The sequence below is a fragment of the Pseudomonas sp. NY15364 genome, from assembly GCF_048068235.1.
GTDB lineage: Bacteria > Pseudomonadota > Gammaproteobacteria > Pseudomonadales > Pseudomonadaceae > Aquipseudomonas > Aquipseudomonas mendocina_D.
Genome location: NZ_JBLUPX010000004.1, coordinates 115,344 through 171,141, shown reverse-complemented (window position 1 = coordinate 171,141; position 55,798 = coordinate 115,344). Strand labels below are relative to the sequence as shown.

The 55,798-nt window shown below is 63.2% G+C and carries 54 protein-coding genes, 2 tRNA genes and 1 pseudogene (2 of these 57 only partly in view); 26 read left to right on the top strand and 31 right to left on the bottom strand.

What is annotated here, in order from left to right; all coding sequences use genetic code 11:
• The 4 genes from ureA to ureC all read left to right on the top strand — a co-directional run.
• Positions 1–7 carry the 3' end of an urease subunit gamma gene (gene ureA / locus ACNFCJ_RS05550; protein WP_416770248.1) on the top strand. It extends 296 nt beyond the left edge of the window, so 7 of the gene's 303 nt are visible here — the last part of the coding sequence; the start codon falls outside the window, past its left edge; it ends in the stop codon at positions 5–7.
• Positions 8–10: 3 nt separating this feature from the next.
• Positions 11–511, top strand: a complete 501-nt coding sequence (locus ACNFCJ_RS05545) for a GNAT family N-acetyltransferase (RefSeq protein WP_416770246.1) — start codon at positions 11–13, stop codon at positions 509–511.
• Between the two features lie 7 nt (positions 512–518).
• Positions 519–824 carry an urease subunit beta gene (locus tag ACNFCJ_RS05540; protein WP_416770244.1) on the top strand — a complete coding sequence of 102 codons (306 nt, stop codon included), beginning with the start codon at positions 519–521 and terminating at the stop codon, positions 822–824.
• Positions 825–901: 77 nt separating this feature from the next.
• Positions 902–2,602, top strand: a complete 1,701-nt coding sequence (ureC, locus tag ACNFCJ_RS05535; RefSeq protein ID WP_416770242.1) for an urease subunit alpha — start codon at positions 902–904, stop codon at positions 2,600–2,602.
• A 39-nt stretch (positions 2,603–2,641) separates the two neighbouring features.
• Here the strand turns inward: ureC and ACNFCJ_RS05530 are convergent, their stop codons facing one another.
• The 7 genes from ACNFCJ_RS05530 to ACNFCJ_RS05500 form a co-directional block, all read right to left on the bottom strand.
• Positions 2,642–3,085 carry a hemerythrin domain-containing protein gene (locus ACNFCJ_RS05530; protein WP_021487915.1) on the bottom strand — a complete coding sequence of 148 codons (444 nt, stop codon included), beginning with the start codon at positions 3,083–3,085 and terminating at the stop codon, positions 2,642–2,644.
• Between the two features lie 75 nt (positions 3,086–3,160).
• Positions 3,161–3,427 (bottom strand): DksA/TraR family C4-type zinc finger protein, encoded by a 267-nt coding sequence (locus ACNFCJ_RS05525; RefSeq protein WP_143505518.1) that lies wholly within the window; start codon positions 3,425–3,427, stop codon positions 3,161–3,163.
• Between the two features lie 76 nt (positions 3,428–3,503).
• Positions 3,504–4,367, bottom strand: a complete 864-nt coding sequence (locus ACNFCJ_RS05520) for an isocitrate lyase/PEP mutase family protein (protein ID WP_106732893.1) — start codon at positions 4,365–4,367, stop codon at positions 3,504–3,506.
• Between the two features lie 137 nt (positions 4,368–4,504).
• The gene (locus ACNFCJ_RS05515; RefSeq protein WP_106732556.1) at positions 4,505–5,506 is read right to left on the bottom strand and encodes a type II secretion system F family protein; all 1,002 of its coding nucleotides are present in this window, start codon (positions 5,504–5,506) and stop codon (positions 4,505–4,507) included.
• A gap of 53 nt (positions 5,507–5,559) precedes the next feature.
• Positions 5,560–6,318 carry a substrate-binding periplasmic protein gene (locus ACNFCJ_RS05510; RefSeq protein ID WP_416770240.1) on the bottom strand — a complete coding sequence of 253 codons (759 nt, stop codon included), beginning with the start codon at positions 6,316–6,318 and terminating at the stop codon, positions 5,560–5,562.
• A gap of 237 nt (positions 6,319–6,555) precedes the next feature.
• Positions 6,556–7,329 carry a substrate-binding periplasmic protein gene (locus ACNFCJ_RS05505; RefSeq protein WP_416770238.1) on the bottom strand — a complete coding sequence of 258 codons (774 nt, stop codon included), beginning with the start codon at positions 7,327–7,329 and terminating at the stop codon, positions 6,556–6,558.
• Positions 7,330–7,417: 88 nt separating this feature from the next.
• Entirely contained in the window at positions 7,418–8,332 is a 915-nt protein-coding gene (locus ACNFCJ_RS05500; protein ID WP_416770236.1) for a substrate-binding domain-containing protein, read from the bottom strand.
• A 167-nt stretch (positions 8,333–8,499) separates the two neighbouring features.
• Between ACNFCJ_RS05500 and ACNFCJ_RS05495 the strand changes: the two genes are divergently transcribed.
• The 7 genes from ACNFCJ_RS05495 to ACNFCJ_RS05465 all read left to right on the top strand — a co-directional run bounded on the left by ACNFCJ_RS05495 (position 8,500) and on the right by ACNFCJ_RS05465 (position 13,967).
• Positions 8,500–9,228, top strand: coding sequence for a VC0807 family protein (locus ACNFCJ_RS05495; RefSeq protein WP_106732552.1), 729 nt, complete (start codon positions 8,500–8,502; stop codon positions 9,226–9,228).
• A 33-nt stretch (positions 9,229–9,261) separates the two neighbouring features.
• Positions 9,262–9,699: a YqaA family protein gene (locus ACNFCJ_RS05490; RefSeq protein ID WP_343348947.1), complete on the top strand. Its 438-nt coding sequence runs from the start codon at positions 9,262–9,264 to the stop codon at positions 9,697–9,699.
• A gap of 212 nt (positions 9,700–9,911) precedes the next feature.
• Complete coding sequence (locus ACNFCJ_RS05485; protein ID WP_416770234.1) at positions 9,912–10,889, top strand: lysylphosphatidylglycerol synthase transmembrane domain-containing protein; 978 nt, start codon at positions 9,912–9,914, stop codon at positions 10,887–10,889.
• A 62-nt stretch (positions 10,890–10,951) separates the two neighbouring features.
• Positions 10,952–12,217, top strand: coding sequence for an Hsp70 family protein (locus ACNFCJ_RS05480; protein ID WP_416770232.1), 1,266 nt, complete (start codon positions 10,952–10,954; stop codon positions 12,215–12,217).
• A gap of 162 nt (positions 12,218–12,379) precedes the next feature.
• Positions 12,380–12,910, top strand: a complete 531-nt coding sequence (locus tag ACNFCJ_RS05475; protein ID WP_416770231.1) for a hypothetical protein — start codon at positions 12,380–12,382, stop codon at positions 12,908–12,910.
• Positions 12,911–12,984: 74 nt separating this feature from the next.
• A complete protein-coding gene (locus tag ACNFCJ_RS05470; RefSeq protein WP_416770230.1) occupies positions 12,985–13,671 on the top strand; it encodes a type 1 glutamine amidotransferase domain-containing protein in 687 nt (228 codons plus the stop codon).
• A complete protein-coding gene (locus ACNFCJ_RS05465) occupies positions 13,668–13,967 on the top strand; it encodes a putative quinol monooxygenase (protein ID WP_416770229.1) in 300 nt (99 codons plus the stop codon). The genes ACNFCJ_RS05470 and ACNFCJ_RS05465 overlap by 4 nt, the downstream gene beginning before the upstream one ends.
• Positions 13,968–13,999: 32 nt before the next feature.
• Here ACNFCJ_RS05465 and ACNFCJ_RS05460 read toward each other — a convergent pair whose 3' ends face one another.
• On the bottom strand, positions 14,000–14,899 hold the full coding sequence (locus tag ACNFCJ_RS05460) for an AEC family transporter (RefSeq protein ID WP_416770227.1): 900 nt from the start codon (positions 14,897–14,899) through the stop codon (positions 14,000–14,002).
• 273 nt (positions 14,900–15,172) lie between these two features.
• On the opposite strand from ACNFCJ_RS05460, the gene ACNFCJ_RS05455 reads away from it, so the two are divergent.
• Complete coding sequence (locus tag ACNFCJ_RS05455) at positions 15,173–15,700, top strand: hypothetical protein (RefSeq protein ID WP_416770226.1); 528 nt, start codon at positions 15,173–15,175, stop codon at positions 15,698–15,700.
• Positions 15,701–15,787: 87 nt separating this feature from the next.
• Here the strand turns inward: ACNFCJ_RS05455 and ACNFCJ_RS05450 are convergent, their stop codons facing one another.
• A complete protein-coding gene (locus ACNFCJ_RS05450; protein ID WP_416770224.1) occupies positions 15,788–16,909 on the bottom strand; it encodes a fatty acid desaturase family protein in 1,122 nt (373 codons plus the stop codon).
• On the bottom strand, positions 16,867–17,952 hold the full coding sequence (locus ACNFCJ_RS05445) for a ferredoxin reductase (RefSeq protein ID WP_416770222.1): 1,086 nt from the start codon (positions 17,950–17,952) through the stop codon (positions 16,867–16,869). The genes ACNFCJ_RS05450 and ACNFCJ_RS05445 overlap by 43 nt, the downstream gene beginning before the upstream one ends.
• A 148-nt stretch (positions 17,953–18,100) precedes the next feature.
• Here ACNFCJ_RS05445 and ACNFCJ_RS05440 point away from each other — a divergent pair, with 148 nt between their 5' ends.
• The 10 genes from ACNFCJ_RS05440 to ACNFCJ_RS05395 all read left to right on the top strand — a co-directional run bounded on the left by ACNFCJ_RS05440 (position 18,101) and on the right by ACNFCJ_RS05395 (position 25,390).
• On the top strand, positions 18,101–18,736 hold the full coding sequence (locus tag ACNFCJ_RS05440; RefSeq protein WP_106732536.1) for a TetR family transcriptional regulator: 636 nt from the start codon (positions 18,101–18,103) through the stop codon (positions 18,734–18,736).
• A 163-nt stretch (positions 18,737–18,899) separates the two neighbouring features.
• Positions 18,900–19,400, top strand: coding sequence for an urease accessory protein UreE (gene ureE / locus ACNFCJ_RS05435; RefSeq protein WP_125881462.1), 501 nt, complete (start codon positions 18,900–18,902; stop codon positions 19,398–19,400).
• Positions 19,401–19,434: 34 nt separating this feature from the next.
• Positions 19,435–20,109, top strand: a complete 675-nt coding sequence (locus ACNFCJ_RS05430; protein WP_125881461.1) for an urease accessory protein UreF — start codon at positions 19,435–19,437, stop codon at positions 20,107–20,109.
• A gap of 16 nt (positions 20,110–20,125) precedes the next feature.
• Positions 20,126–20,740 (top strand): urease accessory protein UreG, encoded by a 615-nt coding sequence (gene ureG, locus ACNFCJ_RS05425; RefSeq protein WP_013713893.1) that lies wholly within the window; start codon positions 20,126–20,128, stop codon positions 20,738–20,740.
• A 20-nt stretch (positions 20,741–20,760) separates the two neighbouring features.
• On the top strand, positions 20,761–21,333 hold the full coding sequence (locus ACNFCJ_RS05420; protein ID WP_296234745.1) for a HupE/UreJ family protein: 573 nt from the start codon (positions 20,761–20,763) through the stop codon (positions 21,331–21,333).
• Positions 21,334–21,521: 188 nt separating this feature from the next.
• Positions 21,522–22,436, top strand: coding sequence for a glycerophosphodiester phosphodiesterase (locus tag ACNFCJ_RS05415; protein ID WP_416770220.1), 915 nt, complete (start codon positions 21,522–21,524; stop codon positions 22,434–22,436).
• Between the two features lie 23 nt (positions 22,437–22,459).
• On the top strand, positions 22,460–22,801 hold the full coding sequence (locus ACNFCJ_RS05410) for a hypothetical protein (RefSeq protein ID WP_416770219.1): 342 nt from the start codon (positions 22,460–22,462) through the stop codon (positions 22,799–22,801).
• A gap of 149 nt (positions 22,802–22,950) precedes the next feature.
• Positions 22,951–23,565, top strand: coding sequence for a LysE family transporter (locus ACNFCJ_RS05405; RefSeq protein WP_099522685.1), 615 nt, complete (start codon positions 22,951–22,953; stop codon positions 23,563–23,565).
• A gap of 236 nt (positions 23,566–23,801) precedes the next feature.
• Positions 23,802–24,389, top strand: a complete 588-nt coding sequence (locus tag ACNFCJ_RS05400) for a TIGR00730 family Rossman fold protein (protein WP_041976613.1) — start codon at positions 23,802–23,804, stop codon at positions 24,387–24,389.
• A gap of 65 nt (positions 24,390–24,454) precedes the next feature.
• Positions 24,455–25,390, top strand: coding sequence for a DUF808 domain-containing protein (locus tag ACNFCJ_RS05395; RefSeq protein ID WP_416770218.1), 936 nt, complete (start codon positions 24,455–24,457; stop codon positions 25,388–25,390).
• A gap of 319 nt (positions 25,391–25,709) precedes the next feature.
• Here the strand turns inward: ACNFCJ_RS05395 and ACNFCJ_RS05390 are convergent, their stop codons facing one another.
• The 5 genes from ACNFCJ_RS05390 to ACNFCJ_RS05370 form a co-directional block, all read right to left on the bottom strand.
• On the bottom strand, positions 25,710–26,606 hold the full coding sequence (locus ACNFCJ_RS05390; RefSeq protein ID WP_179545893.1) for a transglutaminase family protein: 897 nt from the start codon (positions 26,604–26,606) through the stop codon (positions 25,710–25,712).
• Positions 26,603–29,089, bottom strand: coding sequence for a circularly permuted type 2 ATP-grasp protein (locus tag ACNFCJ_RS05385; RefSeq protein WP_416770216.1), 2,487 nt, complete (start codon positions 29,087–29,089; stop codon positions 26,603–26,605). Before ACNFCJ_RS05385 ends, ACNFCJ_RS05390 begins: the two co-directional genes overlap by 4 nt.
• Positions 29,090–29,206: 117 nt before the next feature.
• Positions 29,207–32,500, bottom strand: coding sequence for a DUF2126 domain-containing protein (locus ACNFCJ_RS05380; protein ID WP_416770214.1), 3,294 nt, complete (start codon positions 32,498–32,500; stop codon positions 29,207–29,209).
• Between the two features lie 185 nt (positions 32,501–32,685).
• A complete protein-coding gene (locus tag ACNFCJ_RS05375; protein WP_416770213.1) occupies positions 32,686–33,792 on the bottom strand; it encodes an SO2930 family diheme c-type cytochrome in 1,107 nt (368 codons plus the stop codon).
• Between the two features lie 2 nt (positions 33,793–33,794).
• Positions 33,795–35,036, bottom strand: a complete 1,242-nt coding sequence (locus ACNFCJ_RS05370; RefSeq protein ID WP_416770211.1) for a parallel beta-helix domain-containing protein — start codon at positions 35,034–35,036, stop codon at positions 33,795–33,797.
• Between the two features lie 178 nt (positions 35,037–35,214).
• On the opposite strand from ACNFCJ_RS05370, the gene ACNFCJ_RS05365 reads away from it, so the two are divergent.
• Positions 35,215–35,943, top strand: coding sequence for a class I SAM-dependent methyltransferase (locus tag ACNFCJ_RS05365; RefSeq protein ID WP_416770209.1), 729 nt, complete (start codon positions 35,215–35,217; stop codon positions 35,941–35,943).
• A gap of 119 nt (positions 35,944–36,062) precedes the next feature.
• Here the strand turns inward: ACNFCJ_RS05365 and ACNFCJ_RS05360 are convergent, their stop codons facing one another.
• On the bottom strand, positions 36,063–38,363 hold the full coding sequence (locus ACNFCJ_RS05360; protein WP_256834447.1) for a YgiQ family radical SAM protein: 2,301 nt from the start codon (positions 38,361–38,363) through the stop codon (positions 36,063–36,065).
• Positions 38,364–38,652: 289 nt separating this feature from the next.
• Between ACNFCJ_RS05360 and ACNFCJ_RS05355 the strand changes: the two genes are divergently transcribed.
• Positions 38,653–40,560: a diguanylate cyclase domain-containing protein gene (locus ACNFCJ_RS05355; RefSeq protein WP_416770207.1), complete on the top strand. Its 1,908-nt coding sequence runs from the start codon at positions 38,653–38,655 to the stop codon at positions 40,558–40,560.
• Here ACNFCJ_RS05355 and alr read toward each other — a convergent pair whose 3' ends face one another.
• The 8 genes from alr to rnr form a co-directional block, all read right to left on the bottom strand.
• On the bottom strand, positions 40,561–41,637 hold the full coding sequence (gene alr / locus ACNFCJ_RS05350; RefSeq protein WP_125878967.1) for an alanine racemase: 1,077 nt from the start codon (positions 41,635–41,637) through the stop codon (positions 40,561–40,563). It abuts the gene before it with no gap.
• A gap of 113 nt (positions 41,638–41,750) precedes the next feature.
• Complete coding sequence (gene dnaB / locus ACNFCJ_RS05345; protein ID WP_106732521.1) at positions 41,751–43,145, bottom strand: replicative DNA helicase; 1,395 nt, start codon at positions 43,143–43,145, stop codon at positions 41,751–41,753.
• 117 nt (positions 43,146–43,262) lie between these two features.
• A complete protein-coding gene (gene rplI / locus ACNFCJ_RS05340; protein WP_017678673.1) occupies positions 43,263–43,709 on the bottom strand; it encodes a 50S ribosomal protein L9 in 447 nt (148 codons plus the stop codon).
• A 21-nt stretch (positions 43,710–43,730) separates the two neighbouring features.
• Positions 43,731–44,624 (bottom strand): hypothetical protein, encoded by an 894-nt coding sequence (locus ACNFCJ_RS05335; RefSeq protein WP_416770205.1) that lies wholly within the window; start codon positions 44,622–44,624, stop codon positions 43,731–43,733.
• 36 nt (positions 44,625–44,660) lie between these two features.
• Positions 44,661–44,891 carry a 30S ribosomal protein S18 gene (gene rpsR, locus ACNFCJ_RS05330; protein WP_003246847.1) on the bottom strand — a complete coding sequence of 77 codons (231 nt, stop codon included), beginning with the start codon at positions 44,889–44,891 and terminating at the stop codon, positions 44,661–44,663.
• A gap of 28 nt (positions 44,892–44,919) precedes the next feature.
• The gene (rpsF, locus tag ACNFCJ_RS05325) at positions 44,920–45,342 is read right to left on the bottom strand and encodes a 30S ribosomal protein S6 (RefSeq protein ID WP_003246846.1); all 423 of its coding nucleotides are present in this window, start codon (positions 45,340–45,342) and stop codon (positions 44,920–44,922) included.
• A gap of 174 nt (positions 45,343–45,516) precedes the next feature.
• A complete protein-coding gene (gene rlmB / locus ACNFCJ_RS05320) occupies positions 45,517–46,269 on the bottom strand; it encodes a 23S rRNA (guanosine(2251)-2'-O)-methyltransferase RlmB (protein WP_316913982.1) in 753 nt (250 codons plus the stop codon).
• Positions 46,266–48,773, bottom strand: coding sequence for a ribonuclease R (gene rnr / locus ACNFCJ_RS05315; RefSeq protein ID WP_416770204.1), 2,508 nt, complete (start codon positions 48,771–48,773; stop codon positions 46,266–46,268). The genes rlmB and rnr overlap by 4 nt, the downstream gene beginning before the upstream one ends.
• A 207-nt stretch (positions 48,774–48,980) precedes the next feature.
• Between rnr and ACNFCJ_RS05310 the strand changes: the two genes are divergently transcribed.
• Together ACNFCJ_RS05310 and ACNFCJ_RS05305 are read left to right on the top strand one after the other, a co-directional pair.
• Positions 48,981–49,067 (top strand) — tRNA-Leu (locus ACNFCJ_RS05310).
• A gap of 82 nt (positions 49,068–49,149) precedes the next feature.
• Positions 49,150–49,236 (top strand) — tRNA-Leu (locus tag ACNFCJ_RS05305).
• 239 nt (positions 49,237–49,475) lie between these two features.
• Here the strand turns inward: ACNFCJ_RS05305 and ACNFCJ_RS05300 are convergent.
• The 7 genes and pseudogenes from ACNFCJ_RS05300 to hflK all read right to left on the bottom strand — a co-directional run.
• On the bottom strand, positions 49,476–50,360 hold the full coding sequence (locus ACNFCJ_RS05300) for a methyl-accepting chemotaxis protein (RefSeq protein ID WP_416770350.1): 885 nt from the start codon (positions 50,358–50,360) through the stop codon (positions 49,476–49,478).
• A pseudogene (locus ACNFCJ_RS05295) lies at positions 50,334–50,495 on the bottom strand (HAMP domain-containing protein); the annotation flags it as partial. The pseudogene ACNFCJ_RS05295 and the gene ACNFCJ_RS05300, both read right to left, overlap by 27 nt.
• 1,075 nt (positions 50,496–51,570) lie before the next feature.
• The gene (locus tag ACNFCJ_RS05290; RefSeq protein WP_416770203.1) at positions 51,571–52,866 is read right to left on the bottom strand and encodes an adenylosuccinate synthase; all 1,296 of its coding nucleotides are present in this window, start codon (positions 52,864–52,866) and stop codon (positions 51,571–51,573) included.
• 56 nt (positions 52,867–52,922) lie between these two features.
• A complete protein-coding gene (locus ACNFCJ_RS05285; RefSeq protein ID WP_416770201.1) occupies positions 52,923–54,110 on the bottom strand; it encodes an ATP phosphoribosyltransferase regulatory subunit in 1,188 nt (395 codons plus the stop codon).
• 37 nt (positions 54,111–54,147) lie between these two features.
• Positions 54,148–54,333 carry a DUF2065 domain-containing protein gene (locus ACNFCJ_RS05280; RefSeq protein WP_003459207.1) on the bottom strand — a complete coding sequence of 62 codons (186 nt, stop codon included), beginning with the start codon at positions 54,331–54,333 and terminating at the stop codon, positions 54,148–54,150.
• 105 nt (positions 54,334–54,438) lie between these two features.
• A complete protein-coding gene (hflC, locus tag ACNFCJ_RS05275) occupies positions 54,439–55,308 on the bottom strand; it encodes a protease modulator HflC (RefSeq protein WP_416770199.1) in 870 nt (289 codons plus the stop codon).
• A protein-coding gene (hflK, locus tag ACNFCJ_RS05270; protein ID WP_106732514.1) for an FtsH protease activity modulator HflK crosses the window boundary here: on the bottom strand, positions 55,308–55,798 show its end. Its footprint extends 679 nt past the window's final position; the window shows 491 of its 1,170 coding nt (coding positions 680–1,170); the start codon falls outside the window, past its right edge; the stop codon is at positions 55,308–55,310. The genes hflC and hflK overlap by 1 nt, the downstream gene beginning before the upstream one ends.

The window sequence follows — 55,798 nt, the reverse complement described above, 5'->3', positions numbered from 1 at the left end:
TGCTTAAGTCATGACCTATTCGATTCAAGACGCCGGTGACGCCGACCTGCCCGGCATCCTCGCCATCTACAACGACGCGGTGCAGCACACAACGGCAATCTGGAACGAGACCCTGGTGGATCTCGCCAACCGCCGCGCCTGGCTGGCCGAGCGCACTGCAGCGGGTTTTCCCGTACTGGTCGCCCATGACGGCGCCGGCGAGGTAATCGGCTACGCCAGCTACGGCACCTGGCGCACCATCGAAGGTTTTCGTCAGACCGTCGAGCACTCGGTCTACGTACGTGCCGACCAACGCGGCCAGGGCCTCGGCCCGGCGCTGATGCAGGCGCTGATCGAGCGCGCCCGCGCCGCCAACCTGCACGTCATGGTCGCCGCCATCGAGTCGGAGAACGCCGCTTCGATCCGCCTGCACCAGCGCCTCGGCTTCGTCACCACCGGACAGATGCCCCAGGTCGGCCGCAAGTTCGGCCGCTGGCTGGATCTGACGTTCATGCAACTGATTCTGGAGTGAGCACCCCATGATTCCCGGCCAATACCAGATTGACGACGGCGAGATCGAGCTCAACGCCGGTCGCCGCACCCTGACCCTGTCCGTAGCCAACAGCGGCGACCGGCCTATCCAGGTCGGTTCGCACTACCACTTCTTCGAGACCAACGACGCCCTGCTGTTCGACCGTGCCAGCACTCGCGGTATGCGCCTGAATATCCCGGCCGGCACTGCCGTACGTTTCGAGCCGGGGCAGAGCCGTGACGTGGAGCTGGTCGATCTGGCCGGCGCCCGACGGGTGTTCGGCTTCGCCGGCCGGGTCATGGGCGATCTATAGCCCGTAGGATGCGCCGTGCGCACCAGCAACGACACAGATAGCAACGGTGCGCACAGCGCACCCTACGAGGACTTCCAATGAAGATTTCCCGCCAAGCCTACGCCGACATGTTCGGCCCCACCGTCGGCGACAAGGTACGCCTGGCCGACACCGACCTGTGGATCGAAGTCGAGAAGGACTTCACCACCTACGGCGAAGAAGTGAAATTCGGCGGCGGCAAGGTGATACGCGACGGCATGGGCCAGGGCCAGTTGTGCGCCGCCGATGTGGTCGACACCCTGATCACCAACGCCCTGATCATCGACCACTGGGGCATCGTCAAAGCCGACGTCGGTCTCAAGGACGGCCGTATCGCCGCCATCGGCAAGGCCGGCAACCCGGATATCCAGCCGGACGTGACCATCGCCATCGGCGCGGGCACCGAGGTGATCGCCGGCGAAGGCATGATCCTTACCGCTGGCGGGATCGACACCCATATCCACTTCATCTGCCCACAACAGATAGAAGAGGCGCTGATGAGCGGGGTAACCACCATGATCGGCGGCGGCACCGGGCCGGCCACCGGCACCAACGCCACCACCTGCACCTCAGGCCCCTGGCACATGGCGCGCATGCTGCAGGCCGCCGATGCCTTCCCGATGAACCTGGGCTTTACCGGCAAGGGCAACGCCTCGCTGCCCGAGCCCTTGATCGAGCAGGTCAAGGCCGGCGCCATCGGCCTGAAGCTGCACGAAGACTGGGGCACCACCCCGGCGGCCATCGACAACTGCCTGAGCGTGGCCGACCAATACGACGTGCAGGTGGCGATTCACACCGACACCCTGAACGAATCCGGCTTCGTCGAGACCACCCTCGGCGCGTTCAAAGGCCGCACCATCCACACCTACCACACCGAGGGTGCCGGCGGCGGCCACGCCCCGGATATCATCAAGGCCTGCGGTTTCCCCAACGTACTGCCGTCCTCGACCAACCCGACCCGGCCGTTCACCAAGAACACCATCGACGAGCACCTGGACATGCTCATGGTCTGCCATCACCTCGACCCGAGCATCGCCGAGGACGTGGCCTTCGCCGAGAGCCGTATCCGCCGCGAAACCATTGCGGCAGAGGACATCCTCCACGACCTCGGTGCCTTTTCCATGATCAGCTCCGACAGCCAGGCCATGGGCCGTGTCGGCGAGGTGATCACCCGCACCTGGCAAACTGCCGACAAGATGAAGCAGCAGCGCGGCCCGCTGCCTGAAGACGCGCCGGGCAACGACAACTTCCGCGCCAAACGCTACATTGCCAAGTACACCATCAACCCGGCGATCACCCACGGAATCAGCCATGAAGTGGGCTCGGTGGAAGTGGGTAAATGGGCTGACCTGGTGCTCTGGCGCCCGGCCTTCTTCGGCGTCAAGCCGACGCTGATCCTCAAGGGTGGCGCCATCGCCGCCAGCCTGATGGGCGACGCCAACGCCTCGATCCCGACGCCGCAGCCGGTGCACTACCGGCCGATGTTCGCCAGCTATGCCGGCAGCCGCCATGCCACCAGCATCACCTTTATCAGTCAGGCGGCGTTCGAAGCGGGCGTGCCCGAACAGCTAGGCCTGCAGAAGAAAATCGGCGTGGTCAAAGGCTGCCGCGAGGTGCAGAAGACCGACCTGATCCACAACGGCTACCTGCCGAACATCGAGGTCGATCCGCAGAACTATCAGGTCAAGGCTGACGGCCAGTTGCTCTGGTGCGAGCCGGCCGAAGTGCTACCGATGGCGCAGCGGTATTTCCTGTTCTGACGAAAAAGCCGGGCGTCATGCCCGGCTTTCGTTGGTCTATCAGGACGCCTGTTTCATCTCGTCGTAGGCGTTCAGGTAATCACCAGCCAGTTGCTGCTTCTCCTTGTCGCGAAGCAGCTTGCCGGCCATCTGGAAGAAGGTGTGCTCCTCCTCCTTGAGGTGATGTTCGACCTTTTCCGCAAGGGCCTTGGCTTGCGCCAGCCAGCTGGGGCTGCTGGGGTCAGTTTCTTCCAGGTCCTCGATCATTTCGTCCATCTGGTGATGCTCGGCAATCGCGTGGCGCGACAGGTCGACGCCTGCGTCCTGCTGCATCAGGGGAATGTAGAAATGGCGTTCTTCGGCCACCGAATGCACAGCCAGTTCCTGCTTGAGCTGAGAGAACAAGGCGTGGCGCTCGGCGCTGTCGCCTTGGGTAGCGATCAGTTTCTGCGCCAGTTCGCGCTGGATGTCGTGGCTGATGCGTAAGGCTTCGAAAATCGTCATGCAAGCACCTCTTCCTGAGTCACGGTCGTAGTAGCACTAGACCAGCAGGAGGCGAATAGGTGCCGTACCGCTTGCTCAGCGCAACTGACTGTCCTTGCTGCCACGACGGTTATAGGCGCTGAACGCCGCGCTCTCACGGTCGTGCTCGGCCTGGCAGTTCACGCACAAGCGCACACCAGGAATTGCCTGGCGACGGGCCTCGGGTATCACCGCGTCGCACTCTTCGCAATGATGCAGGCTCTCGCCTTTCGGCAGTTGGCTGCGAGCACGCGCAACGGCGTCTTCGATGCTGCTGTCGATCTGTTCCTGCACTGCGTCGTCGCTTGCCCAACCACCTGCCATGTTCGACCTCCTCGCACTCTCCGAACAGATATGCGCCCGGAGAATGCGAAGTGCAAGTGCAGCCGGTCGCGACAGGCTACTCGCGGACTTCCATGAACTCCTTGGCCCAGAGGATGTAGTCCTCGGGCATGGTGTACTTGTGGGTCAGCTCGGTGGCATTGAGGTCGCACGGCTGCGCACCGCGCTGTTCGCGCAGGCAGTCGTAGGTGGCCTTGATCGCGGCGAAGTAGGCGGCGTGGCCGTTGACCACGATGCGCACACCTAGGCGTGCCAGACGCTGGTTGTCGCGCAGTTCGGGGTTGCCGTAGGTGACCAGCATCAGCGGCACCTTGAGGCCTGCGGCTATCTGTTCCAGGTGGGCGAAATCCTTGACCCCGACCAGGCAGATGCCGTCGGCACCGGCGGTCTCGTAGGCGCGCGTGCGGCGGATCACTTCGTCCACCTCCAGAACGCCGGCATGGGTACGGGCGATGATCGCCAGATCCGGATCGACGCGGGCTTCCAGCGCGGCGAGGATCTTGCCGACGCCCTCCTCGATGGAAATCAGATCAGTGGACTTGCGGCCGAACTGGGCCGGCAGCAGGGTATCTTCGATGGTCAGCGCGGCAACACCGGCGCGTTCCAGCTCGACCACGGTGCGCATGACGTTGAGCGCGTTGCCGTAGCCGTGGTCGGCATCGGCGATTACCGGCAAGCGCGAGACGCGGCCGATACGCGCCGCCTGCTCGACGAATTCGCTCAAAGTGATCAGGGCGAAGTCCGGCGCACCGAGTACCTGCAGGGAGGCGACGGAGCCGCCAAGGATACCGACCTCGAAGTCGAGATCAGCGGCGATGCGGGCGGACATGGGATCGAAGACCGAGGCCGTGTGATAGCAGCGGTCGGAAGCCAGCAGGGCACGAAAAGCGCTGCGTAGCTCATGGTGGGATGCACGTTGCAGGATGGGCATGGGGCGTATTCCAAAGTCGGTTGAATCGCTTTTTTCTCTTTTTAGTAATGGCGTAGACGTGACGAATGCTAGCGCAAGGCACTTGCTGCCAGCTTTCAAACGGAGCGCCGTGGTCGATAACCAGCAAATTATCGGCCAGCCAGCTCCGCCGGCAGCGCCGGGAAGAAACCACCACCGGTCAGCAGGCCGTATGCCATCCACATGGCGACCGCCAAATAGAACAGCCGTGGCGCCCAGCTCGCCAGCATCTGCTGGCTCGCAGCCAGCTGTTGCGCCTGCAGGCGGGCGAAACGTAGCAGCGCCTCACCGGGCCGACCGGTGGCTTCACCGGTATTGAGCACGCCGATCAGCATGGCTTTGCCGTGAAAGCTCAGCCCATCGAAAGCGCGCACCAACGACTGCCCAGCCGCGACCCGTGGTGCCAGGTTGGCGAAATCCCGCCGCAGCCGCGCGCCGCTCACTGCACTGCAGGCGCGCGGCAGGGCGTCGAGCACGGGCATCCCGGCCTCCAGCAGCAGCCCGAGGCTGTCGCAGAAATTACGGACATCCGCCCGGCGCTGCAGGCTGCCCAACACCGGCAGAGCCAGCAGCAGATCGTCCAACGGGCCCGGTTGATCGGTTCGCCGCTGTTGCCAGCGTCGCCACAACGCTCGTGCACCGAACAGCAATGCCGACAGCCACAAGATCGGCATCAGCACAGCCGCCAGGTAGCCCGCGCCACTCAGACTTCCCCCAACCAAAGCAGGCAAGGGTTTGACCGCCAGCGCCAGCAGCAAAACCCCGGCCGGCAACAGCAGACGTGACTTCAACTCTGCGGCATAACGCGCCTGTTCGTCGTAGCGCTGCGCCAATTGCTCGTAGATATGCGCCAGTGCACCGGCTTCTTGCGCGGCTCGCACCAGGCCACTTTCCAATGGCGTGAACACGCCACTCAACTGGCCGGAAGTCGCCAGGTCGCGTCCGCCGCCGACCATCTGTCGCAGGCGCTTAACGGCGGCCTCGTGGCGCGCACCGAGATCCAGACTGGCCAGCGCTCGATCGATAGGCACGCCCGCCCGCTCCATCGCGCCAAGGTGAGCGAACAAGCCGGCGCGACTGCGCAGATCGAGAGTGAGATGACGACGCGACATGATCGGACTCGGTGGATTGCAGCGCTCAGGTTAACCAGTCGCCGCGCGAGGCGCTACGGAGCGATGGGCGGCATCGGCGCATGCGGCAACCAGCGTTTCAGGATCGCCTCCAGGCTGCCGTCCTCATGCATCTGCTGTAATGCGCGCTGCCAGCGCACCACGCGCACCACCGATGTCTGCGGGGAAAAGGCAATGTAGTAGGCCGAGCGCATGAACGGCACGTGCGCGGTAACGTCCTGTGGCTTGAGGTCGACAGCGGCCAACTCGCCAGCCAGGGTCAGGTCCTCAGTGGCGATCAGATTGACCCGGCCATGCTTGAGCATGGTCATCATCTGCTTCGAGCTGGGTACGCCATAGAGGTTGGTGAAGCCCTTCGCACTGAGGGTTTCGAAGGTGTACCACTGCTTGGGCAACGCCAGAGGTCCGCTGGCAGCGGCTTGCTCCAGCGTGTCGATGACGAGGGTGCGGGACTTGAGCGAGTAGAAACTGGTAGTGCCGACCACAATGGGGCCGACCCACTGGAACCGGTCCTCACGCTCGGCTGTACGCACAGTGGAGAACAGCGCGATATCTTCCTGTTGCTGAGCCAGGTACAGCGCTCGCGTCCAGGGCATCAGCTCGATCTGTCCAGTGTCGCCGGTACGCGCCAGCAATGCTCTGACCACCTCGACAGCAAGACCGCTCGGTTCGCCCTCGCGCATGAAGCTCATCGGCGGCGCATCCTCGGTGAGCAGACGCAGCTGTGCCTGTACCGGAGCGCACAGCGCCAGCAGCAGAACACATAGCCATCGATTAATACACTTGGCCATCATCACCCCTCCCGCTTGCAGCCTAGGCTCTGTACGAAAAGTGCCTGCGCTCGGTGATGCTTCGTTAAAAACGGGCTGGAACGCCAGCCCGGTCGAATGCTCATTTACAGCTCGTAAAGTCGAACGCGACTCCGACCGTTCCTCACCCGTTTTTGTGGGGCCGCCATCGGTATCGCCTGACCTTCGCTCGACGACTTTTCGTACAAACCCTAGCAAGCCGGGGCGCACCGTGCAGCCGCTTCACTCGCTGCGCAGCAAGTCGACCAAGGTGCGCTCATCGGCCGCGGGGAACCAGTGGCGGTAGATCCGCTCCAGGCTGCCGTCGTGGCGCATCTGCTGCAGCGCCTGTTGCCAACGTGCGACCAGCGCCGGATCCGTATTCAGGGAAAAGGCGATATAGGAATCGTTGGGCATCAGGTCGAACTGCTCCTGCAGCTGCCCGGCATTCATGCCCTGCTCGGCGAGCATGCCGTCGAGGGTCAGGTTGTTGGCCAGCAGCAGCTTGACCCGGCGATGGCGAAACATGCGCAGCATGTCCTGAGGCGTCGAAACGCCATACAGGTTATCCAGGTTCTGTTCGCGCAACAGTTCGTAGCTGTACCACTGTTTGGGAATCGCCAGGGTGCCGAGGCGCCGGACGTCTTCGAGGCTGGCGACTCGAAGCCCAGCATCCTTGTGCGTGTAGAAGCGCGTATAGCCGCGCGCGATCGGCCCGACCCACTGAAACTCGGCTTCGCGCTGCGCCGTACGTACGGTGGAGAACAATGCCGTGTCGGCCTGATGGCGAGCCTGGTGATAGCCGCGTGTCCAGGGCACCAGTTCGATATGCGCCGTCTCGCCAGTGCGGCGGATCAGCTCCTCGACCACGGCCACAGCCATGCCACTCGGCTTGCCATTTTCGAGATAGCTGAAGGGTCGATAGTCTTCGGTATACAGCCGCAAATCGGCAGCCGCCACATGGGCGCAGAGGCCGCAAAACAACAACAGAACGGCTACCGGGCACTTCAGATTCATCACACGCCACCGTCTAGAGCGCGCCCTACAGCGAATTCAGGACGGCCAGAACAAGGATCATAAACCCGCACCTGGCCCATCACCAAGGCTATTGCGGGGCTGTCATTTCAGCCAAATCCCTGGCGGTCACTACACGCGGTTCAAGTAGCAGTTGCAGGCGCGAAATGGCGCGTTCGCCACTCAGGGCCCGGTGCACCAGGCGCACCGCATGATCCCCCATGGCCTGCGGCTGCTGGAGCAACAGCGCATGAATCGCTCCCTCGCGCACGGCATCGAACAGCAGGTCGCCACCGTCGAAACCGACAAAGTCCAAGGTACCGGCCTTGCCCAGTTGGCGCAGCGCAACGAGGGTTGCTCGACTGCTGGTGCCATTGGGACTGAACAGGCCGTCGAGCTTGGGTAACTGCTGGCTCAGGGCCTCGGCGATGCGCTGGCGGTCATCCCCCAGGTAGGTATCGAACACCACCTGCAACCCAGTCGCCTGCGCCGCCAGCAGAAAGCCGCGCTCACGCTCCTCGGTCGATTGCAGCCCTGGCCGCAAACGCAACATCCCAACTCTGCCACCCCGCCCGAGGCGCTCGGCCATTTGTTGCCCGGCCAACTGACCGGCGAGGAAGTTGTCAGTCGCCACCAACGCATAAGCGCCGTCCCCCGCAATGTCGCGGTCGACATAGACAGTGGGGATGCCCTCGGCACGCAAGGCCGTGATCCGAATATCGATAACATCGCCAGCCGGAGCGATGATCAGCGCTTTGCAACCCTGCGCTAGGACGCGATCTATCAATTGCAACTGCACCTCGACGCTGCCCTCTTGAGCCGGGGCGCGTGTATAGAGCTCCAATTGCAGCTCATCAGCGGTGCGTCTCGCGCCGGCCTCCAGTTCGCTCCAGAACGCCGACGTGCCGGCCGGCACCATACCGATGCAGTCACGCGCCCAGGCAGGCGCGGACGTCAGGGAAAGAGCCGTCAGCAACAGGCAAATGGAAGGAATTATTCTTGGCATGTTCAACTCCTGGACCCTGCCATCACTTTAGCATCGCCATGCGGCACTGCGACGCCTGTCGGCAAGCTGTCGACTCATACTTTTTCACATTCAAAACCGACGGTCGGGCTAGCCCTTGACGCGCCGGGCAGGCGATCATCGGGCTTCCTACGCAGACTCCAGCTACCATGACCGCCACTACTGACAGCCGTACCCCGACGCACAAGCCCCGCCCGCTGATCGATCTGGCCATCAGCATCCTGATTCCCTCGTTCATCCTGATGAAGCTCAGTGGTGAGCACCGCCTCGGCGCCGATGGTGCGTTGATCCTGGCCCTGGCGTTCCCGCTGGCCTGGGGCGCATTCGAGCTGATCAAATACCGCAAATTCAACTTCATCGCCCTGCTCGGCCTGATCAGCGTCGCGTTGACCGGCGGTATCGGCCTGCTCAAGCTCGACACCCAGTGGCTGGCAGTCAAGGAAGCACTGATCCCCGGCCTGATCGGCATCGCCGTGCTGGTGTCTACCCGCACCCGCTACCCGCTGATCCGCACTCTGCTGTTCAACAAGACCGTGCTCAATATCGACAAGATCCACGACCGCCTGGAGCAAGGCGGCCATGTCGAGCACTTCGAGACGCGCCTGATGCGCGCCACCTACTGGCTCAGCGGCACCTTCTTCTTCTCCTCGTTCATGAACTATGTGCTGGCCAAGTGGATCGTGGTCAGCCCGGCCGGCACCGAAGCGTTCAACGACGAGCTGGGTCGCATGACCCTGCTCAGCTACCCGATGATCGCCATTCCCTCGATGATCATGCTGATGGCCATCTTCTACTACCTGTGGAAGACCATTCACGGCCTGACCGGCCTGAGCCTGGAAGAAATCATGGCCAACACCGGCCAGGAATCGCAGCCCTGATCAGCGCCGACCTTCGGGTCGGCCGCGCTGAACATGCTTGGGCTTTCCGCCTATCCGGCTCTGTTTCTCTCCGCCTTTGGCGCGGCGACGCTGTTGCCGCTGCAGTCCGAAGCGGTGCTGGTCGCCTTGCTGCTGGCCGGCCAACATCCGCTCTGGGCCCTGTTGCTGGTGGCCACTCTGGGCAATGTGCTGGGCTCCTGGGTCAACTGGCTGCTGGGCCGCTCCATCGAACACTATCGCGAGCGCCGCTGGTTCCCGGTCAGCCCTGCTCGGTTACAGCAGGCACAGAGCTGGTACGCGCGCTATGGGCGCTGGTCGCTGCTGCTGAGCTGGATGCCGGTAATCGGCGACCCACTGACGCTGGTTGCCGGCGTAATGCGCGAGCGTCTGTGGGTGTTTCTGGCCATCGTCACCCTGGCTAAAGCGAGCCGCTACGCCGTGCTGGCGGCGCTGACGCTGGCATGGATATGAACGTATCAGGACAACCGCTGACACAACCACAAGAGGGTGCGAATGTGCTTGGCAGTTGAGTACAGGCTGCGCCTCCCTGATACTGCGCAGCGCGCCACGCGGGCACGATCCGCCACCGGCCGTTGCACAATGGCCGGATGGCCGATGAACAGCTGCCTCCCACAGAGGCATGCGGCCCCACTACCTCGGGGCCTAGCGAGCGAGGAATTGCGGTGTCTGTCGTAGAAGCCAAACCAAAACTGAAGCGCAGCGACCTGATCTGGACGCTGATCGGACTCAGTGCCGTGGTGCTGTCTGGCTTTCTGCTGTATCGCGAGTTGCGCAATATCTCCCTCGATGAGATCAAGGGCAGCATCGAAGCGATCTCGCACATGAACTGGCTGCTTGCCGCAGCGGCCACCCTCGGCGCGTACTGGGCACTGGCCTGGTACGACCGCATCGCCGTCGCTCACCTCGGCAAGAAGATTCCCTGGCGCTTCATCACCCTGTGCTCCTTCACCACCTATGCCCTGGCCCACAACATCGGCGCCTCGGTATTCTCAGGCGCAGTGGTGCGTTACCGAGCCTACCGCAGCAAGGGCCTGACGCCGCAGGAAATCGGCATCCTTATTATTTTCTGCTCCTTTACCTTCGCCCTCGGCACCCTGCTCGCCAGCGGCTGCGTGCTGATCGCTCAGCCCGACCTGATCCACCGCGTCGCCAATGTCACGCCTCTGGTCTCGGTAGTCATCGGCAGCGTCTTGCTGTGCCTGGTCGGCCTCTACGTGCTGGGCTCCTGGCGCCAGTTCAAACCCTGGACGCTGGGCAAGCTGCATGTGGAATATCCACGCCTGCCCATCGTCAGCCGCCAGTTGCTGGCCGGGCCACTGGAACTGCTCTGCGCGGCGGCGATCATCTACTTCGCCCTGCCGGCCGACAATCATCCCGGCTATCTGGTGGTGCTCGGCGTGTTCCTCGCTTCCTTCTCTCTGGCGCTGCTGTCCCATGCACCTGGCGGCCTGGGTGTACTGGAAGTGACCTTCCTCGCCGCACTGCCGGAGATTCCCGCTGCCGATGTGCTGGCGGCGCTTATCGTGTTCCGCGTGTTCTATCTGCTGCTGCCGTTCGCACTGTCACTGCTGGTGGTGCTGGGCTTCGAATGGACGCAGTGGAAGCGCAAGCGCGAGGAGAGCCTTGACCTACCGTCCTGACGGCTCGCCGTCGCAGCGCGACTGACATAGAATGCGCGGCCGTTTTTCATGGCCTGCGTTTCATGTCTTTCTCCACTCCCGCCCGCGCCTGCGGCATCGACTTCGGCACCTCCAACTCCACCGTCGGCTGGTTTCGTCCTGGCCAGGACAGCCTGCTGCCGCTGGAAGACGGCAAGATCACCCTGCCCTCGGTGATCTTCTTCAACACCGAGGAGCGCCGCCCGGTCTACGGTCGCCTGGCCCTGCACGAGTATCTGGAAGGCTACGAAGGCCGCCTGATGCGCTCGCTGAAAAGCCTGCTGGGCTCCAAGTTGCTGAAGACTGAAACCACCGTGCTGGGCAGCGCCCTGCCCTTCAAGGATCTGCTCGGCTTCTTCATCCGCGAGCTGAAAAAGCGCGCCGAAGCCCAGGCCGACCACGCCTTCGAGGAAGTGGTGCTAGGCCGCCCGGTATTCTTCGTCGATGACGACCCGGCCGCCGACCAGGAAGCGCAGAACACCCTGGTCGCCGTGGCACACAAGCTCGGTTTCAAGGACGTATCGTTCCAGTACGAACCCATTGCTGCCGCCTTCGACTACGAGTCGGGCCTGGATAGTGAAGAGTTGGTGCTGATCGTCGACATCGGTGGTGGTACCTCCGACTTCTCCCTGGTACGCCTGGCCCCAGAGCGCCATCACCTGGCCGAACGCCAGGGCGATATTCTCGCCACCGGCGGCGTTCACATCGGCGGTACCGACTTCGACAAACAGCTTTCTCTGGCCGGCGTGATGCCGCTGTTCGGCTATGGCAGCCGGATGAAAAGCGACGCCTTCATGCCCACCAGCTACCACCTCAACCTGGCCACCTGGCACACCATCAACGCGCTGTACGCGCAGAAGACCCAGCTCGCTCTGCAGAACATGCGCTACGACATCGTCGACGCCACCGGCATCGACCGTCTGTTCGGCCTGATCGAACAACGTGCCGGGCACTGGCTGGCGATGCAGGTGGAAGACAGCAAGATCGCCCTCAGCGAGCACGACGCACGTCCCATCGACCTGTCGCGCGTCGAACCGGGCCTGGTCGCCGAACTGACCCGTCCACTGTTCGAGAACGCCATCGAGCCACTGCTCGAACGCATCCGCGCCAGCCTCACACAGTTGCTCGCCGATGCCGGCATCACGGCGGATCAGGTCGACACACTGTTCTTCACCGGCGGCTCCAGCGGTGTACCGGCGCTGCGCCAGAGCGTGGCGGCGATGCTGCCCAATGCGCGCAGCGTCGAAGGCAACACCTTCGGCAGTATTGGTAGCGGCCTGGCCATCGAAGCCAAGAAACGCTACGGCTAAGTTTTTTGTGGGAGCGGCTTCAGCCGCGATTCTGGCCTCCCGCACAGGCCCCTCGCGGCTAAAGCCGCTCCTACACCAGAAGCCCAACCTGTTCTCCCGTGCCTCGCACGACAGGCTCTGGGTTATGCTTGCCGCCCATCTGAATCACCGAGGAATAGCGAGATGAAAGCCCAGCTGGAAGAACTGATCGCCAAGATAAGCTCCGGCTGCCTGCCCGAGGACGAGATCGCCCGCATTGCCGACGAAGCCGCGCAGGCCTATGCCGACCCAGCCGCCTTCCTCGCCGCCAACCCGGACGTCAACTACGACGACGAATTCCCCATCCCGCTGGGCGAATGGGTGGTGGTCGGCAGCCTGCCGGAGACGGTGCTGTTCCAGGCCGACAGCTATGAAGAGCTGTTCCAGCGCATCACCGAATCCTTCGGCCCGCAGGTGCAGTTCGTGCTCAAGGCCAAGCAACTGGCCAAGACCGAAGCGCTGAAAGCACTGAACCGCATTCAGGTGCAACTCTCGGCGCTGTCGTCGGAAACCGGCGGCTATGTGCTGGTGGACTTCAGCGAACCGCTGGATGACGAGCTGCAGACGGTGCTGGTGTATGCCAACGATTTGCCACGGGTACTGGAGCTGGCGGTGGAAGTGGGTATCTATGCGGCACCGGCGCTGGAGGCGGCGCAAGCACAGGCGGATGCCTGAGCCCTGAGGGAACGCCCGTCCTGGGTCGCAGTCACTAGCTCTATTCGATCTGCCACAACCGCAAGGAAATCGTCATGAAGATTCTGCTGGTACTGACTTCCCACGACCGCCTCGGCGATACCGGCCACAAGACCGGCTTCTGGCTGGAAGAATTCGCCGCGCCCTACTACAGCTTCAAGGATGCCGGCGCCCAGTTGACCCTGGCCTCGCCCAAGGGTGGCCAGCCGCCCATCGACCCGAAGAGCGATGACGAGAGCGCGCAGACCGATGCCACTCGCCGCTTCGCCAAGGATGCCGAGGCCCAGCGCGAGCTGGCCAACACCCTGCCGCTGGCGCAGGTGCGTGCAGAAGACTTCGATGCGCTGTTCTACCCCGGCGGCCACGGCCCGCTGTGGGATCTGGCCGAAAGCGCCGACTCCATCGCCCTGATCGAACGTTTCCAGGCGCTCGGCAAGCCAGTCGGTGCGGTCTGCCATGCGCCGGGCGTGCTGCGCCACGTCAAGGGCAGCGACGGCAAGCCGCTGGTCGCCGGCAAGCGCGTCACCGGTTTCAGCAACAGCGAAGAAGAAGCGGTGCAGTTGACCCAGGTAGTGCCCTTCCTGGTCGAGGACATGCTCAAGGCCAATGGCGGCCTGTATGCCCGTGGCGCTGACTGGCAGAGCCATGTCGAGGTCGACGGCCTGCTGGTCACCGGGCAGAACCCGGCCTCTTCCGAAGCCAGCGCCGAAGCGCTGCTCGGCCTGCTCGAGGCACGCGCATGAGCATCGCCATCTTCGCCAGCATCCAGGCCCGGCCCGAACACCGCGACGAGGTGCTGCAAGCACTGCAGCAGATGGTCAGCGCTACCCGCGCCGAGCCCGGCAACCTGCGTTATGACCTGTTCGAGCGCGACGGCACGCCCGGCACCTTCGATCTCTACGAGCTGTACGTGGATCGCGCCGCAGTAGAGGCGCACCGGCAAAGCGCGCATTACCTCGACTACCGCCAGCGCACCGCTGCCTGGCTGGCCACCCCGCCCGAAGTGAAGGTCAGTCTGCCGCTGAATCTGGCCCCTTGAACCGAGCTGCGGGCGTCCGCTGACGCCCGCCTTCAGAAGCCCATCAGCATCATCCAGGCCGGCAGGCTGACGGCGGCGAGCAGCGTCGACAACGAGATCGCCGCGCTGACGCTGCGGTTGTCCTCGGCCGTGCGGGCAAATGCCATCACATTCACTCCGCTCGGGCAGGCCGCCAGCAGCACCATCACAGTCCGCGCGGAATCGTTGAGGCCTGGCAGCAGGCCACTCAATGTCCACACCAGCGCCGGAAACAGCAGCAGCTTGACCAGCGCCACGCCCCAAGCCTCAGCGGTCGGCCGCAAGCGATAGCGCGACAGGCTGGCGCCCAGCACGATCAGTGCACAAGGCAGAGCGGCCTGGCCCAGCCAGGTCACCGCGCGCCACAGGCTGTCCGGCACCACCAGCCCGGAAAGATTGAGCAAGGCGCCCAACAACAGGCCGATGATCATCGGGTTGGCCAGATTCTTCAGCAGAGCACGCCCGTCGACCCGTTCCTGGCTGCCGAAGGCCGCATAGAAGCTCTGCAGGGAAAACAGCGTGAGGCTGTGAAACACCAGAATGGCGAAGACATAGAGCAGGCCGTCATTACCCATCAGGCTGGCGATCAGCGGGATGCCGACCAGTACGTTGTTGGAGAACGCCGCCACCAATCCCAGCGGCGTCGCCGTACCGCGCCGCCAATGCGCTAGCGCGTTGACCACGACGAACACCAGCAGTACCGGCAGGTAATAGGCCAACAACAACATCGGCGACAGCCCTTCGGCCAGCGATGCCTTGGCGATACCCGCAAACAGCAGCGTCGGCATGAACAGCTTGAAGGTGATGTTGGCCAGACCGGCCGCCGACTCGGTGGTGAGCCACTGGCGCCAGCCGAGCAGATAGCCGAGAACGATCAGAGCGAAGATCGGCAAAATGGCCTGTGCGGCGAGCATGGCTGAAGCGGCCTCCTGGGACTGCTGAAGAGGACGGATCGAGCTCGACCCGCGAGGGCCGCCAAGCATACGCGTGCCGAACGCTCAGCGCGACGCCTTGCGAAACATCCGCCGCCAAGCTTGACACCCAGCCAGAAGCACCGAAATAGAGCGCCCCGATCAAGTATTGAGGGGATCGATGTTCACTATCAGGTCAGTCAAATTCTTATCTTCGCTCATGTCCTCAAGAATTAGCTCCGAAGCCACTTATTACTCCCCAACGGAGAGAACGACATGAAAACTCAACTTAGCCTTGCAGCCCTGGCCCTGAGCCTGATAACCACCAGTGTATTCGCCGCCCCTAGCAGCGCCCCCTTCCCTCTGGTGGGTGAAACCAAGGACAGCCAGGTCCAACAGCAACCCGTCGCCCCGCTGGCCGAAGACGGCGCCGACCGCACCCCCGGCGCCCAGCGCGTTCAGGTGGTAGAAGGTGGTTATGAGCGTACGCCGGGTGCACAGCGCGTCCAGCTGGCTGAAGGCGGCTATGAACGCACTCCGGGCGCCCAACGTGTTCAGTTGGCCGAAGGTGGTTACGAACGTACTCCTGGCGCGCAGCGCATCCAGCTGGCTGAAGATGGCTCTGACCGCACTCCGGGCAGCCAGCGTATCCAACTGGTAGAAGGCGGCTATGAGCGTACCCCTGGTGCCCAACGCGTTCAGCTGGCCGAAGGCGGTTACGAACGTACTCCTGGCGCACAGCGTGTACAGCTTGCCGAAGGCGGCTCTGATCGCCTGATCGAGCAACGTGGACGTACTGCATAAGTGCTATCGCAACACCCCAAGCCCGGCACAGGCCGGGCTTTTTCATGCCTGCGATTTACAGGCGAGCGCGCACCGGCACGCAGCGAGTCACGCCATCCCGGCAGAGGGCAAGCGGTAGATCCAGATACGTCGCAGCACAGTCGCAAACTGCCCCCACAAGGTGCCGCAGTTGTAATGCTGGCCATAACGTTCGGCGATCAGGCGTACCTCACGCGCCAATTCGGCATAGCGCCGCGCGGGCAGATCCGGGAACAGGTGATGCTCGATCTGATGGCTGAGGTTGCCGGTCAGAATATGCAGCAGCGGCCCACCGGACAGGTTGCTCGAGCCGCGCAGTTGCCGCAGATACCAGTGCCCGCGCGTCTCCCCTTGCAATATTTCTGGCGCAAAGACCGCCGCCTTCTCGGTGAAATGGCCGCAGAAGATCACCAGAAAAGTCCATAGATTACGCAGCAGATTGGCCACCAGATTGCCCGTCAGCACAGCCATGGCATTGGCACCGAGCAGCAAGGCCAGCAGCGGAAACGCCAGATAGTCCTTGCCCCACTGCCGCGCCAGCTTGGCACCGAACTGACGCGCCAGCGGACGCACCTCCTCCTTGCTGATGCGGCCTTTTACCAGTTTGTCCAGGCGCAAGTGCTGGATCGCCACCGCGTACTGGAACAGCAGCGCCTGGATCGTCACCCACAGCGGCTGCCAGCGGTAGAAAGGCTTCCAACGCTGCTCCGGGAACAGCCGCACCACGCCGTAGCCAACGTCATCGTCCATGCCCAGCACGTTGGTGTAGGTGTGATGCACATGGTTATGGGTGTGCCGCCAGAAGTCAGCGGGGCCGACGATGTCCCATTCATACAGGCGCCCGGCGAATTCCGGGTCGTTCATCCAGTCGTACTGGCCGTGCATCACGTTGTGGCCCAGTTCCATGTTCTCGAGGATCTTGCCCAGCCCCAGCAAGAACGTGCCGAGCAGCCAGGTCGGTGGAAACCAGCCAAACATCAGCAGCGCACGGCCAGCCCAGCAGCACAGGCGCACCACGCCACGCACACGGCGGATGTAGCGCGCATCGGTCTCGCCCAGGTCGGCCAGGGTACGCTGGCGCAACGCATCCAGCTCCTGGCCGAAGGCATCGAGCTCGGCAGGGGTCAGCTCACGATCAGGACGATGGCTCACAGGTCGATCTCCACATCCCCATGCGGGGCACTGACACATAGACGGATGGGCTGCCCCGGCTCGGCGAACAGTTCACCGCTGCGCAGATCACGCACCGTGCCGGCCAACAGCAAACAGGTACAACTGGTACAGATGCCCTGACGGCAGCCATGAGCTGGACGCAGCCCGGCAGCTTCGGCCTGCTCCAGCAGACTCGCGTTGCTGCTGCCGGAAACCTGCTGCCGGCTCCGGGCGAAGCTCAAGCGGACCTCGCCAGCCTCCGTTTCGGCCAGCATCGGAAGCGGACTGAAGCTTTCCGATAGCAGGCTGCTGCCGCGTCCGGCGGCATGCCACCAGCCACACGCCTGCTCGACGAAACCACGCGGGCCACAGACCCGCAGATGATCGCCCGGCAACGCGGCCAGCCGTTCGGCCGACAGGCGATCACCCTCGCCACTGAAAACCCGCTGCACCTGGAAGTTGGCATGACGTGCCGACAATGCCTGCAGCTCTGCGGCAAAAGCTTGCTGCCCCTGATGACGAACCTGATGCAGCAACGTCACCGGCGCAGCGAAGCCACGCGCGAGAGCGTCACGCAGCAGGCCGAGCAACGGGGTGATGCCGCTGCCAGCCGCCAGTAGCAACACGGCGTTGTGCTTCTGCGGCCAGGCGAACTCGCCGAATGCCTGACCCAATTCGATCACCTCACCCACCTCCAGGTGATCGAGCAGCAGATTGGACAGGCGCCCGCCCGGCTGGCGTTTGATCGCAATCTCGATGTGCCCGTCGGTTGCCACCGAAGTCAGGCTGTAACTGCGTCCGTGACGCACGCCGTCCTGCTCCAGATACAGCTGGACATGCTGCCCAGCTCGCCAGTCACGCGCATTGCCATTGCAGCGCAGCTCAAGTGCCAGCATGTCGTCGGCGACCCAGCGGCGCGCCTCGACCTGAGCGAACACACGATTGAGGCGCAGCGCCGCGTGAAACTGACGCAGGCACAGATCGACATCCGCTTCACGCAGCCAGCCGTTCGCACAAAGCTGACGCAGAGGCTGTAGGTAAGCCGCCAGCCACCGCGCCCCTGAGAGAGAAAGTAAAGCCATCGAAGAATTCCAGTGAACACTTGCGCACAAGGCTGACAGATAGCCCGCGTTTCAGTCAACAGTCGTTCACCGAAATGCATCTGCGCGGTTCGACGCTGGCGTCGCGCATTTGTTAGAGTGCGGCATCGCTCAACGACCCCGATCTCGCATGACGCCACGCGCCGAACAAAAGCAGCAGACCCGCCAGGCCCTGATGGCTGCCGCCCTAACGCTGATGGAAAGCGGGCGCGGCTTTGGCAGTCTGAGCCTGCGCGAAGTCACCCGCGTCGCCGGTATCGTGCCCACCGGTTTCTATCGCCATTTCGCCGACATGGACGAACTCGGCCTGGCACTGGTGGCGGAAGTCGGTGAAACCTTCCGCGCGGCGATCCGTCAGGTGCGCCGTCACGAGTTCGAGATGCGCGGCATGATCGACGCCTCGGTGCGCATCTTCCTCGCCGAAGTGGCCGCCAATCGTGCCCAGTTTCTGTTCCTCGCCCGCGAGCAGTATGGCGGCTCGCAACCGGTGCGCCAGGCCGTTGCAGCCCTGCGCGAACGCATCACCAGCGACCTGGCCGCCGACCTCAAGCTGATGAACCGCATGCCGCACCTCGACGATGCAGCGCGCGACGTGGTGTCGGACCTGGTGGTGAAGACCGTATTCGCCACCCTGCCCGAACTGATCGACCCACCCGCTGAAACCCTGCCGGCGCACCTCACCGCAGAAGCCAAGGTCATTCAGCAGCTGCGCTTCATCATGGTCGGTGGCAAGCACTGGTTGGGCCTGGGCAAGCCCTCGGACTAGAGCGCACCAAAAGCGCGCATCCAAAAAGAAAACGCACCAAATCAAACCTGACCGTCTCGCCAAGTTATCCACAACAGGCTTGAACGCCCCGCCTTGCGCCACTCTTCAGCCTTGGCAAGCCACTTGCACTATTTCCGGGCACATTGCCCCGGAATAGATACGCATGCTGGTGATCCACTCCCGAATCGCGCCGCAGAGCGCCTGCCACGCTGAACTGGAACTGACCTTCGAAGCCCGCAGCAAGAGCCGCCTGCGCTGTTTCACCACTGACGGTGAAGAGGTAGGCCTGTTCCTCGAGCGCGGCCAACCGGCGCTGGCTGATGGTGAGTGTCTGCAGGCCAAGGACGGGCGCATCGTCAGGGTACGGGCCAAGGCCGAACCGCTGCTGCATGTCACCTGCGCCAGCCCCTTCGAGCTGATGCGCGCCGCCTACCACCTGGGCAACCGCCATGTCGCCCTGCAACTGGGTGACGGCTGGCTGCGCCTGCCTGACGACTACGTGCTCAAGGCCATGCTCGAACAGCTCGGTGCTACGGTCGAAGCCGTCGAAGCGCCCTATCAGCCCGAGCAAGGCGCCTACGGCGGCGGCCATCACCATTCCCATCACGGCGATGAAGAATTCAATTACGGCCCGCGCCTGCACCAATTCGGGGTGCGCAAGTGACGCTGCCCCCATCGAGCCTGACAAAGGCAACGCCATGAAACCTGCCTGGGCATTGTTGCGCCTGGCCAGCCCGCAGCTGCCCATTGGCGGCTACAGCTACTCGCAAGGCCTGGAATGGGCCATCGACAGCGGCCTGATCACTGATGCCGCAAGCGCCGAGTGCTGGCTGGCCGATCAACTGATGCTCAACCTCGCCCGCTTCGAAGCGCCGCTGCTGCTGGCTCATTGCCGCGCCGCCGACGAGGGTGATTGGCCGCGCCTGCAGCAACTGGCCGAACAGCACCGCGCCAGCCGCGAGACACGCGAGCTGGCTCTGGAGAGCCGGCAGATGGGTTACTCGCTGCGGCAACTGCTCGAAGGCCTGCCCGAACTGGACGAGGCGGCGCGTGAAGCACTTGCAGCCCAGGACGAACCCGGCCTGGCACTGGCCTGGGCCCTGGCCGCTCGCGCCTGGCAGATCAGCCCGGACGACGCCCTCGCCGCCTGGCTCTGGGGCTGGCTGGAAAACCAGCTCGCCGTGCTGATGAAGGTGTTGCCGCTTGGCCAGCAGGCCGCCCAACGCTTGACCAGCCGCCTGCTACCGCAGCTCGATGCCGCCCAGCAGCAAGCCGCCACCCTTTCCCCCGAACACTGGGGCAGCGCCGTCTTCGGCCTGGCCCTGGCGAGCATGGCGCACGAGCGCCAGTACTCACGTCTATTCCGCTCCTGACGAGGAACAACAGCACATGAACAGCCAACCCCTGCGTGTCGGCATCGGCGGCCCGGTCGGTTCCGGCAAGACCGCTCTGACCCTGGCCCTGTGCCGCGCCCTGCGTGAGCGCTACAACATCGCCGTGGTCACCAACGACATCTATACCCAGGAAGACGCCCAGTTCCTGGTGCGCAACGAGGCCCTGGAGCCCGAGCGCATCATCGGCGTGGAAACCGGCGGCTGCCCGCATACCGCCATCCGCGAAGACGCCTCGATCAACCTGGAGGCCGTCGAACAACTCAACCGCCGTTTCCCCGGCCTGGACCTGATCATCGTCGAATCCGGTGGTGACAACCTGTCCGCCACCTTCAGCCCTGAGCTATCCGACCTGACCCTGTACGTGATCGACGTATCGGCCGGCGACAAGCTGCCACGCAAGGGCGGCCCGGGTATCTGCAAATCCGACCTGCTGGTGATCAACAAGGTCGACCTCGCGCCCATGGTCGGCGCCTCGCTGGAGGTCATGGAGCGCGACACGCTGAAGATGCGCGGCGACAAGCCCTTTGTCTTCAGCAACCAGAAAGTCGGCCAGGGTCTCGACGAGATCATCGCCTTCATCGAACGCCAGGGCATGCTCACCGCGGCCTGATTCCACTCAAGGAGAACCTCATGAATCTGCGCAAAACCCTCTACGCCGTTGCCCTGTTCTGTACCCCGGCGCTGGCCTTTGCTCACCCCGGGCACGGCGACTCCGGGCTCATGGCCGGCCTCGCCCACCCGGTGTTCGGCCTGGATCACCTGCTGGCGATGTTCGCCGTCGGCCTGTGGGCCGCGCAACAGAGCGGTGCGGCGCGCTGGGCGCTGCCAGTGACCTTCGTTGGCACCATGCTGGTCGGCGGCCTTCTCGGCTTCGCCGGTGTGGAAATCCCGCTGATGGAGACCGGCATCGCCGGTTCGGTTCTGGCCTTCGGCCTGCTGGTGGCCGTGGCTGCACGCCTGCCCATGGCGGTATCCGTTGCCCTGACCGCGCTCTTCGCCCTCACCCACGGCGTCGCCCACGGCCTGGAACTGCCTGATCTGGCCAGCCCCTTCGGTTACGCCATCGGCTTCATCGTCGCCACCGCGGCGCTGCACGCCATCGGCTTCGCCCTGGTGCGTTTCCTGCCGCAAGCGGCGGCACCGCTGGTGCGTATCGCCGGTGCAGCCTCGGCAGCGACCGGTGTCTGGTTGCTGGCTAGCTGAAGAGCCGCAGCCAATAGCGGCTGCCGTGGTGCGCGCAGCGCACCCTACCCCCGTAGGGTGCGCCATGCGCACCGACTCCGACGCGCCCACTGCCAATACCGCTCTGGGCGCTCCCCCTTCTGCCGCAATGCTTGCCAATGCCTCTGTAGTGGGGCACAAAGTCCCGAACCGCTTTCGAGACCCGGCCCATGCTGCGCATCACCCGATTTCTGCTCGTACCGCTGCTGCTGATCGGCGTCGTCGTGCTGGTGCTCACACTGACCAGCCGCCCGTCGAGCACGCCTGCAGTGCTCGAAGACCTCGGCGAGCGCCCTCTGGTGATCGCCCATCGCGGTGGCAAGGGGCTGTGGCCGGAGAACACCCTGTTCGCCTTCGAACGCGCCACCGCTCTCGGCGTCGATATGCTGGAGATGGATCTGCACCTGAGCCAGGACGCCAAACTGGTGGTGATCCACGATGACACCCTGGAACGCACCACCAATGGCCAAGGCCCGGTCGTGCACTTCAGCCTCGCCGAACTGCAAGCGCTCGATGCCGGCTACAAATGGACGGCCGATGGCGGTCAGAGCTATCCCTACCGTGGTCAGGGTACGCGCATTGCCGCACTGAAAGAGGTGTTCGAGCGCTTCCCATTGATCCCCAAGGCGCTCGAAATCAAGGTGCCCGATGTCGGTATGGAAGCTGTGCTCTGCGAAATGCTGGCGGCTTACGACCAACTCGATCGGGTCATTGTCGGCAGCTTTCATGAGCGCAGCCTCAAGCGCTTCAGGGAGCTATGCCCGGAGGTCGCCACCGCGGCAGGGCCGGTCTCGGTGCGCCTGCTACTGGCGCTCAACTGGCTGGGACTGAGCGACCTGCTGTCGCCTTCCTACCCGGTGCTGCAGATACCGCCCGAGCACAGCAGCCTGACCCTGGCGACACCGCGGCTGGTTCGCAATGCACAGGCGCGCGGCCTACAGGTACATCTGTGGACGATCAACGAGCAACCCAGCATGCGCGCGCTGTTGGAGATGGGCGTCAATGGCCTGATCACCGACTATCCGGATCGCGCCTTGCAACTGCTGGGGCGCTCTACCCAGCTCGGTGCGCTGACCGAAGACTAGGCACACAGCGCGGGCAAACACTGATGCAACGTGTACCAGCGCGCGCCATCACCAGCTTATCCACAGACTCATCAACAGATTCAGGGGATAATCTTCACCCTGCGATTGACCATCAGAAAAAACACTGGACAAACGCACGTAATCCGCCCCCTTCGCAGCGCCCGCGACGGCCTGATCAAAAAAACGTCAAAGCGCTGAAGCGCTCGCCAGCAGAGGGCTACGACAAGGCTTACAGAAGTTATCAACAACATCACCCACAGCTCTCGTGGACAAACGCAAAGCTCGGCTGCAGCTTCCCGAAAACAAGTCAAGTCTCTGTGTACAAAGGGAAAATGCCGCTGATCAAATCTTCATCAGCACCCTGAAAATGGCGCCATTTAAGCCCCACAGACAGACACCACCAGCTTATCCACAGTTATTCCCACAGGCTTCGTGGAAAACTTTATTTTCCCCACATGGCATGCTGCCTGCTTAGGCGAGTAGCCTTCGTTTCCCTGCCTAGTAAGGACGCTTCATGTTCAGTTTCTTCCTCGCCGCCATGCTGCTTGGTTTCGTGTTCAACGCCGCTCCGGGCGCCGTGTTCAGCGAAACCCTGCGCCGTGGCCTGCGTGACGGCTACAGACCTGCGCTGCTGGTGCAGATCGGCTCGCTGGTGGGCGACGCCACCTGGGCCGCACTCGGCCTCACCGGCCTGGCACTGCTGCTCGACAGCGCACAGATTCGCTACCCGCTGACGCTGGCCAGCGCCCTCTATCTGGCCTGGCTTGGCTATCAGTCGCTACGCGACGCCCATCGCCCGCCACAACCCAGTGACGATGGCCAGGTCGCTGCCGGTGGCGCTTTTGCCGCGGGCGCGGCGTTATCGCTGACCAACCCGCAGAACATCGTCTACTGGGCGGCGATGGGTGGTGCGATGGCCGCCATCGGTGTCGCCCAGCCGACACCCATGCATTTGGCGGTGTTCTTCGCCGGGTTCATGGTGTCGTCGATTCTCTGGTGCTTCATCTGCGCCGGCCTGGTGGACTGGTTCCGCCGCGCCGCCTCGCTGCTCTGGCACCGCCTGACCTATGCAGCCTGCGGCGTGGTGCTGCTGGGCCTGGCAGGGATGAGTGCACTGGAACTGGTCTGATCGCACGGCGGCTATCGCCATCATCGAAACAATCTAACGGCGCGGCGCCGGCATCGGGACTAGCCTGAACAGCATGTCCCTGCGTCAGGAAGCCGCGCCATGCACCTCAACGACCTGCTCAAGCAACTGCTCGCCAGCTACGCCTGCGCTACCTGCGGCATTGATACGCGGCACTGACACTTGGTGGCTGCGTAGCGACTGGTTACCCTTGGCGCATTTAGCCAAGGAGTTCGTCCATGTCCCTGCGTAGCGTCTGCGTCTTCTGTGGTGCCAGCCCCGGCGCCAGCCCTATCTATCGCGAAGCTGCTGAAGCGCTGGGACAGCACCTGGCCGAGCGTGGCATTCGCCTGATCTACGGCGGCGGGGCCGTCGGCCTGATGGGTGTGGTCGCCGACGCGGCGCTCAATGCCGGTGGCGAAGTGATCGGCATCATCCCGCAAAGCCTGGAGCGCGCCGAAATCGGCCACCGCGGTCTGACCTGCCTGGAAGTGGTGGATGGCATGCACGCACGCAAGGCGCGCATGGCTGAGCTGGCTGACGCCTTCATCGCCCTGCCCGGCGGCCTCGGCACCCTGGAAGAACTGTTCGAGGTGTGGACCTGGGGCCAATTGGGCTATCACGCCAAACCGCTGGGCCTGTTGGAAGTGAATGGCTTCTACAGCAAGCTCGGCGACTTCCTCGATCACCTGGTTGCCGAGCGTTTCGTCCGTGCTCAGCACCGCGAGATGCTGCAGATTGCCGATAGCCCGCAAAACCTGCTCGATGCCCTGAGCGAATGGCGCCCCAGCGCGGCACCGAAGTGGGTGGATCGCGCGCCCGTCTGAGCCTATACGCAGACATGTAACACAATGCTACGCTCTGCGGCTTCTCTCCCCACGGAAGCCGCAACATGGCCGGAACCAGCCTGCTCGCCCTGATCGACGACATCAGTACCGTACTCGACGACGTCGCCACCATGACCAAGATCGCCGCGCGCAAAACCGCCGGCGTGCTCGGTGATGACCTCGCACTCAATGCCCAGCAGGTCACAGGCGTACGTGCAGACCGCGAGCTGCCGGTGGTCTGGGCGGTCGCCAAGGGTTCGCTGCTGAACAAAGCGATTCTGGTGCCGGCCGCCCTGCTGATCAGCGCCGTGGCGCCCTGGCTGGTAGTGCCGCTGCTGATGCTCGGCGGCCTGTTCCTCTGCTACGAGGGCGCCGAGAAACTGGTGCACAAGCTGCTGCACCGCCATGGGGAGAACGACAAGCAGGCCCGCCTGGATGCCATCGCCGACCCGGAGGTCGACCTGGTGGCATTCGAGCGCGAGAAGATTCGTGGCGCCGTGCGCACCGACTTCATTCTCTCGGCGGAAATCATCGCCATCACCCTCGGCACCGTCGCCGCTGCCAGTTTTCTCAATCAGGTACTGGTGCTCAGCGGCATCGCGCTGGTGATGACCGCCGGGGTTTATGGGCTGGTCGCCGGCATCGTCAAACTGGACGACGCCGGGCTCTATCTCAGCCAGCGCACCAGTGCCTTCGCACAGGCCTGTGGTCGCGGCATCCTGCGCCTGGCGCCCTGGTTGATGAAGACGCTGTCAGTGGTTGGCACAGCCGCGATGTTCATGGTCGGTGGTGGCATTCTCAGCCACGGCCTGCCGCCGGTAGAGGCAGCGGTACACCACGCAGCCGAGTGGGTGGCGCGCGATGCCGGGCACCTGGTGTCGCTGCTCGTCCCCACCCTGCTCAATGCGCTGTTCGGCATCCTCGCTGGACTGGTGACGCTGCCGCTGGTCAGCCTGTGCGGCCGCCTCTGGCAGTCGCTTCGGCCCGCCAAGGCCGAGTGAAAAGATCAAAGCGTGTGCAAACGCCTGCGGCCCTTGCCCCGCGCTGCCTGGAGGGATTCCCCCCAAGCTTATCCACAGCTTGCTCCACGTTTTTCGGGGATAAACACCGAATCCACTCCAGGCGCACTATCGATGCGTGACAACGCAAGGCAAACCACTGGTTTACTTGAAGTTTTTCACCGTTCACAGGTGTATTTAAGCGCGTTGGCGAAAAGCTGAACAATGCCCTGCAAGCCCCGAAACGGCGGGAGTGCAGCGGTTGTTCCAGAATTTGTGTACAGAGTTACCCACAGATTCCGTGCACAACTGCTGCCACCATTTATCCCGCCAACGGCAACACGGTCACCTGCACTTCCGGGTCGTGGCTGCCACCCCCCAGAATCACCCCACGCAGCGGCGACACATCGGAGAAATCCCGCCCCCAAGCCAGGGTGATGTGCTCCAGTGCCGGGCGCACGTTGTTGGTCGGATCGAAGTCCACCCAGCCCTGACGCGGGCAATACAGCGAGACCCAGGCATGCGAGGCATCCGCACCGATCAGCCGAGGCTGGCCGGGCGGTGGCTGAGTTAGCAGGTAGCCGCTGACGTAACGCGCCGCCAGCCCACGCGAACGCAGACAGGCAAGCATGAGGTGGGCGAAGTCCTGGCACACCCCACGCTTCTCTTCCAGCACTTGCAGCAGCGGCGTGGCCACCTGAGTGGCTTCAGCATCGAAGCTGAATTCGTCGAAGATCTTCTGCATCAGCGCCTGGCACGCCTGCAGCAGCGGGCGCTCCGGCGTGAAGCAATCGTCGCCGTAGTCGGCGAACACCTGCTTGAGGCGCACATAGGGCGATTCGAAGCGGTAGCGCGCCGCCTCCAGCAAAGCCGGCGCCATCCGTTTGCCGCTGTAGCTGAGAGCCGCGCTGGTAGCCTCCCAGCTTGGTGAGTCATCCAGCTCCAGCGCTGGCCGTTCCAGCACTTCGACGCGCAGCCTAGCGCTGACGACCAACGCCTCATGTGGGCGCTCGAACACCAGGCGGGTCAGGGGGTTTCCGAACACGTCCAGGCCGTCGCGACGCTGACAGGGCTGTGGGTCGATACGCAATTCCTGTTCATGACAGCGCTGCCAGGGGCATTCGCGCGGCCACAGGTGCGCCAGTTGCTGGGCCAGGGAAACCGGCGCCGAGTAACGGTAATGGGTGTCGTGGAGAACCTGATACAACGCGCTGCTCATGAGGATTGCGTCCGCTGGCTGACATCGACATGGGCGAAGAAACGCAGCCCGAGGTGATCGGAGACCGCGCCAGCGGCCTCGCTGATGGCCACCAGCAAATCGGCCAGACCTTCGAGCACCGCCCGGGTGCTGCCTGGGCCGAACAGCGGGTTTTCCAGGCTGGCCAGACTGAAGGCGGTGAGTTGCTGCTCCAGATAGACCAGATAGCGCTCGGCCGGCAGTTCGAAACGCTCGTTGAGCCCTTCCAGCGAGCGCAGCAAGGTACGCATCTGGAAGATCACGGCGTGCGGGTTCTGTTCATCGAGCAACAGCAGGTCGAGCACCGGAATCAACTGCGCCGAAGCCAGGTAACGGGTACGGTAGGTGATGCTGCTGTTGCCCAGTTCCAGCAACCATTCCAGGGCCGACTGGTCAGTGGCAGAGCCGCTGCGCAGGAAGCCGGCGAAACTATCGCAAAGAAACTGCAAGCGCTCGATGTAACGACCGAGCATGAGGAAGCGCCAGCCGTCGTCACGCGTCATGTCGTCGAGGGCAAAGCCCGACAGCGCCGCCAGCGACATCAGCAGACGGTTGAGAAAATCCAGCAGCTCGCCGAAGTCGGCCGGCTGGCCTTCGAGCAGCTGCGCCTCGCGCTGCAGCTCCACCAGCGCCTGCCAGTTGGCCTGGGACAGCTTGCCGCGCACACTGCCAGCGGCCCACTGCAAGCGCTGCAGATTGGAGCGCAGACTGGCCGGCCAGTCGCTGCCGAGCAACGCCTGCAACAGACGCTCCGCCAGCTCGCCCTCTTCAGGATCTGCCAACAGGCCCAATTCCTGCGCCAGCGCCAGCGCGCTCTGCAGCGCCTGCGGGTCGTCATCGTCATCGACGTAGCGCGCCAGCATGATGCGCAGCAGCCGCGCATTGCCCTCGCAGCGCTCGGCGTAACGACCGAACCAGTACAGGTTCTCCACCACGCGTGAAGGCAGGAAGGGGTCGCTGCGGACCAGGTCGGCGGTGCCGAGAGTACGTTGCGTCTGCCAGGGCTCGCCGCCACTCTGCCGCGTGCCGAGCACCCAGGTATCCTTGCTTGCCCCGCCGCGCTGCATCGACACGACCTCGGCATCGGCCTCGGCGGCTACGCGAGTCAGGCCACCCGGCATCACCCGATAGCCATCGGCGCTGGCCACGGCGAACACGCGCATGCCGATGGCCCGCGGCTGCAAACCGCTGCCGTCCCACACCGGTGCCTGTGACAACTTGGCCCGCGCTTGCGCGACATAGGCGTAGGGACGTGCCTGCAGGCGCTCGGCCAGCTTGGCGCGCTGCGCCTCGTCCAGATCACGGCCGAATACCGGATTGAAGCTCTGCGAGGGGAAGGCCGGACGCACCAGCAACTGGTCGAGTTTCTCCAGGGCCTCGTCCAGCACCGGCGGCTCGCCGCACCACCAACTGGCGATGGATGGCAGCAGCAGTTCCTCGCCCAACAGGTGCTCGCTGATCGCCGGCAAAAAGCCAGGCAGGCCGGGGGATTCCAGCACGCCGCTGCCCAGGGCATTGGCCACCAGCACGCGGCCACGGCGCACGGCCTCGAGCAGGCCAGGTACGCCAAGGGCGGAATCGGTGCGCAGCTCCAGCGGGTCGCAGTAGTCGTCATCGAGACGACGCAGTACCGCGTGTACGCGGCGCAGGCCGGCTAGGGTCTTGAGGTAGAGGGTGGCGTCGCGCACGGTCAGGTCGCTGCCTTCGACCAGTGGATAACCGAGCTGGCGCGCCAGGTACAGGTGTTCGAAGTAGCTCTCGTTGAAGCGCCCCGGCGTCAGCAGTACCACCAGCGGCGTCTCGCCGCCACTTGGTGCCTGACGCGCCAGGGTGTCCTGCAAGGTACGGAAGAAGCCGGCCAGATACTGCACGCGCAGGTCGCGGTACAACTCGGGGAAGGCGCGCGAGACGATCTGTCGGTTCTCCAGCGCATAACCGGCCCCGGAGGGCGCCTGGGTACGGTCGGCAGTGACCCACCAACGACCGTCCGGAGCTCGGGCCAGATCCACCGCATACAGGTGCAGCCAGGTGCCACCCGGCGCCTGCATGCCCTGGCACGGCCAGAGGAAGTTATTGTGACCGAACACCAGTTCGGTCGGCAGCAAGCCCTCGGCGATCAGCTTCTGCGGGCCGTAGAGATCAGCCAGCACGCGATTGAGCAGGGTCGCGCGCTGCGCCACGCCTGCGGCGATCTGCTGCCACTCGTCCGCCGGGATCAGATTGGGCAGCAGATCCAGCTCCCACGGGCGATCCGCACCTTCCGGGTCGGCGTAGACGTTGTAGGTGACGCCGTTTTCCTGGATCTGCCGGGCCAGCATGGCCTCGCGCTGCGCCAGGTGTTCCGGACGGCTGCGCGCCAGTTGCTCGTACAGGCGGCGCCAGTGCGGGCGCACGTTGCCCTTGGCGTCGAGCAGTTCGTGGTAGGCCCCGGCAGGGGGCGGATAATCGTCTAGCAGGTCGTGCATGGCAGGCTCGGCAGTGGCAAGGCGGTGCAGCGTGATGCAGGTTGATGCTGTATCCGTGGGAGGCGCTTCAGCGGCGACGGCTCGCGGCTAAAGCCCCTCCCACAGACGGAGTCGACGTCAAACGCGACGCAGATCCAGGGTCATCGGCAGTTCATTATTGTCTATCGGCTGCAGGGCCGGGCGCTTGCCCGGGCTGTGGCCCAGGCGGAAGAAACGCGCCAGGCGCCGGCTCTCGGCCTCGTAAGCGTTGACCGGCAGGCTGTCGTAGTTACGACCGCCCGGATGCGCGACATGGTACTGGCAACCACCCAGCGAACGCTGCATCCAGGTGTCGATCAGGTCGAACACCAGCGGCGCGTGCACACCGATGGTCGGTTGCAGACAACTGGCCGGCTGCCAGGCACGGAAACGCACACCGCCGACGAACTCGCCAACCTTGCCGGTCGGCCGCAGCGGCACCGGCACGCCGTTGCAGGTCAACACATAGCGATCCGGGGCCATGCCGTTCACCTTCACCTGCAGCCGCTCCAGGGACGAGTCGACGTAGCGTACGGTGCCACCAACCGCACCCTCCTCACCCAACACGTGCCAGGGCTCCAGCGCCTGGCGCACTTCCAGGTCGATACCCTTGACCATGAAGTCGCCGGCCTTGGGAAAGCGGAACTCCAAATGCGGGGCGAACCATTCGCTGCGCAGGCGATAGCCAAAGGCACCCAGTTCCTGCAGCACATCGGCGAAGTCCTGCTCGATGAAATGCGGTAGCAGGTAGCGGTCGTGCAACTCGGTGCCCCAACGCACCAGTTTCGCCGGGCGATAGGGCTCCTGCCAGAAACGCGCGATCAGCGCACGCAGCAGCAGTTGCTGAGCCAGACTCATCTGCGCATGCGGCGGCATCTCGAAGGCGCGCAGCTCAAGCAGGCCCAGACGACCAGTGGCCGAGTCCGGCGAGTACAACTTGTCGATGCAGAACTCGGCGCGGTGAGTGTTGCCGGTGACGTCCACCAGCAGGTTGCGCAACAGCCGATCGACCAGCCACGGCGGGCAGTCGCGCCCCGGTTCGGGCATCTGCGCGAAGGCAATCTCCAGCTCGTACAGCGCATCGTTGCGCGCCTCATCGACACGTGGCGCCTGTGACGTCGGGCCGATGAACAACCCGCTGAACAGATAGGACAGCGACGGGTGGTTGTGCCAATAGCTGATCAGGCTACGCAGCAGATCAGGACGGCGCAGGAAGGGCGAATCCCCCGGCGTCGCCCCGCCGAGGACGAAGTGGTTGCCGCCGCCGGTGCCGGTGTGGCGTCCGTCGATCATGAATTTCTCGCTGGACAGACGCGACTGCCGCGCCGCCTCGTAGAGAAATTCGCAGCGCTCGACCAGCTCATCCCAACTGGCGGCCGGGTGGATGTTGACCTCGATCACGCCCGGGTCGGGGGTGACGCGGAAATACTGCAGGCGCGGGTCCAACGGCGGCTCGTAGCCCTCCAGCAGCACCGGGCATTTGAGCTCGGCAGCCACGGCCTCGATGGCCGCGACCAGCTCCAAATAGTCTTCGAGGTGGCTCAGCGGCGGCATGAACAGATACAGGCGGCCATCGCGGGGCTCGGCGCACAGCGCGGTACGGACGATGCCGGCAGCCGATTGCCCATTGGCCGGGCGCGCGCTCTGCGGGCCGGCACTGGCGCCGCGCCAGACACCGCGCAGCTGACGCTGGATCTGCGCCGGGCTGGGCAACGGCGGCAACGCCTGGCTAGGGTCGACCGGATTGACGTAAGGGTAGTCGGCCTGGCTGACCCAGGGCATGGAATCCAGCGGCAGGCGATAGCCCAGCGCCGAGTCGCCCGGCAACAGACGGCAATGCTCGTCACGCAGGAACCAGCGCCCACTCTGCCAGCCCTCGCCGACCACCTGACGCGCCAACGGCAACACGTGGCCAACCACCGAGTCGAGCCCTTGATCGAACACCTTGCGCAGGCGCTCGCGCTCCAGCGGATCACTCAAGCGCGGGTCATCCGGGGTGACGTTGTCCGGCAGCTTGCGCTCGCGCCACAGGTAATAGAACCAATCCTCATAGGCCGGAAAAACATTGCCGGCATCCACCCCCAGATGCGCGGCCAGCGCCCCCAGGAAACGCTCGGCGGTTTCTGCCGTCGCGCCATAGCCACGCTTCTCGTCAGCCAGCAGCTTGGGGTCGTGCCACAGCGGTTCACCATCGCGGCGCCAGAAGCAGTTCAGCGACCAACGCGGCAACTGCTCGCCGGGGTACCACTTGCCCTGACCGAAATGCACCAGCGCCTTGGGCGCGTAATGGTTGCGCAGGCGATAGAACAGGTCGGCCGCCAGGCGGCGCTTGTTCGGCCCGAGCGCGGCGGTGTTCCACTCGTCGTCATCGGGATAATCGAGAGCGACGAAGGTCGGCTCGCCGCCCATGGTCAGGCGCACGTCGTGCTTGTGCAGGTCATCGTCGATCTGCTGGCCCAGCGCCTGGATCGCCTGCCATTGCGCCTCGCTGTAGGGCTTGGTGACGCGTGGTGCTTCCCACACACGCTCGACGCTCATCAGATGCTCGAATTCCACCTCGCACTCGTCCAGACCACCGGTGATCGGCGCCGCCGAGGATGGCTCCGGGCTGCAGGCCAGCGGGATGTGGCCTTCGCCGGCGAACAGGCCTGAAGTGGGATCGAGACCGATCCAGCCGGCGCCGGGCAAATACACTTCGCACCATGCGTGCAGGTCGGTGAAGTCCTTGTCGGTACCGGAGGGCCCGTCGAGGGCTTTGACGTCGGCCGTGAGCTGGATCAAGTAGCCGGAAACAAAGCGCGCCGCCAGCCCCAGATGACGCAGCAGTTGCACCAGCAGCCAGGCCGAATCACGGCACGAACCGGCAGCCAGCTCGAGCGACTGCTCCGGCGTCTGCACGCCCGGCTCCATGCGAATCAGGTAGCGAATGTCGGCCGACAGACGTTGGTTCAGCTCGACCAGAAAATCGATGCTGGGACGCGGCTTGCGAGAAATACCGGCCAGGTACTTGGCGAACAGCGGCGTGGCCGGCAGCTTGACCAGATAAGGCGCCAGCTCGCGCTGCTCGCCCTCGGTGTAGGCGAAAGGAATGCGCTCAGCGTAGGGCTCAAGGAAGAAGTCGAACGGGTTGAACACCGCCATCTCGGCGACCAGGTCCACCTCGACCTTGAACTCGCGAGTCTTCTCCGGGAACACCAGACGCGCCAGGTAATTACCCTGCGGGTCTTGCTGCCAGTTGATGAAGTATTCGGCCGGCTCGACTTTCAATGCGTAGGAGAGAATGCGCGTGCGGCTGTGCGGTGCCGGGCGCAGGCGCACGACCTGCGGCCCGAGATTGACCGCGCGGTCGTAGCGGTAGTGGGTGACATGATGCAGCGCGACATGAATCGACACGGCGGCCTCCTGCTAGCCTGGACGATACTCAGTGCAGCGCAAGACTTATGCCAGGGGCAACCCGCTGATTTCCCAGCGTACTGCGCCCCGCAAGCCCCTTATCGGGGCATCGCCCGCACCAAGGTCAGATGGACGCACAACTATAGAGCAGGCGCCAGCCGTAATGATGACAATTACGCGGGGAGTCAGCACTCGCCATCGAGACTGGCGATCCAGCGGTCGATCACCTCCAGCCCTTCGCGGTGGGAGGTGGAACGGCCCAGCTCGGGCATCATGATGCTGGGATCGGTGCTGTGCAGGCGGAAGCTCAGCACCGATTTCTCCGGCGCACCGGGGTGGATGTCCACCAATCGGTCGCCGGAGCCCTTGCCCGCAGCCACTGGCTGTTTACATAGCCCATAGGCGATGCTCAGCGGCGTAGCCGGATCGAGATACAAACCCGAGGTACGCCCCGGCCCTTCAGGGTTATGGCAGTGCGAGCAGTTGGCATCCAGATAACTGCGTGCCTGTTGTTCCAGGCTCTCGCCTTCGCGCGGCGCGCTCCACAGGGCATTGCGTGGCACGCTTGCCATGTCAGCCGGCACACCTTGCAGGAAACCGATGTTCTGCCAGTGCTGCAACTGGTTGGCCGCACCACCGGCGTAGGCGAAATCCTTGTTCAGATGGCGCGCCTTCGGCCCCAACGGCTGCACCCCCTTGCCCGCCTGCTCCTCATGACAACCCGCGCACTGGTTGGCATCGGGCACCTGATAGTCGACCGCCAGCACCTCGCCCGCTTCATCATGCAGCTGCAGATCGAAGCTGGCGCCTGCCCAGTCCAAAGTGGCCTCGCGCTGCGCCTCGTCCCAGACATAGGGCAACGCGACCCAGCCCTGCTCCTGGCGCAGCAGAATGCGCGTCTCGATCAGCCGCACCCGTTTCAGCACCACCGCCTCGGCGCCGTGCTGCTCACTGCGCAGCAGCCGACCCTGGGCATCGACCGGGTAGTAGAAGGTTTTGCTCAGCACGCTGCCAGCGGGGTAATCGAAACGTGTTTCGGCATAGCGAGCGTGGCTACCCTGGGGCATCCAGACAGTACGCAGCTTGTGCGCGTAATCGGTGAACAGTGGCGTGTTCAGATCGTAGGGCTGCACGCCTTCGACCGGCTGCAGCTGGCCGTCACGCTGCTGCAGCACACCCCATGCGCTGAGCTTCTGCGGATAGTCCTCGCTGCTGGGCAGATACAGAGGCGTGCGTGCCTGCTCGCATGCCGCGAGCAGTACAGCGGCAATCAACAGCCAGGCGTGCTTCATGCTCACTCACCTGCCTCGGCCAGGGCTGCACGCAGCTCGACGGCAGGAAGACGAGGCAACTCGCAACGATGCGGCTCGATGTCGGTGCTGATGTTCTTGTAGCCGCCTGGCCCATCGACATTGACGATACCCGCCTCGCCATTGTCGATGCAGATGGCCAGATCCACCGGCAGTTTGCCGTCGACCAGTTTCTCAGGGTTCACGTAGCCATCCCAGAGGATGTCCGGCAAGCGCCCATTGAGCCCGAACTTGGCCAGCCTCAGGGCCTTGAGTTCGAGGTTGTCAGGGCTGTCACCGCCCGGGCCGAAACGATTGCCGTGGATATGAATGGCTTCCGGGTAGGGGTCGAAATCATCGGTCGTGGATAGATCGGTATAACCGGTGCTGAAGTAACTGCTGACGATGACGTTGGCAGTGCGGTGGTCGCCAATATCGTTGTCGAAGATTTCCACCCTGTCGTTGGAGTTGATCAGCACGCCAGAGCCCGCTGGCACACTGGCGACCGGCGTACCCTTGTGGCCGAAGTTCTTGTGGTTGTTGCCCTCGACCTTGTTGCGGTAGACCCGCGTGGTGTGTCCTGGCTGTGGCAGATTGGGCATGTTGAACACCAGGATACCGCCGGTGTTGCCGGTGGCGACGTTGTCGTAAACATCGGCACCGATGGTGTTCTCGATTTCGATACCCGCGACGTTGCGCTCGGCACGGCTGTTGCGCACCACCACGTTGCGCGACTGGCCAACATAGATGCCGGCGTCCGAAGCACCGATGGCCACTACGCCGTCGATCAGCACGTTCTCGGTCTGCACCGGGTAGATGCCATAGGCACCATTCTCGGTGGCCGGGCCATTCGTCCATTCGGTGCGTACGCGGCGGATGATGATGTTCTGACCGCCCACAACCTTGAGCGCATCACCCTTGGTGTCCTCCAGCGCCAGATCCTCGATGGTGAAGTCGGAAGCGTTCACCAGCAGCCCTTCGGCACCCGACTTCTGCCCTTTGAAATTGAGGATGGTCTGATCCATGCCGGCGCCGCGCAACGTCACCCCACTGACCTTGAGGCTCAGGCTACGGTCGAGCTGCCAGGTGCCCGCGGGGATCTCGATCACCTCACCCGGCTTGGCCTTGATCAGCTGCGTCTGCAGTTGCTTCTGAAAGTCGAGACTGGCCGCGGGCGGCGCTTCGCTCTCCCCACATGCTGCCAACAACAGGGACAGAGCGATAACAGAGGGAGCAGCAAGGCGCATGGTAGGACTCCGATGTTGTTTTTATATTATGGAACTATAGTGCCAATATAAAAACAAACCAAGCCCGCCGTGCATCACAAGCCGAGCCACGAAACCAGGCGAGACGCTTGCAGCCATTACCCGGAAACAACAGACTACGTCGGCCATCTCTACCCCCACAGCCCAAGGACAGGCCGCCATGCACACCCTCGAACGCATCTATCCGTTGAAGATGGATGAGCGCCTGGCCGCCGACCAGGCCACTCTCGACCTGCACATGCAGCGTTATGAATTCGCCAGCGACTCGCTGGCAGGCTCGCGCGTGCTCGACATGGCGTGTGGCTGTGGTTACGGCAGTGCATTGCTGGCTGAACGGCATCCGGACAAGCAGATCACCGGTATCGACATCGATCCCGAAGCCATTGCCTACGCCCAGGCGCATTACCGACGGCCGAACCTGCGCTACCTGTGCGCGAATGCCGAAACCTTCGCCGACAGCGCAGGCTTCGACAGCATTGTCAGCCTGGAGACCATCGAGCACCTGCCAGACCCGGTGCGTCTGGTGGAAAACCTCTCACGACTGCTGGCCCAAGGTGGTCGCATCATTGCCTCGGTGCCGACCACGCCAACGCTCGACGGCAACCCGCATCACCTGCATGACTTCAGCCCAGCCAGCTTCGCCCGCCTGTTCCGCCGCTATGGTTTGCGCCCGCATGAGCGCTTCGAGCAGATCCAGCACTGGGAATTTTCCGGACTGTTCAAGAAGTCGGAGAAAAAAGAGGCCCGCCAGCACCGCTCGGAAGGTGTCGGCAATGCCGTGCTGGCGTATTACCGCAGCCACCCGTTTTATCTGTTCAGGCGCTTGTGGTCGATCCTGCGCTACGGCCCGAGCAACCGTTACCTGACCTGCCGTTTCAGCACTGATTGAACCTGTCGCTCCTCACGATGACAGTGGTGGGCTGAAGCCCAACTACCGGATGCCGACCGGAGCCTCTAAAACGAAAACGCCAGCACAGTGCTGGCGTTTTCGTGAGTGCCGCTGATGACTCAGCGCGGTACTGCGGGCTTCTTCCCAGGCTTCTTGCCCTTGCCTTTGCCAGCGCCAGCACGTTCACGCGCGGCTTGCTGGTTACGCGCCTCAGCCGCCGCTTTGGCCTGCTCACGCTTGTCCCAGGGCTTGCTGCCATCACTGCCACGCGGCGGCAGCCCCGTATGCTGAGTGAGTATCTTGCCTGCGTTGCCCACTTTCTTGCTGCCGACCGGCGTGGAGTTCTTGCGCCGCGCACTCTGGTAGCCATCATCAGCAGCCGGCTGGTGAGCCGGAATCAGTTGATGCTTGGCCGGGCCGATCAGATCACTGCGGCCCATGCGCGTCAGCGCCTCACGCAGCAGCGGCCACCCTTTCGGATCGTGATAGCGCAGGAACGCCTTGTGCAGACGACGCTGTTGTTCGCTCTTGACGATCTCGACGCCATCGCTCTTGTAGGTGACCTTGCGCAGCGGGTTCTTGCCCGAGTGATACATGGCGGTCGCCGTGGCCATCGGCGACGGGTAGAAGGCCTGCACCTGGTCGGCGCGGAAACCGTTGCGCTTTAGCCACAGAGCGAGGTTCATCATGTCCTCGTCGGTGGTGCCCGGGTGCGCAGCGATGAAGTACGGGATCAGGTACTGCTCCTTGCCCGCCTCTTTCGAGTACTTCTCGAACATCTGCTTGAAGCGGTCGTAGCTGCCGATCCCCGGCTTCATCATCTTGTCCAGCGGGCCACGCTCGGTGTGCTCCGGCGCGATCTTGAGATAACCGCCAACATGGTGGGTGACCAGTTCCTTGACATACTCCGGCGACTCCACGGCCAGGTCGTAACGCAGGCCCGAGGCGATCAGGATCTTTTTCACGCCCGGCAGTGCACGCGCCTTGCGGTACAGCTCGATCAGGGACGAGTGGTCGGTGTTGAGGTTCTCGCAGATGCCGGGGAACACGCACGACGGTTTGCGGCAGTGCTTCTCGATCTCCGGGTCCTTGCAGGCGATGCGGTACATGTTGGCGGTCGGCCCGCCGAGGTCGGAGACCACGCCGGTGAAGCCCGGCACCTTGTCACGCATCTCCTCGATCTCGCGAATGATCGACTCGTGGGAGCGGTTCTGGATGATGCGGCCTTCGTGCTCGGTGATCGAGCAGAAGGTGCAGCCGCCGAAGCAGCCACGCATGATGTTCACCGAGAAACGGATCATGTCGTAGGCTGGGATCTTCTCCTTGCCATACGCCGGATGCGGCACGCGCGCATAGGGCATGCCGAACACGTAGTCCATTTCCTCGGTGGTCATGGGGATGGGTGGCGGGTTGAACCACACGTCCACCTCGCCATGCTTCTGCACCAGCGCGCGGGCGTTGCCCGGGTTGGTTTCCAGGTGCAGCACGCGGTTGGCGTGGGCATAGAGCACGGGGTCGTTGCGCACCTTCTCGAACGACGGCAGACGGATTACCGTCTTGTCGCGGGTCATGCGCGGGCTGTCGAGAATCTGCACCACCTTGGCTTCGTTGGGGTCTTCGACCTCGCCTTTTGCCTGCTCGATGGCGCAGGCCTCGGTGTCCTGCGTATTGACGTAGGGATTGATGATCTTGTCGACGCGGCCCGGGCGGTCGATACGGGTGGAATCGACCTCATACCAACCTTCGGGCGTGTCACGCCGAATGAAAGCCGTACCGCGTACATCGCTGATGGTTTCGACCTGCTCGCCACGCGACAGACGCTGAGCGATCTCCACCACCGCGCGCTCGGCATTGCCGTAGAGCAGGATATCGGCGGTAGCATCCATCAGGATCGAACGGCGGACCTTGTCCTGCCAGTAGTCGTAATGGGCGATACGGCGCAAGGATGCCTCGATGCCGCCCAGCACCACCGGCACGTGGCTGTAGGCCTCCTTGCAGCGCTGGCTATAGACCAGGCTGGCGCGATCCGGGCGCTTGCCGGCCAGGCCGCCGGGCGTATAGGCGTCGTCGGAGCGAATCTTCTTGTCGGCGGTGTAGCGATTGATCATCGAGTCCATGTTGCCGGCTGCGACACCGAAGAACAGGTTCGGCTCGCCGAGCTTCATGAAGTCGTCTTTGGACTGCCAGTTCGGCTGGGCGATGATGCCCACGCGAAAGCCCTGGGCTTCCAGCAGACGGCCGATGATCGCCATGCCGAACGAAGGATGGTCGACGTAGGCATCACCGGTGACGATGATGATGTCGCACGAATCCCAGCCGAGCTGATCCATCTCCTCCCTGCTCATCGGCAGGAACGGTGCAGGCCCGAAACACTCGGCCCAATACTTGGGATAGTCGAACAACGGCTTGGCGGCTTGCATATTTTTTGATCAGCGGGCTATCACGAGGGGCGCGGATAATAGCACAAAAATTGACCAAACCAGACTAATACGCTGGGTTTAATAGCACCTGCGCGCACCACGGCAAACGCTCAAACAGGCGCACCGATCACTCACCTGGCTACTGACTCTTGCCCAGCACCGACCTCAGGAAAGAAAGGATAGAGAAATCAGTTATTTTCCTGCAGTAGCCTTACGCCATATTTGTTTTCGTCCGATAACAATCCTGTGCATATACTCAAGTACTCGGTCAGCCGACTCCAGGACATCTATGCCGCAGAGCTTCGCCTTTCTGCTCGCTCTTCTGCTGGGACTGTCGATCACGGGCCCGGCAGCGGCGTCGGTGGAACTCACCGACGCCAGCAGCGGCATGCCGCTCAATGCGCATATCGAGTTGCTGGAAGACGCCCAAGGCACCCTGACCATCGACGACCTTGCCAGCCCTGAGCAGCAGTCGCGCTTTCAACCCGCTAACGGCCGAGCCAGTGTCGGCCAGAGCCTCAATCCCTGGTGGATCAAACTCACCCTGCAACGCGAAATGCACGCTCCCGCCTACTGGGTACTGGAGGTGGGCTCAGTGACGCAGCTGGACCTGCAGCTCTATCTCCCTGATGGCCAGGGTGGCTGGCAGTTGCGCCAGTCAGGCGAGCGAGTCCCCTTCAGCGAAAACCGCGACCACCCGTACCGACGCATGGTGTTCGACCTACCGACCCTGGGTGAGCAGCCAAAGACCCTCTACTTGCGTGCCTTCGACCCGGCAGGCAACTCCTTCCCGCTGCGAGTCTGGCAACTCGAAGACCTCACGCAACTGGCCACCCGCGAGAACCTGGCGCTCGGAGCTATCTATGGCGTGGTTTTCGCGCTGCTGTTGTACAACCTGTTCATCCTCATCTCGCTGCGCGACAAGGCCTATTTCTGGTATGTGCTGACCACTGCCTTCGCCCTGCTGTTCATCATGAGCATGACCGGCCATGGCGCACAGTACCTGTGGCCAAACCATGCGGTGCCGGCGTGGCTTGATCGCATCACCCTACCCTCGCTATGGGGCCTGTTCGCCAGCCGCTTCACCCAGACACTGTTGCAGACGCGTATCTACGTGCGCTGGGCGCATCACCTGCTGAACATGGCCTGCGTGATCTACCTGATCGCCATCGTTCTGACCCTGTTCGATCAGCGCTATCTCGCTGCCTGGGCCATCGCCCTGCTGTCGCTGACCAGCATCCCAGCAGCTCTGGGCAGCGCCGTGATCCGCTGGCGCCAGGGTTTCTTCCCAGCGCAGCTGTATCTGTACGGCTACGGGTTGGTCCTGGGCAGTGTCGCCATTCTGCTGCTGCGTACCACCGGCGTGCTGCAGCCGGCCGAGTGGAATGCCTACGTGTTCCCCCTGGCAGTGGCTGCCGAATCCATCCTGTTCTCCTTCGCCCTGGCCTATCGCATCCAGATCCTCAAGCAGGAGCGCGCCGTTGCCTTGCAACAGGCAGATCGCGAGAAAACCGCACGTTTGGCGCAACTGCAGGCCAGTGCCGATGAACTGCAAGCAGCAGTGACCGCACGCACCGCCGAGCTGGCCGCAACCAACGAGCAACTACGTGAACGCGAGCGTGAACTGCAGCACGCCGCCTTCCATGACTCGCTGACCGAACTGCCCAACCGGCGCTACCTGGTCGAGCGCTGCGAGTCGGCCCTGGCTCATGCAGAACGGCACAATGAAAGCGTGGCATTGCTGTTGATCGATCTAGACCATTTCAAACCGATCAATGACCGCTTCGGTCACGCCGCTGGCGACCTGATGCTGCAGGTAATCGCCAAGCGCCTGCGCGAGCACGTTCGCGCCGGTGATGCAGTTGCGCGCCTGGGCGGCGATGAGTTCGCCGCGCTGATCTGCGGTAGCGATGCCGAAAGCCAGGCTCGAGAGATCGCTGAGCGCTTGCTGGCCGAGCTATCCGAGCCCGTGCACTACGGCGCCGAGCGCCTGCGCGTAACCATCAGCATCGGCGTAGCGCTCTATCCGCGCCATGCGCAGAACTTCACCGGGCTGTACAAGGCGGCTGACATAGCCCTTTACCGGGTGAAGGAGCTGGGGCGCTCAGGTTCGCGCGTGCATGGCGACGATGGCGAGCTCAGCGAACAGGCCTGCCTGGAGCTGGATGTACTGAAAGTCCCCAGCGGGCTGGCCTGATCAGCCGATATAGCGCCGTGGCACCCGCACAGTGACCTTGCTCAGCAACTCGTAGCCGATAGTGCCGCACGCCGTGGCCACTTCATCCACCGGCAATTGGCTGCCCCACAGTTCCACCGGCGAATCGACATCGGCCTCCGGCAGATCCGTGATATCCACCGCCAGCATGTCCATCGACACCCTGCCCGCCAGCTTGGCGCGCTGCCCCTCGATCAATACCGGTGTACCGCTGGGCGCATGGCGTGGATAACCATCGGCATAACCGCAGCTGACCGTGGCAATACGCGAGGGGCGCTCGGCCACCCAGGCCGCGCCATAACCAACGCTTTCACCGACCGCCACCTCACGGACGGCGATCACCCGCGCAGCCAGGGTCATGGCCGGTTTCAGCCCCAATTCGCGCGCACTCAGTTCGGCGAATGGCGTGGCGCCGTAGAGCATGATGCCAGGGCGCAGCCAATCCATATGCGCCGCCGGAATGGTCAGCACGGCCGCCGAGTTGGCCAGCGAACGATGATTGAAATCCAGATCCAGCAGATCGAGAAAACGCTCGACCTGCAGCTCGGTCAGCGGATGGCCGCGCTCGTCGGCACAGGCGAAATGGCTGAGCAGGTTGAGCTCGGCAACCTGCTCGGCGTCTTCGAGCCGCGCATGCCACTCACGCAGGCTGGCGGCATCGAAACCGAGGCGGTGCATGCCAGAGTCGAGCTTGAGCCAGACGTTGAGAGGACGCACCAAATCACTGGCGATCAGCGCCTCGGCCTGCGCCGCGCTCTGTAGCACCAGATCCAGCCCCAGCTGCGCAGCGATGGCATATTCACTCGCCTCGAAGCAGCCCTCCAGCAGCAGGATACGCGCCTCACCGTGCATGGCGCGCACCTCGGCCGCCTCCTCCAGACAGGCCACGGCAAAGCCATCGGCAATCTCGTGCAACGCCGTGACCACCTCACGCACGCCATGCCCATAGGCATTGGCCTTGACCACGGCGAAGGCCTGACGCCCGGGTGCGCAGCGCTTGGCCACGGCGTAGTTATGAGCGATGGCAGAGAGGTCGACGATGGCGGCAAGCGGACGCATGACGGAAGGCCTGAACGAAAAACGGGCGCCCATCTTAACCGCTGGGCGCCCGTTTTCATTGATCTGTGCCGCTGCCGCGTTGCGCTGGAAACCGTAGCGAGCGCGGCAACGACCTATTCGTCCTCGAACTGGTAGCTACCCGGCGCCAGGTTCTCGAAGCGCGAATATTTGCCGAGGAAGGCCAGGCGTGCCGTACCCAGTGGGCCGTTACGCTGCTTGCCGATGATGATCTCGGCCACGCCCTTGTACTCGGTCTCCGGGTGGTACACCTCGTCGCGGTAGACGAACAGGATGATGTCGGCGTCCTGCTCGATCGCACCGGATTCGCGCAGGTCGGAGTTGATCGGGCGCTTGTTGGGGCGCTGCTCCAGGCCGCGGTTGAGCTGCGACAGGGCAATGACTGGGCAGTTGAATTCCTTGGCCAGACCCTTGAGCGAGCGAGAGATCTCGGAAATCTCGTTGACCCGACTATCGCCGCTGGAGCCAGGAATCTGCATCAACTGCAGGTAGTCGACCATGATCAGGCCGATCTCACCGTGCTCGCGTGCCAGACGCCGCGTGCGTGCGCGCATCTCGCTCGGGGAAATACCGGCGGTATCGTCGATGAACAGCTTGCGGTCGTTGAGCAGGTTGACCGCACTGGTCAGGCGCGGCCAGTCATCATCGTCGAGCTGACCCGCACGCACCTTGGTCTGGTCGATACGCCCCAACGAGGCGAGCATACGAATGACGATGGACTCCGACGGCATCTCCAGCGAGTAGACCAGAATCGCCTTGTCGCTGCGCATTAGCGCGTTTTCCACCAGGTTCATGGCGAAGGTGGTCTTACCCATCGACGGACGGCCGGCGACGATGATCATGTCGGCCGGCTGCAGGCCGCTGGTGAGGCCGTCAAGATCGTCGAAACCGGTCGACAGACCAGTGATCGCATCGCCGTTGTTGAACAGCGTGTCGATACGGTCGATGGCCTTGACCAGAATGTCGTTGATCCCCACCGGGCCGCCGGTCTTGGGACGGTCTTCGGCAATCTGGAAGATCAGACGCTCCGCTTCGTCGAGAATCTCCTCGCCCGTGCGGCCCTCCGGGGCGTAGGCGCTGTCGGCGATGTCGTTGCTGATGCTGATCAGTTTGCGCAGCGTGGCGCGCTCACGAATGATCTGCGCATAGGCCTTGATGTTGGCCACCGACGGCGTGTTCTTCGCCAGTTCGGCGAGATAAGCCAGACCACCGACTTGCGACAGCTGCCCTTCCTTGTCCAACTGCTCGGAAAGAGTCACCACGTCGAAGGGTTCGTTACGCTCGGCCAATTTGAAGATGGCGCGGAAGATCAACCGGTGGTCATGGCGATAGAAATCCACATCCGACACACCATCGAGCACACGCTCCCAGGCGTTGTTGTCGAGCATCAGGCCGCCGAGCACCGACTGTTCCGCCTCAATGGAGTGCGGAGGCACTTTCAGGGCGGCAGTCTGCAGGTCGTATTGCTCGGGAATGCTGATGTCGTTCATAGGCTCGGGAAGAAAATGCTGCGATAGAAAAACAAAGGGCACGGATCGCAGAGCGATACCGTGCCCGATTGTCAGCAGACCTACGCTACAGCGCAAGCCCGCTTGGCGGCTACTTGATTAAGCAGCGACCACTACCACCTTGACGGTGGCTTCGACGTCGGTATGCAGGTGCACAGCTACGTCGTATTCGCCAACCTGGCGAATGGTGCCGTTCGGCAGACGAACTTCAGCTTTGGCTACTTCCACGCCGGAGGCGGTCAGGGCGTCAGCGATGTCGTGGGTGCCGATGGAACCGAACAGCTTGCCTTCATCGCCAGCGGTGGCGGTGATGGTGACTTCCAGCTCTGCCAGCTGAGCAGCGCGAGATTCAGCGGAAGCTTTCTTCTCGGCAGCAGCTTTTTCCAGCTCGGCGCGACGTGCTTCGAAAGCAGCAACGTTGGCTTCGGTGGCAGCGGTGGCTTTGCCTTGCGGCAGCAGGAAGTTACGGCCGTAACCGGCTTTAACGTTCACTTTGTCGCCCAGGTTGCCCAGATTGGCGATTTTTTCCAGCAGGATGACTTCCATTTGGGTCTTACCTCTTAACTTTTAACCTTCACCGTTCGCAGAGCCCGGGCCATTCTTGCGCGCCAGGCGACCGCGAAAATCAAACAGACTGTCGACGATGGCCAAGACCACCAGTAACGGATAGATCAGCTGCATGAACAGCAGGAGCGTGATGTACATGCCCACCAGCCAAAAGCGAGCGAGCCCACCCTTTTCTACCAAGCCATGCACCAGGGCGATCCCGGCGAACAACAGCGGCACACTGCAAAGCGGCGTGAGCATGGCCAACTGCGGCCCCAGATTGGGACCTAGGATCATGCCCGCCAGCAGCAACAGCGCCTGCGGCAGCGGCAGTTTCAGGGCGCGGAACTCGCGACCAAAACCGCCAGGGTTGTACAACACGGCCTGCCAGTAACGCCCAAGGATCAGGCTCAGCAAGCTCAGAATCTGCAGCAAGGCCGCCAGCAATCCGGTCAGCACCGGTGCGATCAAAGCCTCGAGACGCTCGCGTTCACTCACCGACAATTGCTGGTGAGCCCCATCGAACATGGTCGGCAGTAGCTTCTGCAGCTCACCGGCCATGGCCGCGATGGGTTCGCGGAACACTGCCCCAAGGACAAATCCATACACCAGGCCCAGTGCCACACTGCTCAGCAGTATGCGGTTCCAGGTCCAGTTGGCGCGCAACAACAACGCCAACCCCAGCGCACCGACCAGCACCAGCAAGGTGCGCGGTTCGCCGAAATACCACCAGGCAATCGCCGGTAGCAGGGCCCAGGCCAGGATGCCGATGGCATCACTGGCTCCACGCCGCAGCAGAACCAGGCTGCCAGCGGCTGCACTCAACCAGAACAACAGCGGCATCGCTGCCGATCCCACCACCACGAGGGTGGCCTGCATACGGCCGCGCATGATGTATTCAGCCAGGGCGCGCATGCGATCTATTCCTTAACTCTTGTCGACTGTCCGGTCTCAGCGGCCGTGGCTGTCGGTGTAGGGCAGCAGGGCCAGGAAGCGGGCGCGCTTGATAGCGGTGGCCAGCTGACGCTGATAACGAGCCTTGGTACCGGTGATACGGCTAGGAACGATTTTGCCGGTTTCCGAGATGTAGGCTTTCAGGGTGTTGAGATCTTTGAAATCGATCTCTTTCACGTCTTCAGCGGTGAAGCGGCAGAATTTACGACGACGGAAGAAACGTGCCATGTGATTGGCTCCTCAATAGATCCGTGGATTACTCGTCAGCGTTGTCGCTGTCGTTGCTGTCGCTGTCATCGCCGTCGTTGGACTCGGCGTTTTCAGGACGTTCACGACGCTCGCGGCGCTCACTGCGGTTTTCTTCGGCCTTCAGCATCTCGGACTGGCCAGTGACGGCCTCGTCGCGACGGATGACCAGGTTACGGATCACGGCGTCGTTGTAGCGGAAGTTGTCTTCCAGCTCGGCCAGGGCCTTGCCGGTGCACTCTACGTTGAGCATCACGTAGTGGGCTTTGTGGACGTTGTTGATGGCGTAAGCCAGCTGACGACGGCCCCAATCTTCCAGGCGGTGAATCTTGCCACCGTCTTCTTCGATCAGCTTGGTGTAACGCTCGACCATGCCGCCGACTTGCTCGCTCTGGTCCGGGTGAACCAGAAAGATGATTTCGTAATGACGCATAAATGCTCCTTACGGGTTGTAGCCTGCCAACTAAGGTGGTCAGGCAAGGAGTGGGTTTTCTCGTGATGAGCTTGCCGGGCGGTAGGCGCGAAAAGGCCTGCCGTCACGGCAAGGGGCGCCATTCTAGAGAAGCCCCCTGCCGCACGCAAGACGAATTGGCGATTATTTGAGCAGTCAGCCCTTGCGCTTGGCCTGACGCTGACGCACCGCTTCGAACAGGCAGACCCCAGTGGCAACCGAGACGTTGAGGCTGCTGACACTGCCGGCCATGGGTAGCTTGACCAGATAATCGCAGTGCTCGCGGGTCAGGCGGCGCATGCCCTTGCCCTCCGCCCCCATGATCAGCACCGTTGGCCCGGTCATGTCCTGCTCATAGACCTCCTGCTCGGCCTCGCCAGCCGTACCCACCACCCACAGGCCGCGCTGCTGCAACTTCTCCAGACTGCGCGCCAGGTTGGTCACCGCCACCAGCGGAATCACCTCGGCAGCGCCACAAGCGACCTTGCGCACCGTGGCGTTGAGGGTTGCCGATTTATCCTTGGGCACGATCACCGCCAACGCGCCGGCGGCGTCCGCCGTGCGCAGGCAAGCCCCCAGATTGTGCGGGTCGGTCACGCCATCGAGCACCAACAGCAAAGGCGGGCCTTCGCAGCGATCGAGCAATTCCTCGAGCATCGCCTCGCCCCAGACCTGGCTGGGGCTGACGTCGGCAACCACACCCTGATGCACGCCCTCGACCCAGGCATCCATCTCACGGCGCTCGCACTGCCCGACTTTTACGCGAGACTGCGCAGCCAGCTCCAGCAAGGGTTGCACTCGAGGATCACTGCGACCATCGGCCAGCCAGACCTGCTTCACCCGCTTGGGGTGATGACGCAACAAGGCTTCTACGGCATGTACGCCGTAGATCTTTTCCAGATCACTCATGACTTGGCCTTACGCTTGCGCGGCTTACCGGCAGGCGGTGGGGCACTGTCGCCACGTCCGGAGCCTTTGCGCGAACCACCGGCCGGCTTGCTCGCCGACTTGCCGGCAGCACCTTTGCCACTCGCACCCTTGCCAGCCTTGGCGCCAGCCAACAACGCTTTCTTCACGTCCCGGCTTTTCTGCACATCGGTATTGCCCATGCCATTCGGCTTACCACCGCGACGCGCATCATCGCCCTTGCCGGCTTTGTCCTGACTCAGTTCGAAGTCGATCTTGCGCTCGTCCAGATCGACGCGCATTACCTTGACCTCGACACTGTCGCCAAGGCGGAAACTGCGGCCGCTACGCTCGCCGGACAGGCGATGGTGAACCGGATCGAAGTGGTAGTAGTCGGCCGGCAACGCGGTCACGTGCACCAGGCCCTCGACGTAGATGTCGCGCAGCTCGACAAAGATGCCGAAACCGGTCACGGCAGTGATCACACCGGCGAAGGTCTCACCGACGCGATCCTGCATGAACTCGCACTTGAGCCAGTTGACCACGTCACGCGTCGCCTCATCGGCACGGCGCTCGGTCATCGAGCACTGCTCGCCGAGTTTCTCCAGGGTCGCCTCGTCGTACGGATAGATGCGTGCCTTGGGCATGATCGCCGCACCCGCACGCTCGACGTGCTTGGTGTCGCGCTTGGAGCGGATCACGCTGCGAATGGCGCGGTGCACCAGCAGGTCGGGATAGCGCCGGATCGGCGAGGTGAAGTGGGTATAAGCCTCGTAATTGAGACCGAAGTGCCCTTCGTTCTGCGCGCTGTATACCGCCTGGCTCAGCGAACGCAGCATCACGGTCTGGATCAGGTGATAGTCCGGGCGCTCGCGAATGCTTTCCAGCAGTCGCTGGTAGTCCTTGGGCGACGGGCCATCCTTGGACTTGCCGCGCTGCAGCGAAAGCCCCAGTTCGCCGAGGAAGGCCTTGAGTTTTTCCAGACGTTCCAGCGGCGGGCCATCATGCACGCGGTACAGCGACGGGATCTCGTGATCCTGCATGAAGCGCGCAGTGGCCACGTTGGCGGCCAACATGCACTCTTCGATCAGCTTGTGCGCGTCGTTACGCTGGGTCGGGCGGATTTCGTCGATCTTGCGATCGGTACCGAAGACGATGCGCGTCTCCTGCGTCTCGAAATCGATGGCGCCGCGCTCGTGACGAGCAGCGACCAACACCTGGTACAGCGCATAGAGCTGGTTGAGGTGCGGCAGGACCTCCTTGTACTCGCCGCGCAGGGACTTGCCCTCGCTGCTCTTGGGGTCTTCCAGCATCAGGCTGACCTTGTTGTAGGTCAGGCGCGCATGGGAGTGGATCACCGCCTCGTAGAACTTGTAGTCGACCATCTGACCACTTTTGGACATGGTCATTTCGCAAACCATGGCCAGGCGATCAACGTGCGGATTGAGCGAGCACAGGCCGTTGGACAGCTCTTCGGGCAGCATCGGCACGACGCGCTCAGGGAAGTACACCGAGTTGCCACGCTCGACCGCCTCGGCGTCCAGCGCCGATCCGACCTTGACGTAGTGCGACACGTCGGCGATGGCCACGTAGAGCTTCCAGCCACCGGAGAACAGCTTCCAGCGGCTGCTGTTCTTCTCGCAGTATACGGCGTCGTCGAAGTCACGCGCGTCTTCACCATCGATGGTGACGAAGGGCAGATGACGCAGGTCGACGCGTTTCTCCTTGTCCTTCTCTTCCACTTCAGGCTTGAGCTTGCGCGCTTCCTTGACTACTGCCTCGGGCCAGACGTGCGGGATGTCGTAGCTGCGCAGCGCGACGTCGATCTCCATGCCCGGCGCCATGTAGTTGCCGATCACCTCGACGATGTCGCCCTGCGGCTGGAAGCGCGCGGTAGGCCAATGCGTAATCTTGATCTCGACGAACTGGCCGATGCGCGCACCGGCAGTACGGCCCGGCGTGACCAGCACTTCCTGCTGGATCTTGGGATTGTCGGCGACGACGAAACCGATGCCGTTCTCTTCGTAGTAACGGCCGACGATGCTCTCATGAGCGCGTTCGATCACCTCGACGATGCCGCCTTCACGGCGACCACGCCGGTCGAAACCCGCGACCCGCACCAACGCGCGATCGCGATCGAACACCAGGCGCATCTGCGCCGGGCTGAGGAACAGGTCGTCGCTGCCGTCATCCGGCACAAGGAAACCGAAGCCGTCGCGGTGGCCACTGATGCGGCCGCAGATCAGGTCGAGCTTGTCCACCGGGGCGTAAGTGCCGCGGCGGGTATAGATGAGTTGACCGTCACGCTCCATGGCGCGCAGACGGCGGCGCAGCGCTTCGAGCTGATCGTCGGTATGCAAACCGAACTCTTCGACCAGTTGTTCACGACTGGCAGGCGCGCCGCGCTCGGCCAGGTGTGAAAGGATCAGCTCACGGCTGGGGATGGGGTTGTCGTATTTTTCCGCCTCGCGGGCGGCCTCGGGATCGAGGGATTGCCAATCGGCCATGTAAGGAGGATTACCTGTGCTTATGTATAAAGGTGTATGCCATATGCCTATTGAAGCGCGAAAAAGGCATCCGGGGCAGCTTTTCCGGTGACAATAATTTTTTTGGGGTCAGGGGTTTACAAGGTAAATGCCCGCCCGTATAGTTCGCGCCCACAGCGTCGAGCAGACGTTGTAACACGAAGCAGATGATTATTCATCGGTTTCTGTGCCCAGGTGGCGGAATTGGTAGACGCGCTGGTTTCAGGTATCAGTGACTTAACGGTCGTGGAAGTTCGAGTCTTCTCCTGGGCACCAAATTCGTGAAGTGGTCTGATAAGCCATTTTGCAAATAACGGATGCAACGCTCCGTGTCGGTAACGACGAACATTGCTGCAGTGCCCAGGTGGCGGAATTGGTAGACGCGCTGGTTTCAGGTATCAGTGGCTTAACGGCCGTGGAAGTTCGAGTCTTCTCCTGGGCACCAAAATTCAAAAAACCGAGTCGCATGACTCGGTTTTTTATTGCCCACAAAAAACGCAGGAGCGAGCTCTGCTCGCGAACTCTTGCCAGACCGTAGGGCGGACTAAGGAGCGCCAGCGAACAGTCCGCCAGCGCTCCGCCAGGCAACTAAAATCTCTGCGTCGGCGTACTGCCTTCGGCGAGTATGCCCTACGATCCCTCTTGCAAAAGCTTCGCGAGCAGAGCTCGCTCCTACACAGCCCCTCAGACCTTGAATTGCCCCAGGCTGGCCTTGAGCTGCGCTGCCAACTCATCCAACGCGCGCGCATTGCCGGCAATCGCAGTCACCGCCTCGGCCGCACGCTGCGCTTCGGCATGAATGGTCTCGACACGCCCGCGTACCGCTCCCGCACCGTCCGCCTGATGTGCCGCCGCCTGAGTGGCTGCATTGATGGCACCATGCACTTCGTCTACCGACTGCTGCACCGACTGCTGCAGGCGCGCACTGTCACGCAGCACCTGCAGCCCTTCACTTCCTTGCGCGCCTGCCTGGGCGATGGCGGCAACCGCCTCTTGCGCGCCCCGCTGTAGCGCAGCGATATGGGTCTGGATATCGCCAGTGGACTGCTGAGTCTTGCTCGCCAGCGCCCGCACCTCGTCGGCCACTACCGCAAAACCACGCCCACTCTCACCAGCCCGCGCCGCCTCGATGGCCGCGTTGAGCGCGAGCAGGTTGGTCTGCTCGGCAATTGATTGGATCACCGTCAGCACCACCTCGATCTGCTCGCTCTGCTTGGCCAGGCGCTCGATCACTGCCGAGCCATCGGCCACCCGCGCCACCAAGCCTTCGATCAGCACTGACAGACGCTGAGCGATAGCCGCATTTTCATGCGCAGCCTGGCGGATGGTGTCGACGCGCTGCAGCGCATCCTGCATGGCCTGGCTTTCCGCCTGCGCCTCGTCGGCCATTTGCTCCAACGCCTGCAGGCTGCCCGCCACCTCATCGCACTGACGACCAGCAGCGGCCTCGGCCGCCACACCGCGCTGAGTCAGGCTGCGGATCTGCTCGCCAGTGCGCAACGCCACCTCGCCAGACTCACGCACGATGGGCTGCAGTTTGGCGATGAAGCGATTGACCGCATCGGCCATTTCGCCAACTTCATCCTGACTGTCGATGCTCACACGCCGTGTCAGATCGCCCTCGCCCGCCGCCAGGTCATTGAGCGCCGCACTGAGCAGACGCAGGCGACTCAGCACTCGCCAGCCCAATACCAGGGCGACCATTACCATTGCCAACGCCCCCACGATCAACAAGCCGAGGGCGATGTTCCAACGCAGCGAATCCGCCGCCACGCGCACCGACTCACCACCGTTGCGCGCCATTTCCTGGGTGTAGCGCTCGGCCGACTGCAGGCGCTCACGCAGCGCGCCGGTCGCTTCTTCGGAAGCGCCAGCCAGACTGCTATCGACCAGTTCACCAGCACCGCTGACCAACGCCGCAAAGCGGCCGTCCAGCGCGGTCAATTCCTTCTCCACCAGATCCAGCGACAGGCCCATCTGCACCTTGCCGATCGACGCTCCCATCGGGCTGATTTGCGCCTCAACCACGTACACGCGCGGATCACGCGACGCAGCTTCGACCAGCTTCTCCAGCGGAGAGTCACCCTGCCCGGCAGCGACCAGCTCGCGTACCTGTGCATTACTGCGATTGAAATTGCGCGTCAGGCGCTTGCCTTCGGCGTCATAGATGATGGCGAATAGCACCGCTGGGTCCTGCTGGGCGATTCGGGTAAGCGCCGTCAGCGCAGGAATGTCCAGATCCCAGATGGACTTCGGCGCAACACCCGCCAGCAGTTGTGCCAGCGCCTGACCGGATTGCTTGAGGTTACCCTCCAGCACCGCACGCAGTTGCGCCTGCTCGCTCTTCAACTGGGTGGAAAGCCCTTCGCCCAGGCGAGTGCGGGTGCTGCTCGACAAGGCCGCAAGTCCCTGACTCATCTCGCGCTCGGCCATGTTCAGCTCTTCACCGAGGCGCCGGCTCTCACCGCCCAGGCGCTGCGCCAGATCCTCGACCATGCCATCGACCGACGCACGCATCAGCCAGACAGCCAAGCCAACCTGCACCAACATGGCCAGACCAAGCGCAACGAACACCGGACGCAGCAGACGGCTACGCAACATGGAAACGATGGCGAACACGGGGGACACTCCTCAACGACCGTAACAGCTATAACGGCGACTTCCGGGATTTATTGAATACAAGCAAAGCGCATGCCCAGCACCCCTGCCAGAGCCCCGTACGGGCGAGCACAAAAAAGCCGCCCGAAGGCGGCTCCTCTGCGACTCGAGAATCTCTCGATCAGGCAAACGGATGACGCAGCACGATGGTCTCGTTGCGGTCCGGGCCGGTGGAGATGATGTCGATCGGCGCACCGACCAGCTCTTCCACACGCTTGATGTAGGCACGCGCAGCGGCCGGCAAGTCTTCCAAGGTCTTGGCGCCCAGGGTGGATTCGCTCCAGCCCGGCATTTCCTCGTAGACCGGCTGCAGGCCGATGTAGCTGTCGGCGTCGGTCGGCGCATCGACCAGCACCTGGCCGTTGGCATCCTTGTAGCCGGTACAGATACGGATGGTTTCCAGACCGTCGAGCACGTCAAGCTTGGTCAGGCACAGACCGGAGATGCTGTTGATCTCGATGGCGCGACGCAGGATCACTGCGTCGAACCAGCCGCAGCGGCGGGCACGACCGGTGGTGGCGCCGAACTCGTGGCCACGCTTGGCGAGGAAGGCGCCGACATCGTCAAACAGCTCGGTCGGGAACGGACCGGAGCCAACACGGGTGGTGTAGGCCTTGGTGATGCCGAGGATGTAATCCAGGTACAGCGGGCCGAAACCGGAGCCAGTTGCAATGCCGCCAGCAGTGGTGTTGGAGCTGGTGACGTAGGGGTAGGTACCGTGGTCGATATCCAGCAGGGAGCCCTGGGCGCCTTCGAACATGATGTCCTTGCCGCCACGACGCAGGTCATGCAGCACCGCAGTGACATCAGCCATCATCGGCTTGAGCAGCTCGGCGTATTCCATGCACTCATCCAGGGTCTTCTGGAAGTCGATGGCCGGCTCTTTGTAGAAATTGACCAGCTGGAAGTTGTGGTAGTCCAGCAGCTCGCCCAGCTTGGCGGCGAAACGCTCGCGGTGGAACAGGTCACCGACACGCAGACCGCGACGCGCGACCTTGTCTTCGTATGCCGGGCCGATACCGCGACCGGTAGTCCCGATCTTGGCGTCACCGCGGGCCTTTTCGCGCGCCTGATCCAGCGCTACGTGGTAAGACAGGATCAGCGGGCAGGCCGGGCTGATACGCAGGCGCTCACGCACCGGCACACCCTTCTCTTCCAGCTTGGTGATTTCGCGCATCAGGGCGTCGGGCGCCACGACCACACCGTTACCGATCAGGCACTCGACGCCAGCACGCAGGATGCCGGACGGAATCAGGTGCAGGACGGTCTTCTCACCGTTGATCACCAGGGTGTGACCCGCGTTGTGACCACCCTGATAACGCACGACTGCAGCGGCCTGCTCGGTGAGCAGGTCGACGATCTTGCCCTTGCCCTCATCACCCCATTGGGTGCCCAGGACGACGACATTCTTACCCATAAACTTGTCCTCTTCGCGCAAGCTTCGATGCCGGCCGCGGGCCGGCGAAAATGAATTCAGGACGCCAGGGGCGCCACCTGCCAACGTCCATCACGCAGCGCCAGCAGGCGATCACAGCCCGCCTCGCGCGCATCGGCCTCGCTCTGCCCGGGCAGCGCCTGTACCACGCGCTCGCCCTCACCACGCAGACGACGAACGGCCTGCCACAGATAGAGATCATGATTGTCCGGCGCCCAGACGCCACTGACCGCCTCATCCACACGCATGTCACCCAGGGTGACCAGGGTCTTCAGGTCCGTGGAGAAGCCAGTAGCTGGGCGTGCACGACCGAATACCGCGCCGGTATCGTCGTAACGACCACCCTGAGCGATGGCTCCGCCCTCGCCCGGCACGAACGCGGCGAACACCGCTCCTGTGTGATAGTTGTAGCCGCGCAACTCGCCCAGGTCGAAGTACAGCGGCAGCTCCGGATAGCGCAGCTCCAGCGCATCGGCGATAGCCACCAGCTCATCGAGCGCAGCGTGTACCGCCTCCGGCGCCTCGACCAACACGGCCTGAGCCAGGTCCAGCACCTCGCGGCCACCGCATAGCTCGGCAAGCGAGCGCAGCATGCTGCCCAGCCCTGCCGGCAATGCCGCGGTCAGGCTTTCGATTTCATCCATCGCCTTGCGCTGCAGCGCATCGAACAACTGCTGCTCAGCTTCGCCGGACAGCCCAGCGGCATGCGCCAGACCACGATAGATGCCGACATGGCCGAGATCCATGTGCACGTCCGGCACCGCAGCCAGCTCGAGGGTCTCCACCAGCAGGCTAATCACTTCGATATCACTGGCCGGACTGGCGTCGCCATAGAGCTCGGCCCCCAGCTGGATAGGACTACGCGACGTGGTCAAGGCACGCGGCTGCGCATGCAGCACGCTGCCGGCATAGCAAAGACGGCTCGGCCCTTCACGGCGCAAGGTGTGGGCGTCGATGCGCGCCACCTGCGGGGTGATGTCGGCACGAAAGCCCATCTGCCGACCGGACAGCGGATCGGTGACCTTGAAGGTGCGCAGGTCAAGATCCTGGCCGGCGCCAGTCAGCAGGGATTCCAGGTACTCGATATGGGGGGTGACGACGAACTCGTAACCCCAACGTTGGAACAGATCCAGCACCTGACGGCGTGCCGCCTCGATGCGTGCCGCTTCCGGCGGCAGTACTTCTTCGATGCCATCTGGCAGCAGCCAGCGGTCTACCGTTGCCATTTCGCCATTCCCCTCTCGATCCGGGCGGCACAAGCCTTCAGTGAAGCAGATATAGAAGGGCAGTACCCAGCAGCATGCTGGCCAGCCCCATAAGGCGCAGTCGACGGTCGGGCAGACGAGCTGCCTGCATGACCGCTCCGCGCCAATGGCGCGGATAGAGGAAGGGCAGGATGCCTTCCAGCACCAATACCAGACACAACGCGATGCCGAGTTCCTGCCACATGATTCCCACAGACGCAAAAAAGCCGGGATTTTCCCGGCTGCCGCATGATACCACGTTTTACCTTGCGGTCACCCTGGCGACGCATCGCGCCGCCAGGGCTGCCGATCAACGCTTGGACTTTTCCAGGTAGCGGAAGAAATCGCTGCCTGGGTCCAGCACCAGCACATCACGCTTGTCAGCGAAGCTTTCGCGGTACGCCTGCAGACTACGGTAGAAGGAGTAGAACTCCTGATCCTGACCGTAGGCACGAGCGTAAATGGAAGCAGCCTGAGCATCACCGTCACCGCGCAGCTCTTCAGCTTCACGATAGGCTTCAGCCAGCAGTACGCGGCGCTGACGATCGGCGTCGGCGCGAATACCTTCGGCCAGCTCGCGACCCTTGGCGCGATGCTCGCGAGCCTCACGCTCACGCTCGGTGCTCATCCGCTCGAACACGCTGCGGTTCACTTCACGTGGCAGGTCGATAGCCTTGACTCGCACGTCGACCACTTCGATACCCAGCTCACGCTCGGCAGCGCGATTGAGAGTCGCGGTCACATCGGCCATCAGCGCATCACGCTCACCGGATACCGACTCGTGCAGAGTGCGCTTACCGAACTGGTCACGCAGCGATGCCTCCAGACGACGCGCCAGACGCTCGTCTGCCACTTGTTTCATACCAGACGTAGCCTGATAGAAACGCTCGGCATCCTTCACGCGCCATTTGGCGTAGGCATCGACCATCAGCGCTTTCTTCTCCAGGGTCAGGAAGCGCGAGGAAGTTGAATCCAGTGTCAGCAGACGACCATCGAAGATGCGCACCTGGTTGACGTAAGGAATCTTCACATGCAGACCAGGCTGCACATCAGGCTGAACCACGCGACCGAACTGCAGCAATACCGCACGCTCGGTCTGAGCCACGATATAGAAGCTGTTCCATGCCACCAGGGCCACAACCACGGCCACGATCAGGCCGATCAGGGACTTGTTGTTCATCAACGGCCCTCCCGGGTACGCAGATTACGCTGCGACAGATCGCCGCTCAGCGGCACAGCCGGATCACGCGTTGTCGTATTGCTGCTGTTGCTGGAGCTGGAGGAAGAAGCGCCACCACGGCTATCGATCATCTTGTCCAGCGGCAGATAGAGCAGGTTGTTCTGCCCCTTGTCACCGGTGACCAGAACCTTGCTGGTGTTGCTCATCACTTCCTGCATGGTGTCGATGTACAGACGCTCACGAGTGATCTCAGGCGCCTTGCGGTACTCGGTGACCAACTTGGTGAAACGATCCGCCTCACCCTGTGCACGAGCGATGATTTCATCACGGTAACCATTGGCCTCTTCCAGCAGACGCTGAGCCTGACCACGCGCTTCCGGAATGACACCGTTGGCGTAGGACTCGGCCTGGTTCTTCTCGCGCTGCTCGTCTTCACGGGCACGGATCACGTCATCGAAGGCTTCCTGAACTTCACGCGGCGCCGCAGCGC

What these genes read in the sequence shown, in the direction of transcription:
- ACNFCJ_RS05545 (WP_416770246.1), top strand. Translation starts at nt 11, where the DNA reads ATGACCTATTCGATTCAAGACGCCGGTGACGCCGACCTGCCCGGCATC.
- ACNFCJ_RS05540 (WP_416770244.1), top strand. Translation starts at nt 519, where the DNA reads ATGATTCCCGGCCAATACCAGATTGACGACGGCGAGATCGAGCTCAAC.
- ureC (WP_416770242.1), top strand. Translation starts at nt 902, where the DNA reads ATGAAGATTTCCCGCCAAGCCTACGCCGACATGTTCGGCCCCACCGTC.
- ACNFCJ_RS05530 (WP_021487915.1), bottom strand. Translation starts at nt 3,085, where the DNA reads ATGACGATTTTCGAAGCCTTACGCATCAGCCACGACATCCAGCGCGAA.
- ACNFCJ_RS05525 (WP_143505518.1), bottom strand. Translation starts at nt 3,427, where the DNA reads ATGGCAGGTGGTTGGGCAAGCGACGACGCAGTGCAGGAACAGATCGAC.
- ACNFCJ_RS05515 (WP_106732556.1), bottom strand. Translation starts at nt 5,506, where the DNA reads ATGTCGCGTCGTCATCTCACTCTCGATCTGCGCAGTCGCGCCGGCTTG.
- ACNFCJ_RS05510 (WP_416770240.1), bottom strand. Translation starts at nt 6,318, where the DNA reads ATGATGGCCAAGTGTATTAATCGATGGCTATGTGTTCTGCTGCTGGCG.
- ACNFCJ_RS05505 (WP_416770238.1), bottom strand. Translation starts at nt 7,329, where the DNA reads ATGAATCTGAAGTGCCCGGTAGCCGTTCTGTTGTTGTTTTGCGGCCTC.
- ACNFCJ_RS05500 (WP_416770236.1), bottom strand. Translation starts at nt 8,332, where the DNA reads ATGCCAAGAATAATTCCTTCCATTTGCCTGTTGCTGACGGCTCTTTCC.
- ACNFCJ_RS05495 (WP_106732552.1), top strand. Translation starts at nt 8,500, where the DNA reads ATGACCGCCACTACTGACAGCCGTACCCCGACGCACAAGCCCCGCCCG.
- ACNFCJ_RS05490 (WP_343348947.1), top strand. Translation starts at nt 9,262, where the DNA reads ATGCTTGGGCTTTCCGCCTATCCGGCTCTGTTTCTCTCCGCCTTTGGC.
- ACNFCJ_RS05480 (WP_416770232.1), top strand. Translation starts at nt 10,952, where the DNA reads ATGTCTTTCTCCACTCCCGCCCGCGCCTGCGGCATCGACTTCGGCACC.
- ACNFCJ_RS05475 (WP_416770231.1), top strand. Translation starts at nt 12,380, where the DNA reads ATGAAAGCCCAGCTGGAAGAACTGATCGCCAAGATAAGCTCCGGCTGC.
- ACNFCJ_RS05470 (WP_416770230.1), top strand. Translation starts at nt 12,985, where the DNA reads ATGAAGATTCTGCTGGTACTGACTTCCCACGACCGCCTCGGCGATACC.
- ACNFCJ_RS05465 (WP_416770229.1), top strand. Translation starts at nt 13,668, where the DNA reads ATGAGCATCGCCATCTTCGCCAGCATCCAGGCCCGGCCCGAACACCGC.
- ACNFCJ_RS05460 (WP_416770227.1), bottom strand. Translation starts at nt 14,899, where the DNA reads ATGCTCGCCGCACAGGCCATTTTGCCGATCTTCGCTCTGATCGTTCTC.
- ACNFCJ_RS05455 (WP_416770226.1), top strand. Translation starts at nt 15,173, where the DNA reads ATGAAAACTCAACTTAGCCTTGCAGCCCTGGCCCTGAGCCTGATAACC.
- ACNFCJ_RS05450 (WP_416770224.1), bottom strand. Translation starts at nt 16,909, where the DNA reads ATGTGTCAGTGCCCCGCATGGGGATGTGGAGATCGACCTGTGAGCCAT.
- ACNFCJ_RS05445 (WP_416770222.1), bottom strand. Translation starts at nt 17,952, where the DNA reads ATGGCTTTACTTTCTCTCTCAGGGGCGCGGTGGCTGGCGGCTTACCTA.
- ACNFCJ_RS05440 (WP_106732536.1), top strand. Translation starts at nt 18,101, where the DNA reads ATGACGCCACGCGCCGAACAAAAGCAGCAGACCCGCCAGGCCCTGATG.
- ureE (WP_125881462.1), top strand. Translation starts at nt 18,900, where the DNA reads ATGCTGGTGATCCACTCCCGAATCGCGCCGCAGAGCGCCTGCCACGCT.
- ACNFCJ_RS05430 (WP_125881461.1), top strand. Translation starts at nt 19,435, where the DNA reads ATGAAACCTGCCTGGGCATTGTTGCGCCTGGCCAGCCCGCAGCTGCCC.
- ureG (WP_013713893.1), top strand. Translation starts at nt 20,126, where the DNA reads ATGAACAGCCAACCCCTGCGTGTCGGCATCGGCGGCCCGGTCGGTTCC.
- ACNFCJ_RS05420 (WP_296234745.1), top strand. Translation starts at nt 20,761, where the DNA reads ATGAATCTGCGCAAAACCCTCTACGCCGTTGCCCTGTTCTGTACCCCG.
- ACNFCJ_RS05415 (WP_416770220.1), top strand. Translation starts at nt 21,522, where the DNA reads ATGCTGCGCATCACCCGATTTCTGCTCGTACCGCTGCTGCTGATCGGC.
- ACNFCJ_RS05410 (WP_416770219.1), top strand. Translation starts at nt 22,460, where the DNA reads ATGCAACGTGTACCAGCGCGCGCCATCACCAGCTTATCCACAGACTCA.
- ACNFCJ_RS05405 (WP_099522685.1), top strand. Translation starts at nt 22,951, where the DNA reads ATGTTCAGTTTCTTCCTCGCCGCCATGCTGCTTGGTTTCGTGTTCAAC.
- ACNFCJ_RS05400 (WP_041976613.1), top strand. Translation starts at nt 23,802, where the DNA reads ATGTCCCTGCGTAGCGTCTGCGTCTTCTGTGGTGCCAGCCCCGGCGCC.
- ACNFCJ_RS05395 (WP_416770218.1), top strand. Translation starts at nt 24,455, where the DNA reads ATGGCCGGAACCAGCCTGCTCGCCCTGATCGACGACATCAGTACCGTA.
- ACNFCJ_RS05390 (WP_179545893.1), bottom strand. Translation starts at nt 26,606, where the DNA reads ATGAGCAGCGCGTTGTATCAGGTTCTCCACGACACCCATTACCGTTAC.
- ACNFCJ_RS05385 (WP_416770216.1), bottom strand. Translation starts at nt 29,089, where the DNA reads ATGCACGACCTGCTAGACGATTATCCGCCCCCTGCCGGGGCCTACCAC.
- ACNFCJ_RS05375 (WP_416770213.1), bottom strand. Translation starts at nt 33,792, where the DNA reads ATGAAGCACGCCTGGCTGTTGATTGCCGCTGTACTGCTCGCGGCATGC.
- ACNFCJ_RS05370 (WP_416770211.1), bottom strand. Translation starts at nt 35,036, where the DNA reads ATGCGCCTTGCTGCTCCCTCTGTTATCGCTCTGTCCCTGTTGTTGGCA.
- ACNFCJ_RS05365 (WP_416770209.1), top strand. Translation starts at nt 35,215, where the DNA reads ATGCACACCCTCGAACGCATCTATCCGTTGAAGATGGATGAGCGCCTG.
- ACNFCJ_RS05360 (WP_256834447.1), bottom strand. Translation starts at nt 38,363, where the DNA reads ATGCAAGCCGCCAAGCCGTTGTTCGACTATCCCAAGTATTGGGCCGAG.
- ACNFCJ_RS05355 (WP_416770207.1), top strand. Translation starts at nt 38,653, where the DNA reads ATGCCGCAGAGCTTCGCCTTTCTGCTCGCTCTTCTGCTGGGACTGTCG.
- alr (WP_125878967.1), bottom strand. Translation starts at nt 41,637, where the DNA reads ATGCGTCCGCTTGCCGCCATCGTCGACCTCTCTGCCATCGCTCATAAC.
- dnaB (WP_106732521.1), bottom strand. Translation starts at nt 43,145, where the DNA reads ATGAACGACATCAGCATTCCCGAGCAATACGACCTGCAGACTGCCGCC.
- rplI (WP_017678673.1), bottom strand. Translation starts at nt 43,709, where the DNA reads ATGGAAGTCATCCTGCTGGAAAAAATCGCCAATCTGGGCAACCTGGGC.
- ACNFCJ_RS05335 (WP_416770205.1), bottom strand. Translation starts at nt 44,624, where the DNA reads ATGCGCGCCCTGGCTGAATACATCATGCGCGGCCGTATGCAGGCCACC.
- rpsR (WP_003246847.1), bottom strand. Translation starts at nt 44,891, where the DNA reads ATGGCACGTTTCTTCCGTCGTCGTAAATTCTGCCGCTTCACCGCTGAA.
- rpsF (WP_003246846.1), bottom strand. Translation starts at nt 45,342, where the DNA reads ATGCGTCATTACGAAATCATCTTTCTGGTTCACCCGGACCAGAGCGAG.
- rlmB (WP_316913982.1), bottom strand. Translation starts at nt 46,269, where the DNA reads ATGAGTGATCTGGAAAAGATCTACGGCGTACATGCCGTAGAAGCCTTG.
- rnr (WP_416770204.1), bottom strand. Translation starts at nt 48,773, where the DNA reads ATGGCCGATTGGCAATCCCTCGATCCCGAGGCCGCCCGCGAGGCGGAA.
- ACNFCJ_RS05300 (WP_416770350.1), bottom strand. Translation starts at nt 50,360, where the DNA reads ATGGCCGATGCGGTCAATCGCTTCATCGCCAAACTGCAGCCCATCGTG.
- ACNFCJ_RS05290 (WP_416770203.1), bottom strand. Translation starts at nt 52,866, where the DNA reads ATGGGTAAGAATGTCGTCGTCCTGGGCACCCAATGGGGTGATGAGGGC.
- ACNFCJ_RS05285 (WP_416770201.1), bottom strand. Translation starts at nt 54,110, where the DNA reads ATGGCAACGGTAGACCGCTGGCTGCTGCCAGATGGCATCGAAGAAGTA.
- ACNFCJ_RS05280 (WP_003459207.1), bottom strand. Translation starts at nt 54,333, where the DNA reads ATGTGGCAGGAACTCGGCATCGCGTTGTGTCTGGTATTGGTGCTGGAA.
- hflC (WP_416770199.1), bottom strand. Translation starts at nt 55,308, where the DNA reads ATGAACAACAAGTCCCTGATCGGCCTGATCGTGGCCGTGGTTGTGGCC.